Annotated in this window: 69 protein-coding genes and 3 tRNA genes (1 of these 72 only partly in view); 11 read left to right on the forward strand and 61 right to left on the reverse strand. The window is 49.3% G+C overall.

Going from position 1 to position 54531, the window contains the following annotated elements; all coding sequences use genetic code 11:
* The coding region (locus OCH80_RS03450; RefSeq protein ID WP_404537916.1) for an IS607 family transposase at positions 1-515 on the reverse strand (515 nt) is incomplete at its 3' end.
* Positions 516-596: 81 nt separating this feature from the next.
* On the opposite strand from OCH80_RS03450, the gene OCH80_RS03455 reads away from it, so the two are divergent.
* Both OCH80_RS03455 and OCH80_RS03460 read left to right on the forward strand, forming a co-directional pair.
* Positions 597-764: a hypothetical protein gene (locus OCH80_RS03455; protein ID WP_404537918.1), complete on the forward strand. Its 168-nt coding sequence runs from the start codon at positions 597-599 to the stop codon at positions 762-764.
* A gap of 6 nt (positions 765-770) precedes the next feature.
* Positions 771-1115: a hypothetical protein gene (locus OCH80_RS03460; RefSeq protein ID WP_404537920.1), complete on the forward strand. Its 345-nt coding sequence runs from the start codon at positions 771-773 to the stop codon at positions 1113-1115.
* A gap of 43 nt (positions 1116-1158) precedes the next feature.
* On the opposite strand, the gene OCH80_RS03465 is transcribed toward OCH80_RS03460, so the two are convergent.
* A complete protein-coding gene (locus OCH80_RS03465; protein ID WP_404537922.1) occupies positions 1159-1779 on the reverse strand; it encodes an NUDIX hydrolase N-terminal domain-containing protein in 621 nt (206 codons plus the stop codon).
* Between the two features lie 484 nt (positions 1780-2263).
* Positions 2264-2569: a hypothetical protein gene (locus tag OCH80_RS03470; protein WP_404537924.1), complete on the reverse strand. Its 306-nt coding sequence runs from the start codon at positions 2567-2569 to the stop codon at positions 2264-2266.
* Positions 2570-2768: 199 nt separating this feature from the next.
* Between OCH80_RS03470 and OCH80_RS03475 the strand changes: the two genes are divergently transcribed.
* The 6 genes from OCH80_RS03475 (at position 2769) to OCH80_RS03500 (ending at position 5872) form a co-directional block, all read left to right on the forward strand.
* Entirely contained in the window at positions 2769-3707 is a 939-nt protein-coding gene (locus tag OCH80_RS03475) for a diacylglycerol/lipid kinase family protein (RefSeq protein ID WP_404537926.1), read from the forward strand.
* 15 nt (positions 3708-3722) lie between these two features.
* Positions 3723-3857 (forward strand): ATP-binding cassette domain-containing protein, encoded by a 135-nt coding sequence (locus OCH80_RS03480; protein ID WP_404537928.1) that lies wholly within the window; start codon positions 3723-3725, stop codon positions 3855-3857.
* A 193-nt stretch (positions 3858-4050) separates the two neighbouring features.
* Positions 4051-4593 carry an RNA polymerase sigma factor gene (locus tag OCH80_RS03485; RefSeq protein WP_404537930.1) on the forward strand — a complete coding sequence of 181 codons (543 nt, stop codon included), beginning with the start codon at positions 4051-4053 and terminating at the stop codon, positions 4591-4593.
* Complete coding sequence (locus OCH80_RS03490) at positions 4593-5036, forward strand: hypothetical protein (protein ID WP_404537932.1); 444 nt, start codon at positions 4593-4595, stop codon at positions 5034-5036. Before OCH80_RS03485 ends, OCH80_RS03490 begins: the two co-directional genes overlap by 1 nt.
* Positions 5037-5038: 2 nt before the next feature.
* Complete coding sequence (locus OCH80_RS03495; protein ID WP_404537934.1) at positions 5039-5533, forward strand: hypothetical protein; 495 nt, start codon at positions 5039-5041, stop codon at positions 5531-5533.
* 261 nt (positions 5534-5794) lie between these two features.
* Positions 5795-5872, forward strand: coding sequence for a hypothetical protein (locus OCH80_RS03500; RefSeq protein ID WP_404538087.1), 78 nt, complete (start codon positions 5795-5797; stop codon positions 5870-5872).
* A gap of 173 nt (positions 5873-6045) precedes the next feature.
* On the opposite strand, the gene rpsI is transcribed toward OCH80_RS03500, so the two are convergent.
* From rpsI to rpsL, 38 genes are all read right to left on the reverse strand, one after another.
* A complete protein-coding gene (rpsI, locus tag OCH80_RS03505) occupies positions 6046-6441 on the reverse strand; it encodes a 30S ribosomal protein S9 (protein ID WP_154546862.1) in 396 nt (131 codons plus the stop codon).
* Between the two features lie 12 nt (positions 6442-6453).
* Entirely contained in the window at positions 6454-6897 is a 444-nt protein-coding gene (gene rplM, locus OCH80_RS03510; protein WP_154546861.1) for a 50S ribosomal protein L13, read from the reverse strand.
* Positions 6898-7001: 104 nt separating this feature from the next.
* Positions 7002-7838 (reverse strand): tRNA pseudouridine(38-40) synthase TruA, encoded by an 837-nt coding sequence (gene truA / locus OCH80_RS03515; protein WP_206987757.1) that lies wholly within the window; start codon positions 7836-7838, stop codon positions 7002-7004.
* A complete protein-coding gene (locus OCH80_RS03520; RefSeq protein ID WP_404537937.1) occupies positions 7838-8635 on the reverse strand; it encodes an energy-coupling factor transporter transmembrane component T family protein in 798 nt (265 codons plus the stop codon). Before OCH80_RS03520 ends, truA begins: the two co-directional genes overlap by 1 nt.
* The gene (locus tag OCH80_RS03525; RefSeq protein WP_404537939.1) at positions 8632-9492 is read right to left on the reverse strand and encodes an energy-coupling factor transporter ATPase; all 861 of its coding nucleotides are present in this window, start codon (positions 9490-9492) and stop codon (positions 8632-8634) included. The genes OCH80_RS03520 and OCH80_RS03525 overlap by 4 nt, the downstream gene beginning before the upstream one ends.
* Positions 9468-10325 (reverse strand): energy-coupling factor ABC transporter ATP-binding protein, encoded by an 858-nt coding sequence (locus tag OCH80_RS03530; protein ID WP_404537941.1) that lies wholly within the window; start codon positions 10323-10325, stop codon positions 9468-9470. Before OCH80_RS03530 ends, OCH80_RS03525 begins: the two co-directional genes overlap by 25 nt.
* Before the next feature lie 192 nt (positions 10326-10517).
* Positions 10518-10901, reverse strand: coding sequence for a 50S ribosomal protein L17 (gene rplQ / locus OCH80_RS03535; protein ID WP_154546856.1), 384 nt, complete (start codon positions 10899-10901; stop codon positions 10518-10520).
* 23 nt (positions 10902-10924) lie between these two features.
* Complete coding sequence (locus OCH80_RS03540; RefSeq protein ID WP_154546855.1) at positions 10925-11863, reverse strand: DNA-directed RNA polymerase subunit alpha; 939 nt, start codon at positions 11861-11863, stop codon at positions 10925-10927.
* Between the two features lie 43 nt (positions 11864-11906).
* Positions 11907-12296, reverse strand: a complete 390-nt coding sequence (gene rpsK / locus OCH80_RS03545) for a 30S ribosomal protein S11 (RefSeq protein WP_154546854.1) — start codon at positions 12294-12296, stop codon at positions 11907-11909.
* A 27-nt stretch (positions 12297-12323) separates the two neighbouring features.
* Positions 12324-12674, reverse strand: a complete 351-nt coding sequence (gene rpsM, locus OCH80_RS03550; RefSeq protein WP_154546853.1) for a 30S ribosomal protein S13 — start codon at positions 12672-12674, stop codon at positions 12324-12326.
* A 26-nt stretch (positions 12675-12700) separates the two neighbouring features.
* Complete coding sequence (rpmJ, locus tag OCH80_RS03555; protein WP_002878160.1) at positions 12701-12817, reverse strand: 50S ribosomal protein L36; 117 nt, start codon at positions 12815-12817, stop codon at positions 12701-12703.
* Between the two features lie 14 nt (positions 12818-12831).
* Entirely contained in the window at positions 12832-13053 is a 222-nt protein-coding gene (gene infA / locus OCH80_RS03560; protein WP_002878178.1) for a translation initiation factor IF-1, read from the reverse strand.
* Positions 13054-13132: 79 nt separating this feature from the next.
* A complete protein-coding gene (locus OCH80_RS03565) occupies positions 13133-13786 on the reverse strand; it encodes an adenylate kinase (RefSeq protein WP_154546852.1) in 654 nt (217 codons plus the stop codon).
* A gap of 13 nt (positions 13787-13799) precedes the next feature.
* The gene (secY, locus tag OCH80_RS03570) at positions 13800-15095 is read right to left on the reverse strand and encodes a preprotein translocase subunit SecY (protein ID WP_302187755.1); all 1296 of its coding nucleotides are present in this window, start codon (positions 15093-15095) and stop codon (positions 13800-13802) included.
* Positions 15095-15535: a 50S ribosomal protein L15 gene (gene rplO, locus OCH80_RS03575; protein WP_154546850.1), complete on the reverse strand. Its 441-nt coding sequence runs from the start codon at positions 15533-15535 to the stop codon at positions 15095-15097. The genes secY and rplO overlap by 1 nt, the downstream gene beginning before the upstream one ends.
* 20 nt (positions 15536-15555) lie before the next feature.
* Positions 15556-15741 (reverse strand): 50S ribosomal protein L30, encoded by a 186-nt coding sequence (gene rpmD / locus OCH80_RS03580; protein WP_154546849.1) that lies wholly within the window; start codon positions 15739-15741, stop codon positions 15556-15558.
* A gap of 11 nt (positions 15742-15752) precedes the next feature.
* The gene (gene rpsE / locus OCH80_RS03585) at positions 15753-16265 is read right to left on the reverse strand and encodes a 30S ribosomal protein S5 (protein WP_404537947.1); all 513 of its coding nucleotides are present in this window, start codon (positions 16263-16265) and stop codon (positions 15753-15755) included.
* Between the two features lie 16 nt (positions 16266-16281).
* The gene (gene rplR, locus OCH80_RS03590; RefSeq protein ID WP_404537948.1) at positions 16282-16641 is read right to left on the reverse strand and encodes a 50S ribosomal protein L18; all 360 of its coding nucleotides are present in this window, start codon (positions 16639-16641) and stop codon (positions 16282-16284) included.
* 22 nt (positions 16642-16663) lie between these two features.
* On the reverse strand, positions 16664-17194 hold the full coding sequence (gene rplF / locus OCH80_RS03595; protein ID WP_302187757.1) for a 50S ribosomal protein L6: 531 nt from the start codon (positions 17192-17194) through the stop codon (positions 16664-16666).
* A gap of 24 nt (positions 17195-17218) precedes the next feature.
* Positions 17219-17617 (reverse strand): 30S ribosomal protein S8, encoded by a 399-nt coding sequence (gene rpsH, locus OCH80_RS03600; protein WP_154546846.1) that lies wholly within the window; start codon positions 17615-17617, stop codon positions 17219-17221.
* A gap of 22 nt (positions 17618-17639) precedes the next feature.
* The gene (locus OCH80_RS03605) at positions 17640-17825 is read right to left on the reverse strand and encodes a type Z 30S ribosomal protein S14 (RefSeq protein WP_002878192.1); all 186 of its coding nucleotides are present in this window, start codon (positions 17823-17825) and stop codon (positions 17640-17642) included.
* 14 nt (positions 17826-17839) lie between these two features.
* Entirely contained in the window at positions 17840-18382 is a 543-nt protein-coding gene (rplE, locus tag OCH80_RS03610; protein WP_154546845.1) for a 50S ribosomal protein L5, read from the reverse strand.
* Between the two features lie 20 nt (positions 18383-18402).
* Positions 18403-18642 carry a 50S ribosomal protein L24 gene (gene rplX / locus OCH80_RS03615; RefSeq protein WP_154546844.1) on the reverse strand — a complete coding sequence of 80 codons (240 nt, stop codon included), beginning with the start codon at positions 18640-18642 and terminating at the stop codon, positions 18403-18405.
* Positions 18643-18658: 16 nt separating this feature from the next.
* The gene (gene rplN, locus OCH80_RS03620; RefSeq protein WP_206987766.1) at positions 18659-19027 is read right to left on the reverse strand and encodes a 50S ribosomal protein L14; all 369 of its coding nucleotides are present in this window, start codon (positions 19025-19027) and stop codon (positions 18659-18661) included.
* A gap of 30 nt (positions 19028-19057) precedes the next feature.
* Positions 19058-19324 carry a 30S ribosomal protein S17 gene (gene rpsQ / locus OCH80_RS03625; RefSeq protein ID WP_154546843.1) on the reverse strand — a complete coding sequence of 89 codons (267 nt, stop codon included), beginning with the start codon at positions 19322-19324 and terminating at the stop codon, positions 19058-19060.
* An 18-nt stretch (positions 19325-19342) separates the two neighbouring features.
* The gene (rpmC, locus tag OCH80_RS03630) at positions 19343-19540 is read right to left on the reverse strand and encodes a 50S ribosomal protein L29 (protein WP_154546842.1); all 198 of its coding nucleotides are present in this window, start codon (positions 19538-19540) and stop codon (positions 19343-19345) included.
* Positions 19530-19970 (reverse strand): 50S ribosomal protein L16, encoded by a 441-nt coding sequence (gene rplP, locus OCH80_RS03635; protein ID WP_154546841.1) that lies wholly within the window; start codon positions 19968-19970, stop codon positions 19530-19532. The genes rpmC and rplP overlap by 11 nt, the downstream gene beginning before the upstream one ends.
* On the reverse strand, positions 19970-20641 hold the full coding sequence (gene rpsC, locus OCH80_RS03640) for a 30S ribosomal protein S3 (RefSeq protein WP_154546840.1): 672 nt from the start codon (positions 20639-20641) through the stop codon (positions 19970-19972). The genes rplP and rpsC overlap by 1 nt, the downstream gene beginning before the upstream one ends.
* Before the next feature lie 16 nt (positions 20642-20657).
* Complete coding sequence (rplV, locus tag OCH80_RS03645) at positions 20658-21011, reverse strand: 50S ribosomal protein L22 (protein WP_154546839.1); 354 nt, start codon at positions 21009-21011, stop codon at positions 20658-20660.
* Between the two features lie 18 nt (positions 21012-21029).
* Positions 21030-21305 carry a 30S ribosomal protein S19 gene (gene rpsS, locus OCH80_RS03650; RefSeq protein ID WP_154546838.1) on the reverse strand — a complete coding sequence of 92 codons (276 nt, stop codon included), beginning with the start codon at positions 21303-21305 and terminating at the stop codon, positions 21030-21032.
* A gap of 17 nt (positions 21306-21322) precedes the next feature.
* The gene (rplB, locus tag OCH80_RS03655; RefSeq protein WP_154546837.1) at positions 21323-22159 is read right to left on the reverse strand and encodes a 50S ribosomal protein L2; all 837 of its coding nucleotides are present in this window, start codon (positions 22157-22159) and stop codon (positions 21323-21325) included.
* A 16-nt stretch (positions 22160-22175) separates the two neighbouring features.
* Positions 22176-22475, reverse strand: coding sequence for a 50S ribosomal protein L23 (gene rplW, locus OCH80_RS03660; RefSeq protein WP_154546836.1), 300 nt, complete (start codon positions 22473-22475; stop codon positions 22176-22178).
* Positions 22475-23092, reverse strand: a complete 618-nt coding sequence (gene rplD / locus OCH80_RS03665; RefSeq protein ID WP_404537955.1) for a 50S ribosomal protein L4 — start codon at positions 23090-23092, stop codon at positions 22475-22477. Before rplD ends, rplW begins: the two co-directional genes overlap by 1 nt.
* Positions 23093-23106: 14 nt before the next feature.
* Positions 23107-23736 (reverse strand): 50S ribosomal protein L3, encoded by a 630-nt coding sequence (gene rplC / locus OCH80_RS03670; protein ID WP_154546834.1) that lies wholly within the window; start codon positions 23734-23736, stop codon positions 23107-23109.
* Positions 23737-23760: 24 nt separating this feature from the next.
* Positions 23761-24069 carry a 30S ribosomal protein S10 gene (gene rpsJ / locus OCH80_RS03675; protein ID WP_008460094.1) on the reverse strand — a complete coding sequence of 103 codons (309 nt, stop codon included), beginning with the start codon at positions 24067-24069 and terminating at the stop codon, positions 23761-23763.
* Between the two features lie 341 nt (positions 24070-24410).
* Positions 24411-26495 (reverse strand): elongation factor G, encoded by a 2085-nt coding sequence (gene fusA / locus OCH80_RS03680; protein ID WP_154546832.1) that lies wholly within the window; start codon positions 26493-26495, stop codon positions 24411-24413.
* Between the two features lie 33 nt (positions 26496-26528).
* Positions 26529-26999, reverse strand: a complete 471-nt coding sequence (gene rpsG, locus OCH80_RS03685) for a 30S ribosomal protein S7 (protein WP_154546831.1) — start codon at positions 26997-26999, stop codon at positions 26529-26531.
* A gap of 14 nt (positions 27000-27013) precedes the next feature.
* On the reverse strand, positions 27014-27421 hold the full coding sequence (gene rpsL / locus OCH80_RS03690) for a 30S ribosomal protein S12 (protein ID WP_008460088.1): 408 nt from the start codon (positions 27419-27421) through the stop codon (positions 27014-27016).
* Between the two features lie 206 nt (positions 27422-27627).
* Here rpsL and OCH80_RS03695 point away from each other — a divergent pair, with 206 nt between their 5' ends.
* Positions 27628-28230, forward strand: a complete 603-nt coding sequence (locus tag OCH80_RS03695) for a hypothetical protein (protein WP_404537959.1) — start codon at positions 27628-27630, stop codon at positions 28228-28230.
* A gap of 62 nt (positions 28231-28292) precedes the next feature.
* On the opposite strand, the gene rpoC is transcribed toward OCH80_RS03695, so the two are convergent.
* The 9 genes from rpoC to OCH80_RS03740 all read right to left on the reverse strand — a co-directional run bounded on the left by rpoC (position 28293) and on the right by OCH80_RS03740 (position 40416).
* Positions 28293-31961 carry a DNA-directed RNA polymerase subunit beta' gene (rpoC, locus tag OCH80_RS03700; protein WP_154546829.1) on the reverse strand — a complete coding sequence of 1223 codons (3669 nt, stop codon included), beginning with the start codon at positions 31959-31961 and terminating at the stop codon, positions 28293-28295.
* 15 nt (positions 31962-31976) lie between these two features.
* A complete protein-coding gene (gene rpoB / locus OCH80_RS03705) occupies positions 31977-35630 on the reverse strand; it encodes a DNA-directed RNA polymerase subunit beta (RefSeq protein ID WP_318282415.1) in 3654 nt (1217 codons plus the stop codon).
* A gap of 209 nt (positions 35631-35839) precedes the next feature.
* Positions 35840-36184, reverse strand: a complete 345-nt coding sequence (locus OCH80_RS03710) for a bacteriocin immunity protein (RefSeq protein ID WP_008460082.1) — start codon at positions 36182-36184, stop codon at positions 35840-35842.
* A gap of 16 nt (positions 36185-36200) precedes the next feature.
* Positions 36201-36731, reverse strand: a complete 531-nt coding sequence (locus OCH80_RS03715) for a garvicin Q family class II bacteriocin (RefSeq protein WP_404537962.1) — start codon at positions 36729-36731, stop codon at positions 36201-36203.
* A 159-nt stretch (positions 36732-36890) separates the two neighbouring features.
* Positions 36891-39353 carry an ATP-dependent Clp protease ATP-binding subunit gene (locus OCH80_RS03720; protein ID WP_404537964.1) on the reverse strand — a complete coding sequence of 821 codons (2463 nt, stop codon included), beginning with the start codon at positions 39351-39353 and terminating at the stop codon, positions 36891-36893.
* A gap of 66 nt (positions 39354-39419) precedes the next feature.
* A complete protein-coding gene (locus OCH80_RS03725) occupies positions 39420-39881 on the reverse strand; it encodes a GAF domain-containing protein (protein WP_404537966.1) in 462 nt (153 codons plus the stop codon).
* Between the two features lie 158 nt (positions 39882-40039).
* A tRNA-Gly gene (locus OCH80_RS03730) sits at positions 40040-40111 on the reverse strand.
* Positions 40112-40229: 118 nt separating this feature from the next.
* Positions 40230-40303 (reverse strand) — tRNA-Pro (locus OCH80_RS03735).
* A gap of 41 nt (positions 40304-40344) precedes the next feature.
* Positions 40345-40416: transfer RNA gene (locus OCH80_RS03740), tRNA-Gly, on the reverse strand.
* Positions 40417-40549: 133 nt separating this feature from the next.
* On the opposite strand from OCH80_RS03740, the gene OCH80_RS03745 reads away from it, so the two are divergent.
* Positions 40550-41161 carry a DUF5052 family protein gene (locus tag OCH80_RS03745; RefSeq protein WP_302188564.1) on the forward strand — a complete coding sequence of 204 codons (612 nt, stop codon included), beginning with the start codon at positions 40550-40552 and terminating at the stop codon, positions 41159-41161.
* A gap of 190 nt (positions 41162-41351) precedes the next feature.
* Here OCH80_RS03745 and OCH80_RS03750 read toward each other — a convergent pair whose 3' ends face one another.
* Both OCH80_RS03750 and OCH80_RS03755 read right to left on the reverse strand, forming a co-directional pair.
* Positions 41352-42578 carry an O-acetylhomoserine aminocarboxypropyltransferase/cysteine synthase family protein gene (locus OCH80_RS03750; protein WP_404538089.1) on the reverse strand — a complete coding sequence of 409 codons (1227 nt, stop codon included), beginning with the start codon at positions 42576-42578 and terminating at the stop codon, positions 41352-41354.
* A gap of 608 nt (positions 42579-43186) precedes the next feature.
* Positions 43187-43450: a bacteriocin immunity protein gene (locus OCH80_RS03755; RefSeq protein WP_154546822.1), complete on the reverse strand. Its 264-nt coding sequence runs from the start codon at positions 43448-43450 to the stop codon at positions 43187-43189.
* A 337-nt stretch (positions 43451-43787) separates the two neighbouring features.
* On the opposite strand from OCH80_RS03755, the gene OCH80_RS03760 reads away from it, so the two are divergent.
* Positions 43788-44186 (forward strand): hypothetical protein, encoded by a 399-nt coding sequence (locus OCH80_RS03760; RefSeq protein ID WP_404537969.1) that lies wholly within the window; start codon positions 43788-43790, stop codon positions 44184-44186.
* Between the two features lie 57 nt (positions 44187-44243).
* On the opposite strand, the gene OCH80_RS03765 is transcribed toward OCH80_RS03760, so the two are convergent.
* From OCH80_RS03765 to ftsH, 9 genes are all read right to left on the reverse strand, one after another.
* Positions 44244-44666: a hypothetical protein gene (locus OCH80_RS03765; RefSeq protein WP_404537970.1), complete on the reverse strand. Its 423-nt coding sequence runs from the start codon at positions 44664-44666 to the stop codon at positions 44244-44246.
* Positions 44667-44756: 90 nt separating this feature from the next.
* On the reverse strand, positions 44757-45083 hold the full coding sequence (locus OCH80_RS03770; protein ID WP_404537972.1) for a hypothetical protein: 327 nt from the start codon (positions 45081-45083) through the stop codon (positions 44757-44759).
* A 23-nt stretch (positions 45084-45106) separates the two neighbouring features.
* On the reverse strand, positions 45107-45334 hold the full coding sequence (locus OCH80_RS03775; protein WP_404537973.1) for a hypothetical protein: 228 nt from the start codon (positions 45332-45334) through the stop codon (positions 45107-45109).
* Positions 45335-45531: 197 nt separating this feature from the next.
* On the reverse strand, positions 45532-47055 hold the full coding sequence (lysS, locus tag OCH80_RS03780; protein ID WP_154546817.1) for a lysine--tRNA ligase: 1524 nt from the start codon (positions 47053-47055) through the stop codon (positions 45532-45534).
* 20 nt (positions 47056-47075) lie between these two features.
* Positions 47076-48098, reverse strand: coding sequence for a tRNA dihydrouridine synthase DusB (gene dusB, locus OCH80_RS03785; protein WP_195837360.1), 1023 nt, complete (start codon positions 48096-48098; stop codon positions 47076-47078).
* Positions 48099-48210: 112 nt separating this feature from the next.
* Positions 48211-49497 carry a peptidase T gene (gene pepT, locus OCH80_RS03790; protein WP_404537976.1) on the reverse strand — a complete coding sequence of 429 codons (1287 nt, stop codon included), beginning with the start codon at positions 49495-49497 and terminating at the stop codon, positions 48211-48213.
* A 9-nt stretch (positions 49498-49506) separates the two neighbouring features.
* The gene (locus OCH80_RS03795; RefSeq protein WP_404537978.1) at positions 49507-51135 is read right to left on the reverse strand and encodes a peptide ABC transporter substrate-binding protein; all 1629 of its coding nucleotides are present in this window, start codon (positions 51133-51135) and stop codon (positions 49507-49509) included.
* A gap of 470 nt (positions 51136-51605) precedes the next feature.
* Positions 51606-52484, reverse strand: a complete 879-nt coding sequence (gene hslO / locus OCH80_RS03800) for an Hsp33 family molecular chaperone HslO (RefSeq protein ID WP_302188162.1) — start codon at positions 52482-52484, stop codon at positions 51606-51608.
* 60 nt (positions 52485-52544) lie between these two features.
* Positions 52545-54531: the 3' portion of an ATP-dependent zinc metalloprotease FtsH gene (gene ftsH / locus OCH80_RS03805; RefSeq protein WP_404537980.1), read on the reverse strand. The gene runs 260 nt beyond the window's last position; 1987 of the gene's 2247 nt are visible here — the last part of the coding sequence; its start codon lies off the right edge, out of view — the gene reads right to left on this strand; its stop codon occupies positions 52545-52547.

Raw genomic sequence — 54531 nt, forward strand, 5'->3', positions numbered from 1 at the left:
CTCATCAGATCCTCAACCAGTTCTTGATCCGGACTGGTATCTGGATTGTTAAGAATTACGATCTCAGTTCCGTGTCTTTGACAGAAATCTTCAAACCAGTCAAAGCCAAAACGAGTGAAGCGGTCTTTGTACGTGATAAAGATTTTGGCAATTTTCTTGTCTTCCACGTCCTGCAGAAGCCTATTCCATTTAGGGCGGCGATAGTTAAGGCCACTCCCAATATCGCTGATTCGCTCATCGAGGATGACTCCTTTGGCGTTGCAGTACTGGGTAATAAAATCCATCTGATTTTTCAGATTGTTTTTCTGTCCTTGCGAAGAGACACGTGCATAGGCAACGTTCTTCCGCTGATCTGGTACTCCGAGAAGTCTGTTTAGCTGTTCTTCAGTATAGTAGCGTCTGTTGGCTACGTTTCTGAAAGCATGAAATCTTCCTTCACGATCCCAGCGCTGCAGCGTGCTTACTGAAACACCCAAGACTTTAGCAGCTTCATGGGGCTTGTAGACTTTAGACATAAAAAATAGACTCGTCCTTTCTATTAGGATAAGTCTATTATACCACCATCTAAATACGTTAGCACATTTTAGCTACGTATTTTGAGACTAGTAGTTAACACCTATATCCGCTCGCTTATTACCGACTATATGCATTTTTCACCCAGCCTGCTGAACCTGCTGCTGCTTCTCCTAGGCATGGCCTTCATCATCGGCAACAAGAGCGGCGGAGTATTGGCTGATCACGGAGGCATTCAGCCCTTGCCTTGAGTCTTTTTGCTGCAAACGCTGCTGCTCTTGATCCTTAATCCCCTGTTTAGATCTCCTTGGCTCGCTTTCGCGGCGGTCTTCCTGATCTGCGTCTGCAATGCCAGCTATGGTGCCTCTACCCAGGTCTACTTTCTGGATGCCGCGGCCAAGGATTATCCCCAGTCCATTGACCTGGCCTCCAGCTTCAACTCTATTTTCGCCAATGTTGGGATTTCTTTGGGCTCCTTCACTGCCGCCCGGGTGGCTGGCATCACGTCAATTGGCCAAACGCCATATTTTGGAGCAATCTTCTCCATTCTCGCCGTTGCCCTGATCTGGCTGGCCGCAAGAAAATCCCTGACTAAAAAATGAATTAATTGCAAAAAACGTTCACCGTACAAGTGAACGTTTTTTATCAGTCAAACAAGGTCTTCCAGTCGGGATCCCGGCGCGCCGCGAAGCACATCTTGATTTGATCAGTGGAGTTCTTGTTTTCTGCTACGTTTGGCAATTCATCTTCTCCAAACCAGCCCGCCTGGGTTGTTTCGATGTTTGCCTTAAATTCTCCGCCAAGCGGCTGGCACATGTAATAGATGTCGGCAATTCCATAAGGATGGATGGAACCGTGGTGCTTAAAATGGTCTTGGATGGCAATCACGCCCGTAACTTTGATATCCAAACCAGACTCTTCCTTGGCCTCTTTGACGGCATTGTCGGCCGGAGACTGGTCAACGTCGCACCAGCCGCCTGGAAGGGACCAGTGTCCCTCCTTCTCTTGCACCATCAAGATCTTGTCATCCTTGAAAATTGCCGCTCTAGTGGCGATTTTGGGCGTTTGATAGCCGATTTCATTGCAAAAGAGCCCTTTGACTTGCTCATAGTCAAGCCCACTCTTTGCGGCCAACATCTCGGCCGCGATCTCCCGGATCCGCTGGTAGCGCTCAGTATCAAAAACATCCTTTGAATAAGCCTCGCCGGTTTGGCCAATGGCCTGCAGCTCCATGGCCCAGTCGATCAGCTTGTCCCCTTTTTTCATTGAAAATCCCCCTTTTTCCACAAGTGCTAGTTTTATTTTAGCACGCCGGCTAGCAGCTTTTTCCACCTGTGGAAGAAGAAAAGCCCACAGGCATCAGAGTTGATGACTGTGAGCTTCAGCTTCAGCAAATGTAATGTTAGGTGTGTGCAGATTAGATCGAAAAGTTGTTTACGCGATAGCTGTGTCCTCCTGTATCTATAACATAAATAACAATCGACCAGATCCTGCCAAGCAATGCTGCTTCCCACGGACCATCCCTTGGCAGGGTCCGGTTTAATCTTAGAAACCCTTGCTTAGATTTCTAATTTGAGACTAATTATATTTTAATCGTACCAGATATGCAAGACTTATCAGCAATTTTTTTGAAGCAATTAGAAATCCATCACTAAATTGCATACAAAAATAGAAATAATAGACAAAAAAGGCACTAGTTTTCACTAGTGCCTTCAAATAAAAACAAAAAACTTTGTCTGTTGCAGAAAGGTTAATCGTCCTTGCCGCGATTCTTATAATTCAATTTGCGGTCTCGCAAATAGTCAGCAATCGTCGCGCCAATAAAGATCAAGTCAAAGGGACCTAAAAGAGCCAGTCCAGCGATCTTCAGCATGCTATAAGCAGCCGCATTGGTGCCGATGATAATCCCGATCGGGATCAACATGTTCCAATAGCCAATCCGGTAACGGAAAAAATCTTTAATCTTTTGTATTTTCGGTGCGAAAGGCGCGGTCAAAATAAAGCCCAGAAGCAATCCCGACGCGAAAACGCTGATCAGCAAACTATTTGGAACCATGATGCCACCTCAAAAATTTACTGGTAAATGCAACTTGAGCATCCAAGAGATACCAACATTTGGAATTATAGCTCCGTGCCTCTTCTGCTGCAAGAGCTCCATTTATAGCTGCCTGCCGCTTACCATTGCCGGCGCAATTGGCGTAAACTAGATAGTGCCAATTATTGGTTAAATCTATCGAAAAGGAAGAAGGCAGCGCATGTACTTTATCATCGCCAATCCCGCCGCCCAGTCAGGCCAGCAGGACAATCATCTCCTCCAGAAGCTGGAAAGCGCCCTGAAGGCCAGGCAGCAGCCATATTTTACCTGTTTCAACGCCCGGCCGGCTTATGTCAAGAAATTCATTAAGAGCATGGACCGGGGGACTGGCGAGATCAAGCTAGTAGCGATAGGCGGCGATGGAACAATCAACAGCGTTATCAACGCTATTGAGGACTTCAACCGGGTCAGCTTCGCCTTCCTGCCAATCGGTTCCAGCAACGACCTGGCCAGGGGACTGGGCATCAAAGACATCAACAAGGATCCCAGCCAGGAGGAGAATCTCCAAAAAATCGTGGCTGGCCAGGTCACCCGCAAAATTGACCTGGGAGAACTGACCTATGATCGCAGCGGACTAAGCAGGCGGTTCGCGGTCTCCTGCGGCTTGGGCTTTGACGCCGCGGTCTGTCATGAGGTCAACGAGTCCAAGTTCAAGAACTTTTTCAACCGGTTCAATCAGGGCAAGCTGACTTATGGGGCGATTGCCTTAAGAGAACTAGCCACAATTCCCTCCTGCAAGGCCAGAATCGTCTTAGATGACCAGCAGGTGATCCACATCAATAAGCTGATCTTCGCCGCCTGCATGAATACCCCTTATGAAGGAGGCGGCTTCAAATTTGCTCCAGATGCTTCCGCTGAAAATGGCTGCTTGAACCTGGCCGCGATTGGCGACTTGAATCTGCCACAAATGCTGCCAAAGTTTCCAGCAGCCTACTTGGGCAAGTACTACCAGTTTAAAGGCGTCCACCATGGCCCCTTCCATAAAATGCAGATTAAGCTGGACCAGCCCCTATGGGTGCACACGGACGGCGAAGTCGCCCGCAAGAGCAGCGAGGTCAGCGTGAAATGCCTGCCGCGGGTGCTTAAAATGCTTATTTAGAGGAGGAATACTTTTGTGGAAACTGGAGACTATGTTACTTTGACCGGCCCTCCCGACAGCGGCAAAAGCACGACTTTAAAGCTCATTGCGGGCTTAATTTCGCCAACCAGCGAAGCCAGCTGCGCGAGAATTAATACTCAGGTAAGCTGAGCGATTAGGTGATTTACCTGCCATCCCAATTTTTGAATATCTGGTCATGAAAATGCCCTGTAATTGTTAAGCATAGACGTTTAACGATTGCAGGGCATTTTTAATCTCGTGAACAAGCTTTTAGACTGAACCCTTTTTAACAGGGAAAATTCAGCAAAAATTTGGTCTATTTTTTGGAAAAAGTTGAAGACATTTGGCAACTATTTCCGTTATATTCAGTAGCAGGAGGAGGCGAAAGAAAATTAACGATCAAGAAAACCTGGCACGGCTTATAAAGCTTTACCAAAAGCTGGTATTTTCTCTTTGCTTAAAAATCACGCATGACTACTTTGCGGCTGACGGTCTGACCCAGGAAACCTTTTTAACTGCCTATCAAAAATGGAGTCAATTTGACGGGCAAAACGAAAAGGCCTGGCTCTGCCGGATCGCCAGCAATAAGGCAATTGACTATCTCAGAAAGCAAAAGCCTGCTGCGGATCTTGACCAAGTGGCTGAGCCAGCAGACAGGCAAACGCCCCTAGACCAGGTCTTGAACCAGGAGCTAATGGAGGAGCTCCAGGAGGCGGTTAAAAAGTTGCCAGACTCGCTTAAAGGCGATGCTGAGCTCTACTTTTTAATGGGGAAAAAGACCAAGGAAATTGCCAAAGAGCTTGAAAAACCGCTTAAAACCGTCCAGACTCATATTTACCGGGCAAGAGAACTATTAAAAAATCAGCTGGAAAGGAGGCAGCCCTGATGAAAGAGAGTCAACTAGAAAAAAAGGAAGAGAAAGATAATGAAAAACAAGCAGAATTCGCCTATCTGACTGATAGTGAATTGGCCGAGTTGATTAACGCAGCCGAAAGGGATTTAGTCGCGCCGCCCCCTGACCTGGCTGACCAGGTCCTGGCCCAGACTAAAGAAATCGAAACTGAAAAGATAAAAGAAAAAACAGCCAAGAAGACCATCAGCTTAGCCCGCTATCAGCGGATCAAAGTCCAGGTCATCGCCGCCTGTGCGGCCGCCTGCCTCTTGCTCTTAGCTGGGCAGTTCCTGCCAAAGAACTGGCAAAATAGCCTTGAATTTTTGGAATCAGACAAGATCTCGCAGATTGCCAAGCAAAATCAGTTCACTAAAAAGCTGAACAGCACCCGCATCGATCTGCCAGATGAAAAAGTAAAAACAGAAAGAAGTAAGTAACAATGCACTTTAGTCACCGTAAAAAAAGCGAAGTTTTAGAATTTTTCACCTCATTCATCCCCGGAGCCACTGAGATGTACATGGGCTTCATGAAGAGCGGCTTCAGCTTAATGCTGGTCTTCTTCACGGTCTTGATCATCCCAACCTTGATCAGCCTGCCCACCCTCTTCATGATCTTTGCCCTCTTGGTTTGGTTCTTTTCCTTCTTCCACGCCCGCAACCTGATTTCCTGCCCTGACGAGGAATTTGACAAGCAAGAAGACAAGTTCATCTGGGAAGAGCTTTTCCCAACCCTGACTCTCAACAAGCACGTCTTGACCTGGAGCGGGGCCTTCTTCATCCTGATGGGCCTTGACGCCATCCTTAATTCTGCTGGCGAAGACGGCCACTTTGGGGACTACTACAACGACACCGCCACCAACATTTTGGGTGCCATCATGGTCATCATCCTCGGCGTCTACTTGATCCGTCAAGCGAAAAAGCACGTCAAAAAATAATCAAGAAAACAAAATACGTTATAATAAATACATTGGATTAATTTCGGGTGAGGTTAAGAAGATGTATTTTATTATTGCCAATCCGGGCAAAACGACAACCTCATTATTAAAAAGCTAGAAGCAGCCTTAGAAGCAGCCCACAAGCCCTACTTTACCTGTTTTTCGGCTAGGCCCGGCTGTATCCGCAACTTCATCAAGTAATTTGAGCAAAAAGTAGAAGTCACCCTGGTTGCCGCTGGCGGAGATGGCACCATCAGCGGCGTGGTCAACGCAATTGAGGATTTTAGTAAAGTAAAATTCGCCTTCTTACCGATTGGGTCCATACCGATGGCGAGGTAACACGGAAGAACCAGACGGTAACGATTAGCTGTCTCCCCCACTGCTTAAAATTGATCATGTAAAAAGACTATTTCCCAGGAAATAGTCTTTTTTCTTGCTATTCAATTTTTTGCAACAAAAAAAGCACATTCCTTGCAGAACATGCTTTTTGAAGGCAAAACGCAATCGAAAGATTAACGCTTTGAGAATTGTGAAGCCTTGCGGGCCTTCTTCAGACCTGGCTTCTTTCTTTCCTTCATTCTTGGGTCACGAGTCAAGAAGCCAGCCTTCTTCAGTGGACCACGGAAGTCTGGGTCTACTTCGAGAAGGGCACGTGCGATACCATGACGGATCGCGCCGGCTTGACCTGAGAAACCACCACCATTAACGTTAACGATAACGTCGTATTGGCCTTCAGTTTCAGTCAGAGTCAAAGGTTGCTTAAGGTCCTTAACCAAGATTGGCAATGGAATGTAGTCAGCAACGTCCTTGTTGTTAACAGTGATCTTACCATCACCTGGTACTAAACGAACGCGAGCTACGGCGTCCTTACGACGACCAGTGCCTGCATATGCAGCTTGTTGTGCCATTTAAACTACCTCCTAGATTAAATCGTTAATGTCTAACTTTTCAGGCTTTTGTGCTTCGTGCTTGTGGTCTTCACCAGCGTATACGTGAAGCTTCAAGAATTCTTGGTGGCCAAGAGTGTTCTTTGGAAGCATGCCCTTAACTGACATTTCAACCAACTTAACAGGGTTGTTTGCAAGCAATTCGCCTGCTGACACAGCCTTCAGACCGCCACGCCATTCTGAGTGGTGGTAGTAGATCTTGTCAGTAGCCTTCTTACCGGTAAGCTTCAGCTTTGAAGCGTTAACGATGATGACGTTGTCACCAGTGTCAACGTTTGGGGTAAATTGAGCCTTGTTCTTACCTCTAAGAATGGTTGCTACGGCACTTGAAAGACGGCCCAATGCAACATCAGTAGCGTCGATCAGATACCACTTACGTTCAATTTCACTAGTTTTTGCTAATGGTGTAGTACGCAATTTAAATTCCTCCGTTTATTCGCAGTTTGAATACAATAAGATTACGGGGCCTATCGTGGACAAACATACTCTTATATCATATGACCTAAATATTGAAATGTCAATTAAAAATCAAGGTCCAGCCGATATTTTCTTGGAACCTCGTCATAAAAGACATGGTATAGGTACAGGCCGCTGGCCTGCGCGGTTTGTTGGACTTCCAACCGGTTCTTGGCCGCAATCACCCGTACCAGGTCATGTACAGGCCGGCGGCCGTTGCCGATTTCCAGCAGGGCTGCCACCAAGATGCGTACCATATTATACAGGAATCCGGTCGCGATGAAATCAAAAATTATCTCATTTTCTTTTTCGTCGTATTGGACATTCACGTAGTACATGTCCCGGACCTTGTCCTCGATCTGCCCGCCACTGGCCGCGAAACTGGTAAAGTCATGGCGCCCCAGCAGGTCCTTGGCTGCTTCCTGCATCCGCTGCAAGTCTACTTTGTAAGGGTAATGGCCTGTGTAAAAGCGCTTGAAGGGATTGACAAACCGGTCCAGCGACACCCGGTAGCGGTACCACTTGCCCTTAACCGAGAAGCGGGCATGGAAGTCCTGGTCCACAATCTCGCACTCAGTGAAAACCATGTCCATTGGCAATTGGGAATTCAGCGCCTTGATCATGTTCTGCGGGGGAATTTTATTTCCCGGGTAATCAAAGTGAATTACCTGCCCGACCGAATGGACTCCGGCATCGGTTCTGCCCGATCCATAGACCGTAACCTCTTTGCCCTTGGTCATCCGTTTGAGAATTTCTTCAACCGTCCCTTGAATCGTCCGCTGATTGGGCTGGGACTGGAAGCCATGAAAAAGGTGACCGTCGTAGGTCAATTTCAGCTTATACCTGGTCGTCTGCACTTGTTCTTGCTTGTTCTTGCTATCTTTATTCGAACTATTCGTCATCAGTGGATTCTCACAATCACCATTAAGGCCGTCAAAATTACACAGTATGCCAAAGGCACCAAGTCTGCCTTGGACCACTTCAGAACCCGGTAGCGGCTTCTGCCTTCGCTGCCCTTATAGCCGCGCGACTCCATCGCCGTAGACAGATCCAGAGCTACTTCCAGAGAATCGATGAACAGCGGCACCAGCATTGGAACGACCGACTTGGCCCTTTGCACCAAATTGCCGTCGTTAAAGTCGGCTCCCCGCGATCTCTGGGCATTCATGATCTTCATGGTCTGGTCAAACAAAGTTGGCACAAATCTCAAGGCGATCGAGATCACCAAGCTGATCATGCCCACGTTGACCTTGAACAGCTTGAGCGGGGCCATGATCCACTCCATCGCGTCCGCGATTTCCAGTGGCTTGGTCGTGACCGTCATCACCGTTGAAACGACAATGATCAAGGTAAAGCGGATAAAGACATACAGGCCGTTGATCAGACCTTCGCTTGAGATGGCAAAGACCCACCAATGCCAGTAGATCTTGCCGCCAGCCATGAAAAAGGTCTGCAAAAGCGAGGTAAAGATGATCAGCCAGATCATTGGCTTGACCCCATCCCAGAAGACCTTGGGCTTCAAGCCCGTGGCGACAACCGTCATCAGACCAAAGACCGTGATGACCAGATAGCTTTGCCAGTTATTGGCCAAAAAGATCATCAAGATGAAGTAAAAAGTCACCAGCATCTTGGCCCGGGGATCAACCTTGTACATGAAGCTGGTCCCTGGCAGGTAGCGGCCGATAATTATCTTGCTCATTCTGCTGCCTCCTTCACCCGCTGGGCAATCGCATCCGCCAATTCCGTCATCGTCAAGGGGTTGCCCGCCAATTTGCAGCCAGAAGCCGCCAATTTGGCCGCGAAGCGGCTTGGGTGCGGTTCATCAAGGTGATGGTGCTTAAGCCAGTCACGGTCCTTAAAAACGGCCTGTGGAGTGTCATGGGCAATCAGCTTGCCATGCTCCATCACCAGCACGTCATCGGCGTAATCGGCCACGTCATCCATGTTGTGGGTGACCAAGATTACGGTATGCCCCTGCTTTTGGTAGTCCTTAAACAGCCGCATCATTTCAATGCGACCCTTGGGATCCAAGCCGGCCGCGGGCTCATCCAGACAGATGATGTCGGGCTCATAGGCCATGACGCCCGCAATCGCGACCCGGCGCATCTGCCCACCCGAAAGGTCAAATGGCGACTTCTCGGCCACATCTTCAGGCAGTCCGACTTGCTTGAGCCACTTTCTAGCCACCCGCTCAGCTTCTTCAGCTGAAAAGCCGAAATTCTTAGGCCCAAATTCAACATCGCTCAACACGGTGTTCTCAAACAACTGGGCTTCTGGAAACTGAAAGACCAGGCTGACCTTGCGGCGCAGCCCCTTCAGCCCCTTGTTGCCAGTCTCTGGCGTAATCTCATAGCCCGCAATGGAAATTTTCCCATTGCTGGGCTTGAGCAGAGCATTAAAGTGCTGCATTAAGGTGGACTTTCCGCTCCCGGTATGGCCAATCAAGGCAATAAAATCACCTTCACGCAAGGTGAAGTTCACATCGTCCAGCCCCAGGGACTCCAAAGGCGAGCCGGGGTTGTAGACATAGCTTACATTTTCGAATTTAATTGACATATTTCTTGAACCAACTCGTCTTCTTTGTCAGCGTCCCGCGGCAGGTCAATTCCCCGCTCATGCAGGAGCTGCTTTAACCTAAAAGTGAACGGAATATCCAGGCCAATCCGCTCCAAGAGGTCAACCTGGGCAAAAATATGCTCTGGCGTCCCCTGATCAATCAGCTTGCCGTCATCCATGACCAGGACTTGGTCAGCTAAAGAGGCCTCATCGATATCATGGGTAATGGAAATCACCGTCAAATCGTTTTCGTCCTTGATCCGCTTGACCAAATCCAGGATCTGCTGCTTGCCTTCCGGGTCCAGCATGGAGGTCGCTTCATCCAAAATAATAACCTTGGGCTTGATGGCTAAGATGCCAGCGATCGCTACGCGCTGTTTCTGCCCCCCTGAGAGGTTGCTGGGCTCTGCTCCGGCATAATCAGCCATGCCAACGTCAGAAACCGCCTGAGCGACGATTTTGACCATTTCTGACCGGGGCGTTGCTCGGTTTTCCAAGCCAAAGGCCACGTCATCAGCCACGGTCGCCCCGACAAACTGGTTGTCAGGGTTCTGAAAGACGATCCCAACCTGTTCGCGCACGTCCCAGACCGTTTCCTGGGCCAGCTTGATCCCATCAACGACGATCTTGGACCGGTCCATGTCGTCTGGTGCTAAAAGCCCGTTGATCAATTTCGACACTGTAGACTTGCCCGAGCCATTGTGGCCAATCAAAGCCGTCCAGGCCCCCTTCTTGATCGCAAAGCTGAGGTCATCGACAGCCGGGCGCGGCGCGTCTGGATAGGTAAAAGTTACGTGTTCAAAAGCAATAATGTTGTCTTTCTCTGCACTCATGATGTCACCACCTGTATTTATAACGTTTACCCTCCATTGTATAAAAAAAGCAAAAAAAAATCATCCATGAAGAGGGATGATATTGAACCATCTAAGCTAGACTAAGGCCGAAGCCCATCATCATCGCGCTTATTCTCACTTTCATGAATAATTCTTAAAAAGTATTAAGTTTGGCAGTTATGTTTAACTAAATTAAACCAATTCCAAAACTACCATTGGAGCTGCGTCACCCTTGCGTGGCATAGCCAGCTTCAAGATACGGGTGTAACCACCGTTGCGGTCCTTGTAGCGAGGAGCAACATCAGTGAAGAGCTTTTGAAGAGCTGACTTAACAACTACTTCGTCGCCTTCTTCGTGGATATCAGCGATTTCGTTGCGTACGAATGCAGCAGCCTTTCTTCTAGCAGCCAGGTCACCGCGCTTGCCCAAAGTGATCATCTTTTCTGCAGTGCGACGTACTTCCTTAGCGCGAGCTTCGGTAGTGACGATGCGTTCGTTGATAATCAATTGGGTAGTCATTTCACGGAGCATAGCTTTTCTTTGACTACTGTCCCAACCTAATTTACGGTATGACATTAATTGTGCCTCCTTATTACAGACTAGTCTTCTTGACGAAGTGAAAGACCCAGGTCTGCTAATTTATTCTTAACTTCTTCCAATGATTTACGTCCCAAGTTACGTACGCGCATCATTTCTGCCTCTGACTTGCTGGTCAGGTCTTGCAGAGTGTTAATGCCGGCACGCTTCAAGCAGTTGTAAGAACGAACTGAGAGGTCGAGATCTTCGATCGTCATCTCGAGCTTCTTTTCCTTTTGGTCGTTCTCTTGTTCAACCATAACTTCGCCAATTTCTGAAGCAGCATCAGCTGATTCAAAGGCCTTGAAGTGTTCTACAAGGACACGAGCGGCAAAGTTGAGGGCGTCATTCGGAGCGATTGAACCATTTGTCCAAATTTCAAGAGTAAGCTTGTCAAAGTCTTCTCTCTTGCCAACCCGAGTTGATTCAACTTGGTAGTTGACCTTGTCGATTGGTGAGAAGAGTGAGTCAACTGCAATGTCGCCGATTGACATGTCAGCAGTCTTGTTTTCACTTGCTGGAACGTAACCACGGCCGTTGCGCACGTCAATCCACATGTGCAGGTGGCCACCTTGAGCAATGGTACAAATGTATTGGTCCGGATTGAGAACGTCGACATCGGCGTCAGCCTTCAAATCCTCAGCAGTTACCGTTGCTGGACCTTCAACGTCAAGTTCGATCGTCTTGGTTTCATCAGTGTGAGCCTTCAATTCAAGCTTCTTCAGATTCAAGATGATCTTGGTTACGTCTTCCTTTACGCCAGGAACAGTAGTGAATTCGTGTAAAACACCATCAATCTTGACCTTCACTAAACCAGTCCCAGGAACAGAGGTCAACAAAACGCGACGGAGGGAATTCCCCAAAGTTGTACCGAACCCACGCTCCAGCGGTTCAACAACAAACTTACCGTAACTGTCTTCTTGATCCACGACGGTAATATTTGGCTTTTTAAATTCAATCATTACTGGGCCCCTTTCAAAACGCACGTCTCAAAGTAAGATTTTATTAAACACGACGACGCTTTGGTGGTCTAGAACCGTTGTGAGGAACTGGAGTAACGTCACGGATAGCAGTGATTTCCAGACCAGCGGCTTGCAGAGCACGGATTGCTGATTCACGACCAGAACCTGGACCCTTAACTGATACTTCTACGTGGTGCATGCCTTGAGCGATTGCGTTCTTAGCAGCAGCTTCAGCAGCCATTTGAGCTGCGAATGGAGTAGACTTACGGCTACCCTTGAAGCCCAAAGCACCAGCTGAAGACCAGGCAACGGCGTTACCTTGAACGTCAGTAATCATAACTAAAGTGTTGTTAAACGTTGAGTGAATGTGAGCAACGCCAGTTTCGACGTTCTTCTTCACGCGACGCTTACGAGCAGTTTTCTTTGCAGGCATCTATAAACCTCCTTATAGTAATTTTAATTAACGGCTCTTCTTGGAACCCTTGCGAGTACGTGCGTTGTTCTTAGTGTTTTGACCGCGAACAGGAAGACCACGACGGTGACGGATGCCACGGTATGAGCCAATATCAACAAGACGCTTGATGTTCATGTTGATTTCACGACGCAAGTCACCTTCAACACGGTACTTGTCTACTTCAGTACGCAGCTTTTCTTGTTGTTCTGGAGTAAGGTCCTTAGTCCGGACGTCTTCAGATACGCCTGCGTTTTCGCAAATTTCCTTTGCAGTGTGGTCGCCGATACCGAAAATGTAAGTCAGAGCGACAACGATTCTTTTATCTCTTGGTAAGTCAACACCAGCGATACGTGCCATTAGATGCACCTCCTATATCTTGAAAATTAACCTTGACGTTGCTTGTGCTTTGGATTTGCAGGGCAAATAACCATAACACGACCATGTCTCTTAATAACCTTGCAATGTTCGCACATTGGTTTAACAGATGGTCTAACCTTCATGTTTGCCTCCGTTATTATTTAATAAAACGATACGTAATTCTACCTTTAGTCAGGTCGTATGGAGAAAGCTCCACAGTTACCCGGTCCCCAGGCAGAATCCGGATGTAGTGCATCCGGATCTTGCCTGAAACATGGGCCAGAATCGTGGCGCCATTTTCCAATTCGACCTTAAACATAGCATTAGGTAAGGTATCAACTACCTTACCTTCTACTTCAATGACATCATCTTTTGCCAAAGTTGCCCCTCCGCAATCAAAACAGTCATACTTCGAAATTATAACACGTTCGAAAAAATTTGCAAACTAACTACGCAGCTTAGTTCTTTGAGAGAACCTCGTCGATGTCTGCAAATACTTTTTCAGGTGCTTGCTCACCATTAACAGTGTAAAGCAAGCCCTTCTTGTCATAGAACTCCTTCAATGGAGCGTTCATCTTTTCGTTAACTTCCAGCCGGTTCTTAACAACTTCAGGCTTGTCGTCTTCACGTTGATAGAACTCGTGACCACCACAGCGATCGCAGGTACCTTCGACCTTAGGCTTCTTTGAAAACTTATTGTAAGTTGCGCCACAATTCTTGCACATGAACCGGGCAGATAAACGATCGATTAAAGTTTCTTCCTTGACATCAATTGAAATGACGTTAGTCAAAGGCTTGTTCAAGCGAGCAGTAATCTCTTCAAGGAGCTCTGCCTGCTTGGTCGTTCTTGGGAAGCCGTCAAGAATGAAACCATTCTTAGTGTCGTCTTGACCAAGACGTTCTTCAACAAGCTTTGCGGTAACTTCGTCTGGAACCAAATTGCCTTTGTCGATGTAAGACTTGGCTTCCAAGCCTACTGGAGTCTTGTTGGCCATCGCCTCTCTAAACATATCACCTGTGGAAATGTGCGCAATGTGATACTTGTCAACAATTTGTTCAGAAGCAGTACCCTTGCCTGCACCTGGCAGACCGAGAAGAATTAAATTAATCATTTTTATTTTTCACCTATCTAATAAAACCGGTATATTCACGTTTCATCAACAAACCGTCGATTTGGCGTGACAATTCCAGAACGACCCCGACAACGATCAACAGGCTGGTCCCACCTAAGCCAATTGAACTTGGCAGGTCCCAGATGTTGGTAGCAAGCTGTGGAAGCAAAGCTACCAAACCCAGATAGACGGACCCAACTGTTGAAAGCTTGAGCAGCATCTGTGACATATATTTCTCAGTGTCCTTGCCTGGCCACACGCTAGGAATATATGCACCCTGTTTAGTTAAGTTTTCTGCTAGCTTCTCAGGATTTACCTGAACGAAGGCGTAGAAGAAAGTAAATAAGATAATGAGAAGGGTGTAGATGATTGCACCCGGAGTCGTCTGCAAGCTAAAGATAGTCGATAAGACGTGGTACCAATTGGCATCACCGTACTTGCCTTGGAAAGCCATCAGAATCGTGGCTGGCGTAACGATGAATGAACTGGCGAAGATAACTGGAATAACGCCAGAGACGTTAACCTTTAATGGTAGAAAACTTTCTGATCCGCTTTTCGTCGCTCTTCTCGTATATTGAATCGGAATCCGACGATCAGCTTGTTCAACCCAGGTAACGAATTTCGTTACCAATAAAATTGCGACAATAAGCGCAACGAAGAACGCAATCCCTTGCCAGCGATCACTCGCTGAGTTATTGATTACTTGGTCTTTCCAGACTTCGTAAAGTCCGCCTGGCAGACGAGCAATAATCCCCGCGAAGATAATCACTGAAACGCCATTGCCTAAGCCTTTATCAGTGATTTCATCGCCAAGCCAAGTCAACAGGAAAGTCCCGGCCGTCATGATAATCCCGATTTCAACATAGGTTTGCCAGTTTTGGGTCTTAACGAGCCCGAAACTAGACAGGGCGTTAAAGCCCAAGGTAATCCCGACACTTTGCACAAAGGCAACCACCAGGGTCAGGTAGCGGGTGACCTGGTTGGTCTTCCGCCGGCCGACTTCCCCTTGCTTGCCCCATTCAACCAGCGTCGGCACAATGTCCATTTGCAGCAGTTGAATGACGATTTGCGCGGTGATGTATGGCGAAACCCCCAATGAGAAGATTGAGTAGTTGTCCAAGCCACCACCAGAAACAGTATCAAGTACTGAAACAAGCCCCGTGTTGGCGACTTGCGTCAATGATTTGGCATTTATCCCCGGTACGGTGATGTTGGCACCGATGCGGTAAAGTACAAGGATAAACAAAGTATAGAAAAGCTTATTTCTAATTTCCTTATCCTTGAAGGCGTTCTTCAAGGTTGAAAACATTAGATCACCTCTACAGTGCCGCCAGCTGCTTCAATAGCCTTCTTAGCAGCTTCTGAAACCTTGTTAACCTTTACAGTCAACTTAACGTTCAATTCGCCCTTGCCCAGAACCTTAACGCCGGACAATTGCTTCTTAACCAAGCCCTTTTCCTTAAGAGCAGCAAAGTCAACTACGCTGCCTTCTTCGAACTTGTTCAAGTCTGCAAGGTTTACAACAGCGTATTCCTTGCGGTTGATGTTCTTGAAACCACGCTTAGGCATAGTTCTGAACAGTGGCATTTGACCACCTTCAAAGCCCAAGCGAGTGTTGCCACCTGAACGAGCGTGTTGACCCTTTTGACCACGACCTGAAGTCTTACCGAAGCCACTTGAAGTACCACGGCCGACACGCTTTCTAGCGCGACGTGAACCTTCGGATGGGTGTAATTCATTAAGTTTCATTAAATTGGACCCTCCTTGATTTAATCGTTAACTTCTTCTACAGAAATTAAGTGAGCAATTTTCATCAGCGCGCCACGAGTAGCAGCGTTGTCTGGTTGGACAACAGTACTGTTAACCTTGCCTAAGCCAAGAGCTTTAACAACCTTTTTTTGTTCAGGCAGACGGTGGGCAACACTTCTAGTTAAAGTAATCTTTAAATCTGTCATCTATAATCTCCCTAATCTTGCAAGCTCTTTGCGCCTTCGCGAAGCTTAAGAACATCTTCACGAGTCTTCAACTTCTTCAGGCCGTCAATAGTGGCACGAATTACGTTGATTGGAGTGTTTGAACCCAAAGACTTGGAAGTAACGTCGCCGACACCAGCCATGTCCATCACGATACGTACGGCACCACCAGCGGCAATACCTGAACCAGCTTCAGCAGGCTTAAGCATAACGTTACCTGAGCCATAGTGGCCAATTACTTCGTGAGGAATAGTAGTACCAACAGTTGGAACGAAGATCATGTTCTTCTTGCCGGCTTCTACTGCTTTGCGGATAGCTTCTGGAACTTCAGTAGCCTTACCAGTACCGAAGCCAACATGACCCTTCTTGTCACCAACGACAACTAAGGCAGCAAATCTTTGACGGCGACCACCCTTGACAACCTTGGTAATGCGGTTGATAGCAACCAATTGGTCTTCGATGTCGTCCTTGTTTCTACGATTTCTTGAATCGTTGCGGTTTGCCATGTGTTAATCTCCTTTCCTAGAATTCCAAGCCGTTTTCACGAGCTGCGTCAGCCAAAGCTTCTACACGACCGTGGTAGATGTAGCCACCTCTGTCGAATACAACTTCACTGATGCCCTTGGCCTTACCAGCTTCAGCAATGGCCTTGCCAACTTGCTTAGCTTGTTCTACCTTGGTTGCATCCTTTGAAACTGACTTATCTAAAGTTGAGGCACTTGCAAGCGTGACACCCGCTACGTCATCAATCAATTGAGCGTAGATGTTAGTGTTTGAACGGAAAACACTCAAGCGTGGGCACTCAGCAGTACCAGAAATCTTACCGCGAACACGTCCGTGGCGCTTTAAGCGCAACTTGTTTTTATCTGGTTTTGAAATCACAATTTCACCTCAAAATTTTCTATTACTTACCAGTCTTACCTTCCTTGCGGCGAACGAATTCGTCAACGTAGCGGATACCCTTGCCCTTGTATGGTTCAGGTGAACGTACGGCACGAATTTCAGCTGCAAATTGGCCGACTACTTGCTTTGAAATGCCTTCTACGGAGACGTCAGTTGCTGATGATGCAGAAACAGTAACGCCTTCTGGGGCCTTCATTTCAACTGGGTGTGAGTAACCAACGTTAAGAGTCAAGACGTTGTTCTTGACAGTTGCACGGTAACCAACACCGATCAGCTTCAAGTCCTTCTTGTAGCCCTTAACGACACCTTCGATCATGTTAGCCAGGTTGGCTCTCATAGTACCGTGAAGTGCCTTGTCGTTTTCGTTTGAACGTGAGAAGTGAATTTCACCATCTACTTCTTCAAACTTGATACGTGGGTCGAATTCTCTAGTCAATTCACCCTTTGGGCCCTTAACAGTAATTTCATCACCATTCTTGGTAACAGTGACACCTTCAGGGACCTTAATTGCTTTTAAACCAATACGGCTCATCTAGTTTCTCCTTCCTGTCAAGAATTACCAAACGTAGGCGATTACTTCGCCACCGATATGCTTTTCTCTAGCTTCCTTGTCGGTAAGGATACCAGCTGAAGTTGAGACAATTGCAATACCCAAGCCGTTCAATACCTTTGGCAGGTTGTCGGCTGATACGTAGTTTCTCAAGCCTGGCTTTGAGATACGCTTCAAACCGGAGATAACGCGTTCGCCGTTTGGACCGTACTTCAAGAAGACCTTGATCACACCTTGCTTGCCGTCTTCAGTTACTTCGTAATCCTTGATGAAGCCTTCTTGCTTAAGAATTTCCGCAAGTGACTTCTTAATGTTTGATGCAGGGATTTCTACTGAATCATGCTTAGCCATGTTGGCGTTTCTGATTCTAGTCAAAAAGTCTGCGATTGGGTCAGTCAATACCATCTATGCTATCCTCCTTACCGATTTACCAGCTAGCCTTCTTAAGACCAGGAATTTGGCCTTTGTGTCCCAATTCCTTCAAGCAAATGCGGCACAAACCAAACTTGCGGTAAACTGAGTGTGGACGACCACAACGTTCGCAGCGAGTGTATTCACGTGAAGAAAACTTTGCAGGACGGTGATTTCTTACCTTTTGTGATGTCTTAGCCATGTATGTCCTCCAAATTACTTAGCAAATGGCATGCCAAATTGAGTCAAAAGTTCACGAGCTTCTTCATCAGTTTGAGCAGTAGTTACGATAACGATATCCAAACCTCTGGTACGGTTAACCTTATCGAAGTCGATTTCTGGGAAGATCAATTGTTCCTTGATACCCAAAGTGTAGTTGCCACGGCCGTCAAATGAACGAGTTGAAACACCACGGAAGTCACGAACACGTGGAAGGGATACGTTGATCAGCTTGTTCAAGAAGTCGTACATTCTGTCGCCTCTAAGAGTTACCTTAGCACCGATAGACATGCCTTCACGCAAACGGAAGTTGGCGATTGACTTCTTAGCCTTAGTGATCAAAGGCTTTTGACCTGAGATCAAAGTCAATTCTTCAACAGCTTCGTCAAGGTTCTTAGCGTTGGCAACGGCGTCACCAACACCCATGTTCAAGACGATCTTGTCGATCTTTGGCACTTGCATGCTTGAAGTGTAGTTGAACTTCTTAGTCAATGCAGGAGCGATTTCTTCGTTGTATTTAGTTGCAAAACTATTAGCCATTAGTGTCCTCCTTCCCTAAATTAGTCCTTGTTGCTTTCAGCTTTAGCAATAACTTTTACGTTGGAAGCGTGAATTGAACCTTCAGTTTCAACTACGCCACCGTTAGCGTTGGCAGCAGATGGCTTGGTAGCCTTCTTGATCATGTTAACGCCCTTAACGACAACGCGGTTCTTCTTAACGTTTACTGAAAGTACAGTACCTTCCTTGCCCTTTTCTGAGCCGGCAATTACCTTTACCTTGTCACCAGTTTTTACGAACATTCGCTTAACTCTCCTTTTACAATACTTCAGGGGCAAGTGAAACGATCTTCATGAAGTCCCCTTCACGGAGTTCACGTGCAACTGGCCCGAAAATACGAGTACCACGAGGGCTCTTGTCAGCGTTGATGATAACAGCTGCGTTTTCGTCAAACTTGATGTATGAACCATCAGCACGGCGAGCGCCTGACTTAGTTCTAACGATAACGGCCTTAACGACGTCACCCTTCTTTACAACACCACCTGGCGTTGCTTGTTTAACAGCTGCGACAACAATGTCACCGATGTTACCGGTCTTGCGCTTGGAACCGCCCATAACGCGGATAACCAGCAATTCACGTGCACCGGAGTTGTCAGCTACCTTCAAACGGCTTTCAGTTTGAATCACTATTAAATCCTCCCTTAGCTAATCCGCAAATTAAACAGATTTCTTTACAATATCAACCAAGCGGAAACGCTTAGTACGTGATAATGGACGGGTTTCCATGATACGAACAATGTCGCCTACCTTGGCTTCGTTGTTTTCGTCCATAGCGTAAAACTTCTTTGAGTAACGAGTACGCTTGCTGTAAACAGGGTGGTTCTTGTAGGTGTCAACTACAACAACGATAGTCTTGTCCATCTTGTCTGAAACAACGCGGCCTTGGTATACGTGGCGACGGTTTCTTTCATTTGATTCGCTCAAGTTAGTATCTCCCTTCCACTAGTTTTGTTCTAATTCTTTTTCGCTCAATACAGTCTTGATACGAGCGATGTTCTTACGGACTTGGCTCAAGCGAGCGGTGTTTTCTAATTGACCGGTAGCTTGTTGGAAACGCAAGTTGAACAATTCTTCCTTGTATTGCTTTTCCTTTGCCAACAATTCATCAGCTGATAATGCTCTGATTTCCTTAGTCTTCATTAGATGCGCCACCTACTTCCTGGTCTTTCTTAACGAACTTGCACTTGATTGGAAGCTTGCTTGCTGCGAGGCGCATAGCTTCACGAGCAGTTTCTTCTGAAACGCCACCAATTTCGAACAAGATCTTTTCTCTCTTAACTACGGCTACCCAACCTGCTGGTGCACCTTTACCGGAACCCATACGTACACCAACACCCTTGGCAGTGTATGACTTTTGAGGGAAGATTCTGATCCAAACCTTACCGCCACGCTTCATGTAACGAGTCATAGCGACACGGGCAGCTTCGATTTGACGGTTGGTAATCCAGTGAGATTCTTGTGCTTGCAGACCGTATTCACCGAAAGCGATGGTCTTGCCACCCTTGGCAGCACCACGCATCTTACCACGGAATTCACGACGGTGTTTTACACGCTTTGGTACTAAAGGCATTACTTGTTACCTCCCTTTGAACGCTTAGCAGGTTGATTCTTGCGACCTGGCAAAATTTCGCCACGGTTGATCCAAACCTTAACACCGATTTCGCCATAGGTAGTAAATGCGTTTACCCATGCGTAGTCGATGTCAGCTCTTAAAGTATGAAGTGGAACACTGCCTTCAGTGTGCCATTCACGACGAGCCATGTCGGCACCGTTCAGACGGCCGGCAGTTTGAATCTTCACACCCTTGGCACCAGCACGCATAGTACGTTGTGCAGCTTGACGGCTGGCACGACGGAATGCGATACGAGCTTCAAGTTGACGAGCGATGCTGTCAGCAACGAGCTTGGCGTCAAGATCAGGCTTCTTGATTTCAACGATGTTGATGTGAACTTGCTTGTTAGTCAAAGCGTTGATTTCCTTGTTCAAGGCTTCAACTTCAGCGCCGCCCTTACCGATAACCATACCAGGACGAGCGGTGTGGATAGCGATGTTAACGCGGTTTGCAGCACGTTCGATTTCTACAGTTGATACGGAGGCATCCTTCAACTTTTCATCGAGGAACTTTCTGATGCGAAGGTCTTCGTTTAAAGTTTCTTTGTAGCCTCTTGCAGCGTACCATTTAGCTTCCCAGTCGCGGTTGACACCCAGACGGAAACCAATTGGGTTAATCTTTGAACCCATTCAAATACCTCCCTAATTAATCGTTCAATTCTGAAACTACAACAACTACGTGGCTAGTTCTCTTGTTGATTGGAGAAGCTGAGCCCTTAGCCCGTGGACGGAATCTCTTCAAAGTAGCACCTTCGTTTACGTAAGCTTCTGATACGTAAAGGTTTGCACTTTCAAGATCGTAGTTGTGTTCTGCGTTGGCAACTGCTGAACGCAGAACCTTTTCAACGATTGGGGAAGCAGCTTTTGGCGTAAACTTCAAAATTGCCAATGCTTCAGCAACGCTCTTACCCCGGATCAAGTCGACAACGAGACGAGCCTTTCTTGGGGCGATGCGAACAGTTCTTGCTTCAGCTCTAGCTGAACTAATTTGTTCTGCCATTTATTGTTTCTCCTTCCTTTACTTAGTAGCCTTGTCGTCAGTCTTGTGACCGCGGAAGGTTCTAGTTGGTACGAATTCGCCCAGCTTGTGACCTACCATGTCTTCAGTAACGTAAACTGGAACGTGCTTTCTACCGTCGTAAACAGCGATAGTCAACCCTACAAAAGAAGGGAAAATAGTTGAACGACGTGACCAAGTCTTGATAACTTGCTTCTTTTCAGCAGCTTGTTGTTCGTCAACCTTCTTCAAAAGGTGGGCGTCTGCGAAAGGACCCTTTTTAATACTACGGCTCATTGATTTACCCCCTTCTCTTACTTGCGACCCTTACGGTGACGGATGATTAACTTCTCGCTAGCCTTCTTGGTGTCTCTAGTCTTGATACCACGTGACTTCTTGCCCCATGGAGTCATTGGTTGAGGACGACCAACAGGTGCCTTACCTTCACCACCACCGTGTGGGTGGTCGTTAGGGTTCATTACGGAACCACGAGATTGTGGACGCTTGCCCATCCAACGTGAACGACCAGCCTTACCGATGTTGATCAGTGAGTGTTGTTCGTTGCCGACTTCACCAACAGTTGCACGGCATTCTGAAAGAATTTCGCGAACTTCGCCGGATTGCAGACGAACTTGAGTGTACTTGCCGTCAACACCAACTACCAGAGCTGAAGTACCAGCACTACGAGCAACTTGGCCGCCCTTGCCTGGCTTCAATTCGATGTTGTGGATTGCCGTACCAGTTGGGATGTTCTTCAATGGAAGTGCGTTACCAACCTTGATGTCGGCGTTTTCGCCTGATTCTACGAAAGCACCTACTTCCAAGCCCTTAGGAGCCAGGATGTAAGCCTTGGTACCATCAGTGTAGTGGAGCAATGCGATGTTAGCTGAACGGTTTGGGTCGTATTCAATTGCGACAACCTTAGCCTTAGCGTTGTCCTTAACACGCTTGAAATCGATGATACGGTATTGTTGCTTGTGACCACCACCACGGTGTCTTACAGTAATGTGACCGTATGAGTTGCGACCTGCAGTCTTTGACTTAGAAGCAAGCAAAGTCTTTTCAGGCTTTGACTTAGTGATTTCTGCAAAGTCAGAAGAAGTCATATTACGACGACCGTTTGATGTTGGCTTGTAAACTTTAATAGCCAATTGACTGACCTCCTAATTACTTTTCTTCGTTTTCGTCTTTGAAAATCTTGATGTCGTTTGAGTCTTCAGTTAAAGCGACGATCGCCTTTCTGCGACGAGCGGTGTTGCCGAAGTAACGACCAACGCGCTTTTGCTTGCCGCGAACGTTCATGATGTTCACAGACTTAACCTTAACATCGAAGATTTCTTCGATAGCGTCACGTACTTGAGTCTTGGTAGCAGTTAAGGCCACGTCGAAAGTGTACTTCTTGCTGTCCATCAAGTCAGTTGACTTTTCAGTGATAACAGGTCTTAAGATAATGTCGCGTGCGTCCATTAAGCCAATACCTCCTCAATCTTCTTAACGTCGTCTTGAGTCATAACGAGCTTGTCGTAGTTGACAACATCTTCTACGTTCAAGCTGTTTACCGGAACAACCTTAACCTTTGGCAAGTTCTTAGCTGAAAGTTGAACGTTCTTGTCGTCTGAAATAACCAGAACCTTGCCTTCAAGCTTCAGGCCGTTCAAGATTGCAACGAAGTCCTTAGTCTTTGGAGCTGCCAGAGTCAGCTTGTCCAAAACTACCAGGTTTTGGTCCAAAACCTTTTGGGACAGAACTGACTTGATAGCCAACCGGCGTTGCTTTCTTGGCATGCTGTAAGCGTAGGAACGTGGAGTAGGCCCAAAGACGATACCACCGCCGCGCCATTGTGGAGCACGGATAGAGCCTTGACGAGCACGACCAGTACCCTTTTGTCTCCAAGGCTTCTTGCCGCCGCCGCGAACAGCGGATCTGTTTCTCACCTTTGAGGTACCTTGACGCTTGCCAGCTCTTTGTCTGATGATTGCATCAAAAACAACAGCTTCGTTTGGTTCAACGCTGAATACGTTGTCGTTCAAAGCAACTTCGCCAGCTTGGTTGCCGTTTTGATCCATAAGTTTGAAATTAGTCATTCGAGTCCTCCTTCCTAGTCGTTAGCCTTTGAAGCTGACTTAACAACGATCAATGAGTTCTTAGCACCAGGTACGTTACCCTTGATCATCAAAACATTCTTGTCAGCTACAACCTTTTCTACTACTAAGTTTTCAATAGTAACAGTCTTCACGCCCATGTGACCTGGCAACTTCTTGCCCTTTGGCACGCGGTTGATGATTGAACCCATTGAACCTGGGATTCTGTGGTAGCGTGAGCCGTGAGTTTCTGGGCCACGTGATTGGTGGTGACGCTTGATGTTACCTTGGTAGCCATGACCTCTTGAAGTACCAGTAACGTTGACAACGTCACCTTCCTTGAACGTATCCACAGTAACTTCTGAGCCGACTTCATAGTCCTTAAGCTCAACACCGCGGATTTCCCGAATGAAGCGCTTAGGTGAAGTCTTTGCCTTTGCAGCATGACCTTGTTCTGGCTTGTTGCTCAAAACTTCACGCTTGTCTTGGTAGCCCAATTGAACTGCTTCGTAACCGTCGTTTTCAACAGTCTTAACTTGCAAAACAACGTTAGGAGTTGCTTCAATAACAGTTACTGGAACAAGGATACCGTCTTTAGTGAAGATTTGAGTCATGCCAACTTTTCTTCCTAAGATTCCTTTGGTCATGATTACACCTCTTTCTATTTAAAATTAAAGCTTGATTTCGATGTCTACACCGCTTGGCAGGTCGAGCTTCATCAATGAGTCAACCGTCTTTGGGGTTGGGTTCAAGATGTCGATCAACCGCTTGTGGGTCCGCATTTCGAATTGTTCACGTGAGTCCTTGTTCTTGTGTGGTGAACGCAGAACAGTGAACAAAGTTCTTTCAGTTGGAAGTGGAACTGGACCTGAGATTTCAGCGCCAGTCCGCTTTGCAGTGTCCACAATCTTTGCTGCAGATTCATCGAGAATGCTGTGTTCGTATGACTTCAGTCTGATACGAATCTTTTCGTTTGCCATCTAATTACCTCCTATACGTCTTCTTTAAATAAGATGACTAGCTCGGCGAAAATTCCCTGCACACCACTGTGGCAATGCAGCCTGGTGTGCCGCAACCTTCCGCGTCTAAGCTACTTACGATTTCTGCGTCTGGGGGATACTTATCCCTCGAACGCACTTGTAATAGTATAAGGCCTAAATCCTTAAATAGCAAGGGTTTTGGCCAATTTTTTTGGAAAAAAACATAAAAAAAGAGCCGCTGGATTTATCAGCGACTCGATTAAAACTTGCGTTTTATTTTGATTTTATCTGCCTTATATTAAGGAAGATTTGTTAAGCGTCTCGAAGCTGAGACTTGGAAACTAGGCGTTGCCGCCGCGCTTCTTGATGATTTCAGCTTGGATTGACTTAGGACATGGTGAGTAGTGGTCCATAACCATCGTGAAAGTACCACGGCCTTGAGTTGATGAACGCAGGGTGGTTGCGTAGCCGAACATTTCGGACAATGGAACCATCGCGTTGATAACCTTGGCACCGGCACGGTCAGTCATACCTTCCATTTGGCCACGACGGGCAGTAATTGAGCCCATAACGTCACCGAGGTATTCTTCTGGAGCGATGACTTGAACCTTCATGATTGGTTCAAGAACAACAGCACCAGCCTTTGAAGCAGCGTTCTTCAAAGCGAGTGATGCGGCAACCTTGAAGGCAGCTTCAGATGAGTCGACTTCGTGGTATGAACCGTCGTACAGCTTAGCCTTAACGTCGATCAATGGGTAACCAGCCAGAACGCCGTTCTTCATGGCTTCTTGCAGACCTGCGTCAACTGATGGGATGTATTCACGAGGAACGACACCACCGACGATTGCGTCTTCGAATTCGTAGCCTTCGCCTGGGTTTGGAGTAAATTCGATCCAAACGTCACCGTATTGACCCTTACCACCAGATTGACGAACGAACTTACCTTGAGCCTTAGCTGGTTGAGTGAAGGTTTCACGGTAGGCAACTTGTGGTTCACCGATAGTCGCTTCAACGTTGAATTCGCGCTTCATACGTTCAACCATGATGTCCAAGTGAAGTTCACCCATCCCGGAGATCAAAGTTTCACCAGTTTCTGGGTTGGTTTCAGCACGGAAGGTTGGGTCTTCTTCAGTCAGCTTTTGCAAAGCAACGTCCATCTTGTCACGGTCGGCCTTTGACTTAGGTTCAACTGAAACTTGGATAACTGGAGCAGGAATGTCCAGGCTTTCCAGAATCAATGGGTGGTCTGGGTCAGTCAAAGAGTCACCAGTAGTGGTGTTCTTCAAACCGATGGCACCAGCGATGTCACCTGAGAAGACTTCTGGAATTTCAGTCCGTGAGTTGGCGTGCATTTGCAACAGACGACCAACACGTTCACGTTGGTTCTTAGATGCGTTCAAAACGTATGAACCTGATTGCAATGAACCAGTGTAGACACGGATGAAGGTCAAACGACCAACGAATGGGTCAGTAGCGATCTTGAAGGCCAAAGCTGCGAATGGCTTGTTGTCGTCAGCCAGCAGTTCAACTTCGTTGCCGTCCTTGTCGTGAGCAACGTATGGCTTAACGTCAAGTGGTGATGGCAGGTAGTCGATCACGCCGTCAAGCATCATTTGCACACCCTTGTTCTTGAAGGCTGAACCAGCAAAGACTGGGAAGGCCTTCAGGTCCAAAGTTGCACGGCGCAAAGCAGCCTTAAGTTCTTCGTTAGTGATTTCTTCACCGCCAAGGAACTTTTCCATGATGTCGTCGTCAACTTCAGCGATCTGTTCGATCATTTCTTCACGACGGCTTTCAGCTTCTTCCTTGTATTCGTCAGGAACTGGAATAGTGTCCCAGTTTGAGCCAAGCTTATCTTCGTCGTAAACGTCGGCAACCATGTCGAACAGGTCGATCACGCCTTCGAATTGGTCTTCAGCACCGATAGGCATTTGAACGGCGATGGCGTTGGCGTTCAGACGTTCGTGCAAAGTCTTGACTGAGTAGTCGAAGTTGGCACCGATCTTGTCCATCTTGTTAACGAAGACGATCCGTGGAACACCGTAGTTTTCAGCTTGACGCCAAACGTTTTCAGTTTGTGGTTCAACACCTGATTGGGCGTCCAGAACAGTAACGGCACCGTCAAGGACACGCAGTGAACGTTCAACTTCGATAGTGAAGTCAACGTGCCCTGGGGTGTCGATGATGTTGATCCGGTAGTTCTTCCATTGCGCAGTAGTGGCAGCGGAAGTGATCGTGATCCCACGTTCCTTTTCTTCGTCCATCCAGTCCATTTGTGAGTCACCTTCGTGAGTTTCACCAATCTTGTGGATCTTACCAGTGTAGTAAAGGATACGTTCAGTAGTAGTGGTCTTACCGGCGTCGATGTGCGCCATGATACCGATATTGCGAGTCTTCTCTAATGAGAATTCACGTTTGTTAGCCATAATTATTTATCTCCTTAGATAACGAACACTAGATTAGAAACGGTAGTGAGCGAAGGCACGGTTGGCTTCTGCCATACGGTGCACGTCTTCACGCTTCTTAACGGCTGAACCAGTGTTGTTTGAGGCATCGATCAATTCGTTTGCCAAACGTTCATCCATAGTGTGTTCGTTACGCAGGCGGGAGTATGAAACGAGCCAACGCAATGCCAAAGTAGTTTGTCTTTCTGGACGAACTTCTACAGGAACTTGGTAGTTAGAACCACCGATACGGCGAGCCTTAACTTCCAAAACTGGCTTAACGTTGTTCATAGCTTCTTCAAAGACTTCCATTGGTTCCTTGCCAGTCTTGTCCTTGATGATTTCAAAAGCATCATACAAGATTGATGAAGCTTGAGCTCTCTTACCATCCTTCATCAAGTGGTTGATCAGCTTAGTAACCAGCTTTGAGTTGTAAACTGGGTCTGCTAAAACGTCTCTCTTTGAAACATGACCTTTTCTTGGCATTATTTAGTCCTCCTTTAACCCTTCTTAGCGCCGTACTTAGAACGACCTTGCTTTCTGCCGTCAACACCAGCAGTGTCGAGCGCGCCACGAACGATGTGGTAACGTACACCAGGAAGGTCCTTTACACGGCCCCCACGAATCAGAACAACTGAGTGTTCTTGCAGGTTGTGGCCTTCACCTGGGATGTAGGCAGTAACTTCAGTCAAGTTGGACAGACGTACACGAGCGTACTTACGCAAAGCTGAGTTAGGCTTCTTTGGCGTCATAGTACCGACACGGGTAGCAACCCCACGCATTTGTGGTGCTGGGTTGAAGACTTGTTCCTTCTTCATGCTGTTGTAGCTGTAGTTCAAAGCTGGTGACTTTGACTTAGTCGTCTTTGAGTGACGGCCTTTTCTAACCAATTGATTAATGGTTGGCATTAACTAGTTCCTCCTAAAATTAATTATCATTTTGTTCACATATCCGGGAGTTTCTTTTTATTCACGTTCCGGACTAATCTTCAAAACATACATCTGATATTGTACTCCAAATATCTGTCAAAGCAAAGCTTTTTCCAAAAACTTTTTCCGCGCTTTTTTCGGTAAAAAACGGTTAAAAATGCGTACTAGTAAGTGAGGTGATAAAAATGACAATTCTTTTAACATTTATGCTTGGCCTGTCGGCGGCGCTCGCGGCCGCGGCCTTTTATTGGAAGTACCTGGCTGATGAAGCAATTGCTGCTCTTGACTTGACGGATTTTTCCACTGCAAAAAAACGGCTGCAGCTGAGCCTTCCTTTTGGCCTGGCCATCGGCTGCTGCCTGGTCCGGCAGAATTATGTTTCCTGCTCCTTGCTGGCCTGCGACCTGACTTTCTTTTTCTTTCTCAGCCTCCTGGCTACCAGTGATGCCTTTGAGAATTCCTACCTGACCGTGCTGCTGCTCCCACCGCTAGCCCTGGCCTTCAGCCGGCACTTGTTTCTGCCGCTGAATCCTGCCGGTGTCCTCTCTGCCCTGCTGCTGCTCTTCCTCCTGGTCGGCCTGGCCTTTCTGGAAAAAATAGGCAGCGGCGACGTCTGGTTCTACGCGATCATCGCCGCTGCCCTTTCGCCGCTCACGGCCACGAGAACCCTGCTGTCCGGCTGCCTGCTCTGTCTCTTGGTCAACTTAACGGATTGGCGCTTGCATGAGCCGTTGCCTTTTTTGCCCTATCTTTTCGTCGGCTTGGGCATTCAGGCGCTGATTTTCTGACAACAAAAAAGACGCCTTTCGGCGTCTTTTTGACTAATCACTAGCTTTTGAAACTGCAGCGTTTAGTTATTGCTTTCTTCTTTGTTGTCTTCGTCTTTCATTTGCTTTTCAAGATCAGCAATTGAGTAGACGGAATCAGGCTGTTGGACATCAGCTTGTGGTTCTTCGTTGCGGTAGATTGGCATGCCAGTCCCGGCAGGAATGATCTTACCGATGATGACGTTTTCCTTAAGCCCCAACAATGGGTCGTTCTTGCCACGGATTGAAGCGTCAGTCAGAACGCGGGTAGTTTCCTGGAATGATGCGGCTGACAGGAAACTGTTGGTTTCCAGGGCAGCCTTGGTGATCCCGAGGATGTCCGCTTGGGCAGTAGCTGGGATGCCACCGCTGATGATAACGTCACGGTTGCGGTCACGGAATTCAGCGATATCCATGACTTCACCTGGCAGGATGTTGGTTTCGCCTGGGTCAAGCACGCGAACCTTTTGCAGCATTTGTCTGGTCAAGACTTCGGCATGCTTGTCGGCCAGGTCAACACCCTGAGTCCGGTATGACTTCTGAACTTCGGCCAAGATGTATTCTTCAGTGGTCAAAGTGTCGGTTACCTTGATCAATTCCTTAGGGTCGATAGAACCTGGGATCAGCTTGTCACCACGGTGGATGACATCGCCAACCTTAACGGCTGGCTTAGCCGTGTAAGGAATAGTGTAGCTTCTGGTATCGATCTTGCCCTTAACGGTGATTTCTTGCAAGTGTTCAGCCGCGTTGCTTTCGATTGAGTCAACAACGCCGTCAACTTCAGAGATGATCGCGCGACCCTTAGGGTTGCGGGCTTCAAACAATTCTTGAACACGAGGAAGACCCTGAGTGATGTCTTCTGCACCGGCAACACCACCGGAGTGGAAAGTCCGCAGAGTCAGCTGGGTACCTGGTTCACCGATTGATTGTGCGGCAACGGTCCCGACTGCTTCACCGATTTCAACTTCTTCGCCAGTAGCCAGGTTGCGGCCGTAGCACTTCCGGCAAACGCCGTGTGAAGTGTTGCAAGTCAGGATTGAGCGGATTTGAACTTCCTTGACGCCAGCATCGCAAATCTTGTGGGCCATTTCTTCGTCCATCAAAACGCCCTTGCCGCAGATGATTTCCCCGGTGTTAGGGTCCTTGACTGAACGGTTGGTGAAACGGCCAACCAAACGGTCGTAGAGAGATTCGATCAAGCCGGCATCCTTGTCCACGATTGCCCGGGCAGTGATGCCGCGGTCAGTGCCACAGTCATCTTCACGAATGATGACGTCCTGGGCAACGTCGACCAGACGACGGGTCAGATAACCAGACTGGGCGGTCTTCAAGGCCGTGTCAGTCATCCCCTTGCGGGCACCGTGAGTGGACATGAACAGTTCCAGAACGGTCAAGCCTTCCTTGAAGTTTGAAATAACTGGGATTTCAAACAGCTCACCTGATGGAGTAGCCATCAAGCCACGCATACCAGCCAGCTGGGTAAAGTTGGAGATGTTACCACGGGCACCAGACTGCTGCATGACTGAGATTGGGTTGCGAGGGTCGTTGAATTCAGCAATTTCCTTTTGAACTTCGTCCTTGCATTCAGTCCAGATTCTGATGACGTTGTCGTGACGTTCCTTGTCTGACAGCTGACCGTGACGGAACATCTTGGAAACCTGCTTAACCTGCTTGCGGGCCTTGGCAACCAAAGCATCCTTGGTCTTGGTTTCAGGAACGTCGGCCATACCGATGGTCAAGCCGGAGATGGTTGAAGCGGTGTAGCCCATTTCCTTCAAGTCGTCCAGGTATTCTGAAGTCCGCTGTACCCGGTAGCGCTTGTAGATTTCGGAAATCGTGTCGCCCAGGAAGCCCTTCTTGAATGGCGTGTTTACCAAGTCGTCAGCCACTTCGGCAATCTTTTCGTGGATGTCTTGGCCTGGTTCCAGGAAGTACTTGTCATCCATCGGACCAGTCAAGTTGGCCTTGGTTGGCTCGTTCAAGTAGAAGTAGTCGTCTGGGTACAGTGAGTTGAAGACCAAACGGCCGTAAGTAGTTACGAAGACTGAGTCTTCGCGGCCTGCTGGCCAGCGCTTCTTAGGCATTGATGATGCTGAAATACCAATGATGGTGTGGTAGTGAATGTCGCCGTTAGCGTAAGCAACAGTTGCTTCGTTTGGAGTAGCGAAGATCATGCCTTCGCCTTCACGGCCCTTTTCAGCTTGGGTCAGCCAGTAGTTGCCCAAAACAATGTCCTGTGAAGGAGTAACGATTGGGGTACCGTCCTTTGGAGTCAAGATGTGGTGGGCAGCCAGCATCAGCAAGCGTGATTCAGCTACGGCTTCATCTGACAAAGGAACGTGGATGGCCATCTGGTCACCGTCGAAGTCGGCGTTGTAGGCTTCACAAGCCAGTGGGTGCAAGCGCAAAGCCTTGCCTGGCACCAGAACTGGCTCGAAGGCTTGAATTGACAGCCGGTGCAGGGTAGGTGCCCGGTTCAAAAGAACTGGACGTTCCTTGATGACGTATTCCAATACGTCCCAGATGTCGTCGTCTTCACGGTCAATCTTGCGCTTGGCGTTCTTGATGTTGGAAGCAATGCCCCGGCGAACTAGTTCACGCATCACGAATGGCTTGAACAGTTCCAAAGCCATTGGCCGCGGAACGCCGCATTGGTAAAGCTTCAACTTAGGTGAAACGTCGATAACTGAACGGCCTGAATAGTCAACACGCTTACCAAGCAGGTTTTGACGGAAACGACCTTGCTTACCCTTCAGCATGTGTGAGATTGACTTCAGTGGCCGGTTGCCTGGGCCGACAACAGGACGGCCGCGGCGGCCGTTGTCGATCAAAGCGTCAACGGCTTCTTGCAGCATTCTCTCTTCGTTTTGGACGATCAAGCTTGGCGCGTGCATGTCCAAAAGCTTCTTCAGACGGTTGTTCCGGTTGATTACCCGGCGGTACAAGTCGTTCAAGTCGGAAGTAGCGAAACGGCCACCTTCCAATTGCACCATTGGCCGCAAGTCTGGTGGAATGACTGGGATAGCTTCCATGACCATCCATTCAGGCTTGTTGCCGCTGTTCTTGAAGGCATCCAGGATGTCCAAGCGGCGGATCGCGCGGGTCCGCTTTTGCCCCTTCAAAGTCTGCAGCTCGGTCTTGAGCTCAGCAACTTCCTTGTCCAGGTCAACTTGCTTGAGCAGGTCGCGGATGGCTTCCGCCCCCATCTTAGCCACGAAGCGGTTGCCGTACTTGGCCCGTTCTTCACGGTATTCAGCTTCAGTCAGCAATTGCTTGGCTTCCAGGCCAGTGTCGCCTGGATCAATGACAATGTAGGCCGCGAAGTAGATAACTTCTTCCAATTGCTTTGGAGATACGTCCAAAACCAGGCCCATTCTTGATGGAATCCCCTTGAAGTACCAAATGTGGGTTACTGGAGCGGCAAGTTCGATGTGGCCCATGCGTTCACGGCGAACGTGTGAAGAAGTAACTTCAACCCCGCAGCGGTCACAAACGATGCCCTTGTAGCGAACGCCCTTGTACTTGCCACAAGCACAGGCGTAGTCCTTGGTTGGCCCAAAGATGCGTTCATCAAACAAGCCATCTTTTTCTGGTTTTAAAGTACGGTAGTTGATGGTTTCTGGCTTCTTAACTTCACCATAAGACCAGCTTCTGATCTTGTTTGGTGATGCCAAACCAATCTGCATACTATCAAACTTATTTACGTCGATCAAAGTTTAACCTCCCAATTACTTAGAAGCTTTGTCGTCAGCTTCATCTACCGGCTCTGCTTCCACGGCTGACGCGTCGTCAGCTGCGGCATCGTCGTCTGAATCTGCTGCCATTTCAGCTTCTTCTTCGGCTAACTTCTTCTTTTCTTGCGCTTCGGCAAGGCGAGATAAAGTATCGATGTTGACATGTTCATTTGAGTCTTCGTCCATGTCGCGCAATTCAACTTCCTTGTGGTCAGCATCCAAAACGCGCAGGTCCAGGCCCAATGACTGCAGTTCCTTGACCAAAACTCTGAATGATTCAGGAACGCCTGGCTTAGGAATTCTTTCGCCCTTAACGATGGCTTCGTACGCCTTGACACGACCCACAACGTCGTCTGACTTGTAAGTCAGGATTTCCTGCAGGGTGTAAGCGGCACCGTAAGCTTCAAGAGCCCAAACTTCCATTTCACCGAAACGCTGGCCACCGAATTGCGCCTTACCACCCAAAGGCTGTTGGGTAACAAGTGAGTAAGGCCCGATTGACCGCGCGTGGATCTTGTCGTCAACCATGTGAGTCAGCTTCAAGTAGTACATCACGCCGACTGACACGCGGTCGTGGAATGGCTCACCAGTCCGGCCGTCGTAAAGAACAGTCTTCCCGTCTGAGTCCAAACCGGCCTTCTTGACGATGTCCCAAACGTCATCTTCGTCAGCCCCATCAAAGACTGGCGTAGCAACGTGGATCCCCAAGGCACGGGCTGCCCGGCCCAAGTGGAGTTCCAGCAGCTGCCCAATGTTCATACGTGATGGGACACCCATTGGGTTCAAGCAGATATCAACTGGCGTACCGTCTGGCAGGTAAGGCATATCTTCAACTGGTGCTACCAAGGCAACAGTACCCTTGTTACCGTGACGACCGGACATCTTGTCCCCAACTTGGATCTTTCTCTTTTGCACGATGTAGACCCGGACCAGGGTATTGACGCCTGGAGCAAGCTCATCGCCGGCTTCGCGGGTAAAGACTTGTACGTCTTGTACGACACCGCCGCCGCCATGTGGCACCTTCAATGAAGTGTCGCGGACTTCACGGGCCTTTTCGCCAAAGATGGCGTGGAGCAGTCTTTCTTCGGCGCTCAGTTCGGTAATCCCCTTTGGGGTAACCTTGCCGACCAGGATGTCGCCGTCGTGAACTTCAGCACCAATCCGGATAATCCCGTTTTCGTCCAAGTCCTTCAAAGCATCTTCACCGACGTTAGGAATTTCCCGGGTGATTTCTTCAGGCCCAAGCTTAGTATCACGGGCTTCTGAGTCATAGTCTTCAATGTGGATTGAAGTATAGACGTCATCCTTAACCAAGCGTTCGCTCAGCATAACCGCGTCTTCGAAGTTGTACATGTTCCAAGTGGTGAAGGCGATGACTGGGTTTTGCCCCAAGGCCAGTTCGCCATCAGCCATTGATGGACCGTTGCCGATAACTTGACCGGCAACCACCTTTTCACCGCGCTTGACGTTTGGCGTTTGGTTGTAGTTCTTAGTGGCGTTTGACCGGCGGTACTTTTCAAGCTTGTAGACGTCCAAAGTGTCATCATCGCGGCGAACGCGGATTTCGTTGGCGTCAACGTATTCTACGGTACCAGCTGCTTCAGCAAGCAGGGCGTCGCCAGAGTCGTGGGCTGAACGGTATTCCATCCCAGTCCCAACCAGTGGGCCGTGCGGGTTGATCAAAGGAACCGCCTGACGTTGGTGGTTGGCCCCCATCAAGGCACGGTTGGAGTCGTCGTTTTCCAGGAATGGGATACATGCTGAAGTTACTGAAACGACTTGCTTAGGAATAACGTCCATGTAGTCGATCTTGTCTGGAGTAACTTCGACGTTGTCTTCGCGCTGACGGCAAAGGATCACGTCATCAACGAAGGAGCCATCTTCGTTCAAAGGAGTGTTGGCCCCAGCGATGATGTAGTTGTCTTCAACATCGGCAGTCAAGTAGTCGATCTTGTCGGTAACCTTGTGGGTCTTCCATGAAACTCGGCGGTATGGGGTTTCCAAAAAGCCGTACTTGTTGATGATGGCGTAAGTAGCCATTGAGTTGATCAAACCGATGTTAGGACCTTCTGGCGTTTCAATTGGGCACAGACGGCCGTAGTGAGTGTAGTGAACGTCACGGACTTCGTAGCCGGCACGGTCACGTGACAAACCACCAGGCCCCAAGGCTGACATCCGGCGCTTGTGCGTCAATTCACCCAGTGGGTTGTTCTGGTCCATGAACTGGGACAGCTGTGATGAACCGAAGAATTCCTTGATTGAGCCAACGATTGGCCGAATGTTGATCAATTGTTGTGGCGTAACGGTTGCAGCGTCTTGAATTGACATCCGTTCGCGAACGACCCGTTCCATCCGGGCCAGACCGATGCGCATTTGGTTTTGCAGCAGCTCACCGACACGACGGATCCGGCGGTTGCCCAAGTGGTCGATGTCGTCAACGTCGCCAACGCCTTCTTGGAGTTCCAGGAAGTAGTTGACGGCAGCGATGATATCCGCAGGCTGGATGCACTTCACATCTTCGCTGATGTGGCCGTTTGAAATCAGCTTGATTTCACGGTCAGGGATTTCACGTGAGAAGACCTTGACTTCTTGAACGGTGATTGGCTCAGGAATGGCCCCTTCTTCTGAAGGCGTGTAGGTAACAGTCTTGAAGTCGTCACGGTCCAGGTAGTCCTTGAGGACGTCCATGATTTCGTTGTTGACCACAGTCCCCTTGGCAGCCAGAACTTCCCCAGTATCCGGATCAGCCAGAGTTTCAGCCAGAGTGTAGCCCAGCAGACGGTTCTTCAGGCTCAGCTTCTTGTTGACCTTGTAGCGGCCAACGGCAGCGAGGTCGTAGCGGCGTGGGTCAAAGAAGCGTGATACCAAAAGACTGCGTGATGAGTCAGTCGTCTTTGGTTCACCTGGGCGCAGGCGGTCGTAGATGTCCTTCAAGGCTTCAGCGACGCGGCTGTCAGCTGGGTTCTTGTGAACGTCCTTGTCCAAAGTCAGGTCCAGCGTGTCGCTGTCGCCAAACATCTGCTTGATTTCATCGTCTGAGCCAAAGCCCAAAGCCCGAACCAGGACAGTCAATGGCAACTTACGGGTCCGGTCAACGCGGACGTAAGAAACGTTCTTGGCGTCAGTTTCAAATTCCAGCCATGCCCCACGGTTAGGAATGACAGTGGTGCCAAAGATTTGGCGGCCGTTCTTGTCAACTTCGCCGTTGTAGTAAACGCCTGGGGATCTAACCAATTGTGAAACGATAACTCTTTCAGCACCGTTGACGATGAAAGAGCCTGACTTGGTCATCAGCGGCAAGTCGCCGAAGAAGACGTCTTGAGTCTTGATTTCGCCAGTTTCGTGGTTGGTCAGCTTCAGGGTTACATGCATTGGAGCTGAGTAAGTAGCATCATGCTTACGTGCCTCATCTACAGTGTACTTAGGTTCTTGAAGCTTGTAGTCAACGTATTCCAAAGTCAAGCGGCCAGAAACGTCGCTGATTGGCAGAATATCGTCAAAGACTTCCTTAATGCCGTGGTCAAGGAACCACTTGTATGATTCAGTTTGGACGTCGGTCAGATTTGGCAGCGGCAGGATTTCTTTGATCCGTGAGAAACTGCGTCTGGTCCGGTGTTGTCCGTAATTAACTACGTGTCCGTTTAGCAAGGAAAACATCCTTTCTATCCTGTTGAAGAAAGCAAATATTACATTTGTGTTACAATTTCAAAAAGCTGTGATTTTGAGCATAAAAAAGACAAAAACGACGCATCGTTTTTGTCTCTATCATTTTACTGGACAATATTTCAGTAAAATCCTGAACTTCAGCCTTTTAAATCGCCCAATATTGTACCACTATTTTTAAAGAAGCGCAAGTCCTAGCGGCCGCTAAAAAGCATGGCTGCCTGGGTGGCCAGACCAACCCCGGTGAGCTGGTAGCCGCCAGCCGTAATATTCCAGAAAATCTGCTTGCCTTGCGGACTGAGCTGGGATTTGATCGCGACCGGCTCTAAAGCGATCCGCAAGTCCCGCATCACCTTGCCCAGGTAGACCTTCTGTTCCAGCTGCTGCTTAGCTTCCAGCAGGGCCTCCCGCTCTTCTCTTGGCATTTCGTCGTAAAGAGCGTCGATGATGTCGCTATAAAGTAGGATCCGCCCGTCAGTCTTCTTGCTTGCTTCTTGTTCTGCCTTAGCAGCTTCAGCTTTTTTCTTCTTGCCAAACATAATCTGCCTCCAAAAATTATCTTCTTCCGTTAATGAAATCTTGATAAGCTTTTGTTTTTTCAGCACCAGAAATCCAACCACCACCGAGTGAAGACTCCACTCCATTTCTGAAGATGTCAAACACTGCTTGTGCAGGTGATTTTGTTACTACATAGTGCCAACCACCTTTTTTATCACGGTACCAATAACCATTTGCACCATACGCAACTGGCTTGGGACGCGATGTGCTTTTTTTACTTTTTGCTCTTGCAAGCGAGATTGTAGGAACAGATTGATCAACTTCAACATTGTAGTCAGCTAATTCTTTATTGACAGTATCAACCACTTGCTGTAATTCTGCAAGCTTTTCTGAAGATACATTCGTACCTTCTGGAACACTTACGACAAACTTGTGATTGGCAATCTTGACATACTTAGAGAGTTCACTCTCTAAGTTTGGTGATACTGTCTGTGTGCTGTCACTCGCGTTAACAATTGATGGACTTACTGCAAGTCCTAAACTTATAGCAGCTATTAACGTTACAACGATTTTTCTTGAGCTTTTCATTTATATCCTCCTAATACACTCAAAACTAATTTACGAGGTAAATTCTAGGCTTGTAGAGGTAATATTAGAAGGAAAAAACACAAGCTTTATAAAAACGTAACAAATGTGTAATATCAGCTAAAACACATAAAAGACAAGTTAGCACCTTAGCAGTTCAGCTTATCCCTTGATCTTTTCACCAGTTTGGGCCTTGACGATTGCAAATCTGAGCTTGCCGCCTCTGGCGCCAACTTTGATCGTATCGCCGCTCTTCAGTTCTTCGCTGACGATGTACTCAGCAATTTGATCTTCCACTTGGTCTTGGATAGTCCGGCGCAGCGGCCGCGCCCCCATTTCTGGATTGTAGCCGTCCTTGGCCAGCTGATCCAAGGCCGCTGGAGAAATCTTCAGCGTGATCTGCTGCTTGGCCAGACGGGTTACCAGCTTCTTGGTCAGGAGGCTGACGATTGCCCGCAATTGCTTTGGCTGCAGCGGCTCAAAGATGATTTTTTCATCGATTCTGTTCAAGAACTCAGGCCGGAAGAAATCCTTAGTGGCTTTCTTAACCTTGTCGGCAATGACCTTGGACTGGTCTTCCTGCACGCTGGCAAAGCCCACGTGACTGTCTGATTCCAGACTTCTTGACCCCAGGTTGGACGTCATGATGATGATCGTGTTTCTGAAGTCGATCTTGCGGCCCAGCGAGTCGGTCATAAAGCCTTCGTCCAGTACTCTCAGCAAGACATTGAAGATTTCCGGATTGGCCTTTTCAACTTCGTCAAGCAGAACGACTGAGTAAGGGTGCTCGCGGACCTTGTTGGACAGCTGGCCGCCTTCCTCATAGCCGACATATCCTGGCGCAGAGCCGATCAGCTTGGATGAGGCTTCCTTGTCCATGTATTCAGACATATCCACGCGGACGATGCTGTCTTCTGAGCCAAAAACGGCTTCCGCGACAGCCTTGGCCAGTTCGGTCTTGCCGACCCCGGTTGGTCCCAGGAAGAGGAAGGAGCCGATTGGCCGGTTCTCATCCTTCAGACCGGACCGGGAACGGCGAATGGCCTTGGCCACGGCAGAAACTGCCGCGTCTTGGCCGATGACCCGCTCATGCAGAATCGTTTCCAGGTTGGCCAAGCGCTTGTTTTCGCTGGTCTTAAGCTGGGTAACCGGAACGCCGGTCCAAATTGAAACGACCTTGGCCACGTCTTCTGGGCCAACGACAGCCCGCTTGCTCATCTTGCCTTCCAGCTTGGCGGCAACGGCCGCCCGTTTCTGCCGCAATCGCTGCTCTTCATCGCGCAGGCTGGCGGCTTCATCGAAGTTCTGCTTGGCCGCGGCATCGTTCTTCTTCTTTAACGTCCGGTTGATTTCCAGATCCAATTCTGCCAGCTCCTTGTCTTCACCGGTGTCATTCGCCAATTTCACGGCGGCACTGGCTTCATCGATCAGGTCGATGGACTTGTCTGGCTGGAAGCGGTCAGCAATGTAGCGGGTCGAAAGGTCAACCGCGGCCTTTAAGGCTTCTTCTGACAAGGCTACTCGGTGGTAGTCCTCGTACTTGTCTTTAATCCCTTCCAGGATCTTCACGGTCTCCTCATCATTTGGCGCGTCCAGGCGAACAAGCTGGAAGCGGCGGACAAAGGCCTGGTCCTTTTCCATGTGCTTGCGGTATTCTTCATAAGTCGTCGCCCCAATCAGCTGGATGTCGCCTCTGGCCAAAGCTGGCTTTAAGGTGTTGGAGGCGCTCATGGCCCCTTCCGCGTCCCCGGCCTTGACCAAGGAATGGATTTCATCCACAAACAGGATTACGTTCTTGCTGGCAGAGACTTCCTTGATCAAGCGGTCCAGCCGCTCTTCAAATTCGCCCCGGTAGCGGGTTCCGGCCACCATGCTGTTGACATCCAATGAAACGACCCGCTTGCCCTGCAGATCCCGCGGCACCTGCTTGGCCACGATCTCGCTGGCCAAAGCTTCCGCGACCGCCGTCTTGCCGACGCCAGGCTCCCCTACTAGCAGTGGGTTGTTCTTGGTCCGGCGGGACAGGATCTGGATGACGCGCTGGAGCTCACGCTCACGGCCAATGACCGGGTCAATTTGCCCCTCACGCGCCCGCTGGTTGAGGTCCGTTCCATACTTGTCCAGAGTCGGGGTGCTCGACTGGCCCCGGCTGCTGTCGCTGACGGCCTGTCCGCCTTCATTTGCAGTCTGGCCAACGTTGTTGGCATCATCGATCTCATCACGCAGGCTGTTCAAGTCCACGTCCAGGTTTCGCAGGATCATGGCTGACAGAACCTGCTCACTGGAAATCAAAGCCAACAGAATGTCAGTCGTTTCAATCTCCTTGCTGTGACGCATTTCAGAATTGCGCTTGGCGTAATCCAGCGCCAGAGTCAAGCGCGGCGAAAATTCCATGTAGTTGGCACTGGCTGCTGATCCGTAGCCCGTGTAGCGCTCGATTTCCTCGCGTACCGCGGTTGGCGTCACGCTCATGGTCCGGAGAATCTTTCCGGCCTTTCCTTCGCTCTCAATCACCAAGGCCAGCAGGACGTGCTCGGTCCCGATCAGCCGGTGGTGGAAGCTCCTGGCTTGTTCCTCGGCAATTTCCAGCACTTGATTGCTGCTATTGCTGTATGAATTTTGCATAAAAACACCGCCTTTAAAAATCAGTCCATCATGGACTTTTTTGCTTGTGATGACAAAGATTCAGACTTATTCGCCTAAAACGAAGCCGGCAATCTCTTCCAAATACTTCTGGTCAGTTTCGTCGAAATTGTCTTTGGCCGTAGAGTCAAAGTCGTAGACGCCCCAAAGACTCCCATCCTTGTGGAAGATTGGCACGACGATCTCAGAGTTAGAAGCGCTGTCGCAGGCAATATGGCCTGGGAAGGCGTGGACGTCTGGCACGATCTGGGTTGCTTCCTCCTCAGCCGCGGTCCCGCAGACGCCCTTGCCAATGGCAATATGCACGCAGGCCGGCTGCCCCTGGAAAGGCCCCAGGATCAGCTCGCCCTTTTCAAAGCGGTAGACGCCGGCAAAGTTAACCTTCTTCAGAGCGTGAAAAAGCAGGGCGGAAACGTTGGCCACATTGGCAATCCAGTCGCTTTCACCGGCAGTCAGGGCTTCTGCCTGCTTAACTAGTAATTCATATTCTTCTTTGCTTGCTGCTGGCATGTTTATCTCCTTAGTAGATCAATTTCCACTTATTATAGCAAAACACTGACCAAAAGCCGCATAATAACTCTTCCCGGCTTCTTTCCTTAAATATAGAAGAAAACTCGAAAAAAGTGCAAAGAAAAAGACCCGCTCTTCAGCGAGTCTTGGCTATCGCAAGCGGAAGACGGGATTCGAACCCGCGACCCCCACCATGGCAAGGTGATGTTCTACCACTGAACTACTTCCGCGATACAATTATTAGTTTACCAAAAAGCTGTCTTTTTGCAAGAGGTCCCGGGAAAAAAGTTAAAAAAGTCAAAGAAAAAAGCGTGGCAAGCATGCCGCGCTTTGATCACACATTGGCTATCGGGAATGCAGGATTTGAACCTGTGACCTCTACGTCCCGAACGTAGCGCTCTACCAAACTGAGCTAATTCCCGGAAAAGAAAAGGCCCGCCGTCAAGCAAGGCCTGATGCGGAAAGCGGAAGACGGGATTCGAACCCGCGACCCCCACCATGGCAAGGTGATGTTCTACCACTGAACTACTTCCGCAATACATCTATTAGGATAATCAAAGTCAGCCCATTTGGCAAGGGCTTTTTTCACTTTTCAGCAAAAAGAATGCGGTAAACTAGACGTAAAGATGTGATACCCGAGAAATGCAAAGCAGAGAAAGGAAAAAAACATGAAGAAATTGCAAAAATTCCTGCCACTCCTGGCCATCTTGGCTCTCGTCCCCTTACTGGCCGCTTGCTCCAAGATCAGCGACTACACCTTGGATCTACGGTCACAATTGACCGGGATCCCCTTCACGGTATCAACCTATGACTTCAACGGCCAAAAGATTGACCAGATCAAGGCCAAGTCCGTCCATATTGAAACCTATAAGCCAATGAGCAAGAAGACCAGCGATGGCAGCGAGCAGTCCAAGGTCATCGACGTTGAATACGGCGGCCACCAGATGATCCACGTAGGCTCCAGCCTGATTGCCAACGAAGGTTTGAAGAACTACGAGGATACTTTTTCAAAGAAAGTGACGATCAAGGACAACCAGCGCTCCATCCCCGTCCTGTCCATCATGTACAACAACTTCCGCAATGACTGGGCCAGCAAGGGCAAGGTGATCATGGTCCGCTCCCAGGCAGGGATGCCAATCGCCGTATATGCCGGCAACAGCGTCCGCGTCAGTGCCACTGACATGCCGTCGACTACTAAGATCAACGTTGATGGCCACCGCCTGTTCATTTACCGTTGCGACTACTCTATTTATGATATGTCGACTGTCAAAAACATGTAGAACAAATCACAGTTAATCCACACCCCCAAGCCTTTGGGGGGATTTTTTTGCCATTTTTCCACTTATCCACCAAAAAACAGGCACCTCTCACGAGATGCCTGTCTGCAGGTTTTGAAAAAATGGATTATTGTGTGTTTTGCTGTGTGTAATGTGTTATTTACTGTGTATTTGCTTATGAATGATCTTGCTGCTAGTCAAGCTTGTCCAGGGCTTGAGTCAAGTCAGCAATCAAGTCGTTGACGTTTTCAACGCCGATGGAGATTCTGATCAGGTCCGGAGTGATCCCAACGCTGACCAGTTCTTCCGCGTTCAGCTGCGCGTGCGTGGTTGAGGCTGGCTGAATGATCAATGACTTCGCGTCGGCCACGTTGGCCAGAAGAGAGAACAGCTTCAAGTTGGAAATCAGTTCCTTGCCGGCTTCAACGCCGCCCTTCAAGCCGAAGGTAAAGATTGACCCGACCCCCTTTGGGAAGTCGCGTTCAGCCAAAGCGTGGTCCGGACTGTCCTTAAGACCTGGGTAGCGAACCCAGGCAACCTTTGGATGGTCGTTCAAGAATTCAGCGATCTTCTGTGCATTGTAGACATGGCGTTCTACGCGCAAAGACAAGCTTTCAAGGCCCTGCAAAAGCAAGAAGGAGTTGAATGGACTAAGAGTGGCCCCAGTGTCGCGCAAAACCGTTGCCCGGATCTTGGTCGTAAAGGCTTGGCCGCCCAAGTCACCCCAAGTCACGCCCTTGTATGACGGGTCTGGGTTGACGAAGTTCGGGTAGCGGCCGGAAGCCTTGTAGTCGAACTTGCCGCTTTCAACGACCACCCCGCCCATCGTCGTGCCGTGGCCGCCAAAGAACTTGGTAGCTGAGTGCACGACTACGTCCGCGCCGTGTTCAAACGGCCGGTAGAGGTATGGGGTAGCGAAGGTGTTGTCGATAATCAAAATAATCCCATGTTTGTGGGCGATTTCAGCCACAGCATCGATATCGATCAAGTTGGCGTTCGGGTTGCCGATGGTTTCCGCGTACAAGGCCTTAGTGTGTTCGTTGATTTCCTTTTCAAAGTTTTCCGGATCGGATGGGTCAACGAAGTGGGTTTTAATGCCCAATGGCGGCAAGCTTTGTGCAAACAAGTCGTAAGTCCCGCCATAGATGGTTGAGGCAGCCACGATTTCGTCGCCGACGCCCGCGATGTTCAAAATCGCTGCCGTAATTGCTGCCGCGCCAGTTGCCAGAGCAACGCCGCCAGTCCCGCCTTCCAAGGCGGCAACTCTGTCTTCAAAGACAGCCGTAGTTGGGTTGGTCAAGCGGGTGTAGATGTTGCCCGCATCAGTCAAAGCGAAGCGTCCAGCCGCTTGGTCCGCGTCCTCAAAGACGTAGGAAGTGGTTTGGTAGATTGGCACTGCCCGGGCGCCAGTCTCGTCGATCGGTTACCCAGCGTGGACTTGGAGAGTTTCAAATGATAAACCTTCGTTGTTAATTGGAGCCTTGCTCATGATAAATACCTCGTTAATATTTTCTAGTCATAATGACAAATTAAATTTTGGTTATTGCTGCTTTTTCACTTATGAGTCATAAAATATTAACGACACATAGCTGTGCTGCCAATTGACGCGCCCCGCCAGAAAATCAACCAGCGCTTCGTTTGATGATATCGATTCCTGTTCATGCTTGTTTCCTTTCAAATAAAAAAACGCCAAACCATTTGCAATGGTTCAGCGGCTTGCGCGATCAGTCTAATACAGTTAGCGATATTAGGATGGTGAACCATTGCTGGTATTTGAATGTACGCTAAGAGGCATGCAGCACATCATCATGTTGCATGGCATGGTCATCATCATTTGCATGGCGTTAGTCTTCTTAGTTGCAAATACCATCGTAGTTCTCCTTTCCTTTCATCAAATCTTAATTTGGCTTTAAGTATAATTCTTTTCGCCAAGATGTCAAATCCTTTTTGGCCAAAAAAATCTAAAAAAAGAAAAGCAGCCGCAACTGGCCAAAAACGGTCGCTGCAACCGAAGAATTCTTCATTTTATTAATTTTCGTATTTAGTCAGTTCTGCCTGCAGGTCTTTGACTGACTTAGGCAATTGGCTTTGCGGATAGTTGGCACGAATGTTTACCGTCAAGTTGGCAGCCACGCCAGCTACTGGCTCATTCATCGCGATTCGCTTGGCGGCCATCCGGAGCAGGTTTCCCAGAGCTGGAATCCTGCCAACGGCTGGATCAGCCAGGACTTCATCCAGCAAGGCCTTGAAGCGCTCATTTTCTTTTGAAAGTTTCTTTTTGTGGAAAAGCATTTTTTCCTCCTTATCATCAACTTTGATTTTAATGCCAAGTCTGCCGCTTGTTAAGATTGCAAAGAACGTGCTGAATGAAAAGCAACTTTTCCCGGGAAATATTGCCAGTAAGTTCCAGCAATTTCTTCTTTTTACAAAATATATCGTTTTTTTGTGCTTTTTCTTGCTCTTTTTTTCCGGCTTCTTGCTAAAATTAAGAAGAAGCTTGATTTGGTTAGGAAAGCAAACAGGGAAAGAGAAAAGTTAAAGTTGAAAAAAGCGTATCCATTCCCCCAGTTTTGAACTATAATTTATCTCAAATGATAGATAATTTTATAGAAAGATTGAGTGAATTACTATGGAACACGCACAACAAGGCAATGGCAAGGCCATTAAATATGCCATCAACGCATTTGTGATTATTGCAATCTGTTGGATGAGCTTATTCAACTTTTTGGGCATGGCCATCGGCGGAAATTTCTACCTGAGCATGCCTGAACTTGAAGAAGAAATTCTGGCAAGCATTATCTACTTCAGTTGGATTTTTGGCCCAGTCTATGCCATTTTCCGTTTCACCCCTTGGTACAAGGGGCGCGCCGCGCAAGTGATGACCGCGATTGCCATCGTGGTAGCCATCCCTGCTGGCTTTTTGGCTGGCTATACTACCGGCTGGATCGCTTTCGCCTTTATTATGCCAGTCCTCTTCGCTGCAGCTCTGATCTATGATGAGCTGCAACGGGAGCACGGAAAGTATTAATTTTTTAGAAGAAATTGGATGCAAATAAAAGGACGGTCGCCTGACCGTCCTTTTGTTTTAGCGGACATTGTAAGTTTTTTCATAATCATCAACCGAACTGCGGATCGTCACTGACCACGTGTCAAAAAAATTGGTCTTGCTGAGAGAAACCGTGTAGTAGTACGGCAAGTTGGCATCCCGCTCGCTTTTAATGGAGCCAGCGTTCTTAAGGAGCTTATAGTTGCGCTTGCGGCAACTGGGAGTCGTAAATTTAGCCGTAAAAGTTGGCACCAGCTTCCAACCCGCGGTCGTCTGCACCGGCTCCACGAATTTGGCCTGGAAGCCGTGCTTGGGCAGGCTCTTTTGCAAAATAGCCGCCGCGCTCTTGTTTTCAACCTGGACATACACATCATATACCGCATTAGCCACGCACAAAATCAAAATCAGTGATACCAAAAAAGTGCAGACCACGTGCAGAATGGATTTCTTCTGAGATGCCATAGATCTATCTTTCTTTTATTAATGCTTTTGCTTGGAACATGACTATCAGTTTTATGATATCACGATTTCCTGAGCAGTGATTAGCACTGCCTATTTGGGCAAATGTTTCTGGTAAAAATCACGCTCGCTTTCTGAAAGCTGCAGGAGTGCCAAAGCCTGGTCTAAGCTGATGTGAAAAGCATCCATCATTTTTGGCACAGAATCCATGCGGCTATTAAACTCGCCAGACCGCTCCTGCACCGTTGCTTCGTCAAGCCGGGCTTTGTAAAAGGCACGGTCTGATTCAGGAATATGCAAGATATCCATTGCCTGGTCAGGTGAAATCCGCAAAGATGCCATCAAATTCTTGATGTCCTCCAGTTTGGCCTGTTGCTTGCCGCGAAACTCGGCACTGCTTATCTGTTCTTCGAGATTCATCTGCTCACCTCCAGCAGTTCCGGCTAGGCCTTTCTTGAAAGCTCAGACTTGTAGCCTGCACGGTCTGATTCAGGGATATCCAGAATGTCCATTGCCTGGTCAGCCGTAATTTTGAGAGCTGACATTACTTTCTGAATAGCAGACAACGTGCTTTTTCTTTGGCCAAGTCTTTCGCCCTCTTTTCGGCCGAGTTTTTCGCCTTCTTTTCGGCCAATGTATCTTGCGTCATCCATTTTCATCTTTAAGTCCATGTTTGTGCGCCTCCATGCCTAAGCCAAAATCCTCAGAATATTTTCTATTTCGTGCCGCTGCTAATTAAAATGATCATGCAGATTGCAATAACCACGGCCATGATAATCAACGAAACAATCATTTTTTCACCCCGTTTGCTAAATCTCGTGCTATCAAAAAGAGCTTCCCGCCGGGAAGCTCTTTTAACTTGCCTGGACTACTTGTCCAGCTTAATGTTCTTTTCTTCGTCAACGATCTTTTCCGGACGCATGGTTGGGAACAGCAGGACGTCGCGGATTGATGGCGCGTCAGTCAGCAGCATGACCAAACGGTCAATCCCGATGCCCAGACCACCCGTAGGCGGCATGCCGTATTCCATCGCCCGCAGGTAGTCTTCGTCAATGATGTCAGCTTCATCGTTGCCGGCATCGCGTTCAGCCATTTGAGCTTCAAAACGTTGGCGCTGGTCCAATGGGTCGTTCAATTCTGAGAAGGCGTTGCCGTATTCGTTGCCCAGAATGAAGACTTCGAAACGGTCAGTGAAGCGTGGGTCATCAGCATTCTTCTTAGCCAATGGTGAAACTTCAACTGGGTGCCCGTAAACGAAGGTTGGGTCAACGATGCTCTTTTCACCAAATTCTTCAAAGAAGGCGTTGATGATGTGGCCAACTTGCCAGTATGGCTCAACTTCAACATGGTGTTCAGCCGCCACGTTTCTAGCTTGTTCCAGAGTCATTGGCTTCCAGAAGTCAACGCCAGTCAATTCCTTAATCAAGTCAACCATGTGCACGCGGCGGAATGGCTTGCCCAAGTCGATGTCAGTGCCTTGGTAGTTGATCTTGCCGTCTGGTGAAACGACCTTGGCTGCGGCCCGGATGATGCCTTCAGTTTCGTCCATGACGTCGTGGAAGTCGAAGTAGGCTGCGTAAGTTTCAAGTTCAGTAAATTCAGGGTTGTGCTTCAAGTCCATCCCTTCGTTTCTGAAGACGCGGCCGATTTCGTAAACGCGTTCCATGTCACCAACGATCAACCGCTTCAAAGGCAATTCCAAAGCGATCCGCATGTACAAGTCGATGTCCAAAGCGTTGTGGTGGGTCACAAATGGACGGGCTTCCGCGCCGCCTGGAATGTTGTGCAAAACTGGAGTTTCAACTTCCAGGAAGTCATGGGCGTTCAAGTAGTCACGGATGGCTTGAATGATCTTGGTCCGGTTGACGAAGCGTTCGTAGCTCTTGCGGTTGGTCATCAAGTCCAGGTAGCGTTGACGGTAGATTGATTCAACGTCCTTCAAGCCGTGGTACTTGTCTGGAAGCGGACGCAGGGCCTTGGACAGGAAGGTCACGTGCTGGGCGCGCACTGACAGCTCGCCAGAATCAGTCTTGAAGACTTCACCTTCAATGCCCAGGAAGTCGCCCAAGTCAGCCTTCTTGAAAATTTGGTAGTTGTCTTCGCCAACAATGTCCTTGCGAACGTAGATCTGGATCTTGCCAGAACGGTCGTAAAGATCGGCGAAGCCTACCTTGCCCTTGCCACGCTTAGCCATCATCCGACCTGCAACCTTGGTCTTAGGCATATCAGCGTTCAGTTCGTCTTTATCAAAAGAACCGTACTTTTCATCCAAATCGCGAGCAAGCGCTTCACGGTCATACTTGCGACCAAATGGTTCAATCCCCATTTCCTTCAGTTCTTCGAGCTTTTGACGACGAACAAGCAATTGGTCGTTAACTTCATTCTTTGCCAACTTGTTTTCCTCCATTTACATTAAATTTCGCCGGCTGCGCGGGCAGCCTTTTGTCTTTCGCGCTTTTCATAGCTTTCCACGAATTCATCAAGCAGATCGCAGACTTCCTGGCGCGTCCAAACTTCATTTATTTTAGCACGAGTCCGGGCTGAACGGGGAATTCCCTTCAAATAATATGCGGCTTGTTGCCGGAATTCTGGAACCGCCCGCTTTTCGCCGTGCAGCTGGATCAAGCCGTCCAGCTGATGCTTGGCCGTTTCTACCTTTTCGCGCACCGTCTGCTCTGGCAATTTCTCGCCAGTTGCCAGATAGTGGGTCATGTCCTTGATCATCCAAGGATTGCCCAAAGCAGCCCGGCCAACCATGACGGCCGTGCAGCCAATTTCATCCAGGGCCTGCTTGGCCAGTTCTGGACTGGTGATATCCCCATTGGCCACAAATGGCACGTCAAGGACTTGCGCGACTTCATGCAGGGTTTCCCAGTCGGCTTCGCCCTGGTACATCTGCTTGCGCGTACGCCCGTGCATGGCAATCATGGAAGCACCGGCCTCTTGCGCGGCCAAAGCGTTTTCCACAGCGAAGATGTGCTTGCGGTCCCAGCCAATCCGCATTTTGACCGTTACCGGCTTTTCCACGTTCTGGACAACAGTGTGCACCATTTGGTAGATCTTGTTGGCGTCAAGCAGCCACTTGGAGCCGGCATCAGTCTTAGTGACTTTTGGCACCGGACAGCCCATATTGATGTCGATGATGTCAGCATCAGTGTGCTGGTCGATGTACTGTGCTGCCTGCAGCAGCGTCTCTTCAGTGCCGCCGAAGATCTGGATGCTCATTGGATGTTCATTTGGATCGACATCCAGCATGCTCAGGGTTTTCTTGTTGCCGTAAATGATCCCATGGTCGGAAATCATTTCGCACACAACCATCCCCGCCCCGAACTCCTTGCAGACTTTTCTAAAAGCCATGTTGGAGACCCCGGCCATGGGAGCGACCACGACCCGGTTAGGGATTTCGATCTCACGAATCTTCCAAGTATTGTCCATTGCCATCTTCTTCCTTTCAAATGCTACAACTTTATATCATAGCAAGAAAGGCCGCAAAAAACAAACCGTAAGCCCGGCAAAAGAGCATCCCCCAAAAAGAGGATGCTCTAGTCTACCAGTATTTTTTCAGTGGCCGCTCATCGCGCCCGGTCTGGCTCTGGTGGGCATGTTCAGCCGCGATCGTCACCAGGACCTCGGTCAATTTGTCCATCTGCTCAACCGTCACGTACTCATAGCGGCCGTGGTAGTTGCCGCCGCCATTGAAGAGGTTGGGGGTCGGAATTCCCTTTTTAGTGATGAAGTTCCCGTCGGTTCCCCCTCTAAAGGTCTGCACATTTGGCGCCAGGCCAGCTTTTTTATAGCTGTCTAAGGCCAAGTTGACCACGTATGGCCGGTCCTTGACGCCGTTGTAGATGTTCTCATATTGCCGGCGCAGGTCCAGCTGGAAACGGTCTGGCCCGTATTTTTCCCCTAAGGAAGCGACGAGCTTTTTAACCAGATCTTCCTTAGCCAAAAACTTGTCCCAGTCAAAGTCGCGGATGATCAAGCCGACATGGGCTGAATCGACACTGCCCTGGGCGTCCGTGACCATGATGAAACCCTCGTGGCCCCGGGACTTTTCCGGCACCTGGTCTTGGGGCAAGGCCGCCAAAAATTCCGTCATGATCGTCGTGGCGTTGACCAGCAGCCCGTAAGCTTCACCCGGGTGGACTACGGTTCCCTTGATCGTCAAATCAGCGGCTGAGGCATTGAAGGTCTCGTATTCAAAGTCTCCTGGCCGGCCATTGTCCAAGGTATAGGCAAACTCCACTCCCGGAAAATCAGCTGGGTCAAAGCGCTGGCCGCCCAGGCCGATTTCTTCATCCGGGCCAAAAGCCACATAGAGGTCGCCGTGTGCTATTTCTGGATGCTCGTGCAGGTATTTCAAGGCAGCCAGCAGGCTGACCACCCCCGCCTTGTCATCAGTCCCCAGGACGGTCTTCCCGTCGCTGCTGATCAGGGTCTGCCCCTTTAAGGTCAGCAGGTCAGGAAATTCTTCCGGGTCCAGGAAAATGCCGTTTGCCTCGTCCAGGGCTAGCTTTTGTCCCTGGTAGTTCCGGTGGACTTGGGGGCGGATGGGGAAGCGGTCGTCAAATTCAACCGTGTCCACATGGGCGAAAAAGCCGATTGGGGCAACGCCTGCCGTATTAGCGGCCAGGTGGCCGATCGCGAAGGCAGTTTTTTCATTGTAATAAGAGTCAAGGCCATAGCCTTTGACCTGGTCAGCCAGTTCCTTCATCATCTTGACCTGATTAGGCGTGGTCGGAACCTGGTCCTTGTTGGCGTATTTGGACTGGGTGTCTTCCTTGGCGTAGTGGATGAAGTTTTTTTCTAAAAAATCAAGGTTGGAAAAAGCCATGCCTGCCTCCTATTTCTTGATGTAAACAAGCTTGAAGTCGTAAGGGATGCCCAGCGGGTTGTAGGACACGTTCTTGACGTAGCTTTGCACCAGCTGCGGCTTGGCCGTCTGGATCAGCGGGATAGTCCCCTGTTCATTCATCAACAGCTTTTCAGCTGCCACCAGCCGCTTCCAGCGCTGAACCGGCTTGTTGCCATAGACGTTTTCGGCTTCATTGAGCAGCTGGTCGTACTTGCTACTGGCAAAGCCACTGGTGTTGTAGCTGGAGTCCTTTTCAAAAACATCCAGGAAGTTGATCGGGTCACCTAAGATAGCCTGCCAGTTCTTGATGGTCAACTGGTAGTTGCCGGCGCTTTGCCGGGAGATCAGGGTCGTGTATGGCAGAGTCGTTACGGTGATCTTCACCCCTGGCAGTTCGCCCAGCTTGCTTTGGAGGAATTCACCCACCTGCTTGGCGGAGTCAGTGTCGCTGACCGTCAGGTTGAGGTTAAGGGACTTGATGCCCAGTTCCTTGTAGCCCTTGGCCAGGTACTTCTTGGCTTCCTTCAGGTTGTAGCTGACTGCTTCCTTGACATAGGCTTCCTTGTAAAAAGCTTCCCCGGTCGTCGGGTTGTTCCCCATGCCGGATGGGACAAAGCCCTTGGCCGCCACTGACCCGTCGCTCAAGACCTTGGCCAGGCTCTCTCTGTCGATAGCCAAGGACAGGGCACGGCGGATGTTGAAGTTGTTAAAGGCCTTGACCTTCTTGCGGTTCAATTCCAGGCGCTGGATAGCGGAAGCCGGCCGGTCGTAGAAGGTGGACTTGCCCTTGTTGGCCTTGACTTGTTCCCCGGTCAGGTAAGTTTCATCCAGCTTGCCAGCCTGGTAAAGGTTGTAGGCAGTTGAAGAAGTTTCGCTGATGGTTTCGTTGACCTTGTCCAGCTTCACGTTCTTCTTGTCCCAGTAGTTTTGGTTCTTAACCAGGGTAAACTGCTTGTTGGACCCGGTCCACTTGGTCAGCTTGAAAGGACCGGAGGAAATGGTGTACTTGGCCGCCGTCCCGTACTTGCTGCCAGCTTTTTCAATAAACTGCTGGTTTTCCGGGAAGAAAAGCGGGAAGGCCAGCAGGAGCTTAAAGTAAGAAACCGGCCGGACCAGCTTGATCTGCAGCTTGTTTTTGCTCAAGGCCTTGACGCCCAGGCTGCTGACAGGCTTCTTGCCGGCATTGATGGCTTCGGCGTTTACGATCTGGTAGAGGTAGAAGGCCATGGAAGACTTGGTCTTCGGGTTCAAGGTTCTTCGGTAGGAGTAGACAAAGTCATTGGCCGTGATCGCCTGGCCGTTGGACCACTTGGCGCCTCGCAAGACAAAAGTATAGGTCTTGCCCCCGTCAGTAACCTTGGCGCTCTTGGCCAGGGCCAGCTGGGGCTTTTGCTTTTTGTCCAGGCGGTAGAGCCCTTCCTGGGTGTTCAAAAGAGCTTGGAAAGAAGTCGAGTCCGTCGTCAGCGACGGGTCCTGAGTGGAAAGCTGGGCACTTTCGCTCCAGTTGAGCACCTGCTTGGCTGCAGGCTGCGAGCTCTTTTGCTGGCCGCAGGCGGCTAGCAGCAAGGTGGAAGTGGCCAAAAGACTGGCCGCGGCAATTTTCTTCTTTAAAATCATGATTTCCTCCATTACAAATTCAAACAACTCACGTGCCGCTTAAAAAGAAAAGCGCCCCTGAGATCAACTCTCAGGGACGCCTATAGCGTGTTACCACCCATCATTCAAAGCACAAATGCTTCCTCAACAGATGCTCTGCCAGAAAAAAGGACGCCTCTTGGCCCAGAGGCCAAGGGACGTCTTCGCGCGTTACCACCCTTTGTTCAGCCCTGCCTCACGGCCAGGGCCCTTAAAGTCTTCCAGTCAGAAGATCTAAACGCGCTAACGGGCGTTAAGCGGACCCGGCTTATCTGCGACTCGCCGGAATCATGCCAACACAAGACCATCTTCGCCAGCTGCCGCCTCCTGTTTCTCAGCACCAACAGTTCTCTGTAGAGGCTTTCCCTGACTACTCATCTTCTTAAGCTTTTATTAATTTAACTATAATAAAGCATAAAGGAGCTTTGCCCGTTCGTCAAGCTTCCGCGAAATTATTTTTGCTTCTTAGCCAGAATTTCCTGCAGCTCAGCTTCGCTGAACTGGTACTTGTCTCCGCAGAAGTTGCAGACCAATTCAGCTCCATGGTCTTCATTGATCATCTCGCTCAATTCGCTGGCCTTCAGAGTTTCCAGCATCTTGGCGTACTTTTCCTTGGAACAGTCGCATTCGTACTTGACCGGGTCCTTTTCCAGGATCTTGCAGTCATCGCCCAAGATCTTCTTAGCCAGGTCTTCTGGGGTCATCCCGCCCAAAAAGGCTTCAGACAAAGGCGGCAGAGCCTTGATTCTCTCTTCGGTCTTCTGCAAGAGCTCGTCAGTTGCCCCCGGCAGGGCCTGGAGCAAGAAGCCGCTGGCTTCACCAATCGTGTTGTTGGGGTTGACGAAAACCGACAGACCAACGGCTGAAGGAATCTGTTCAGACTTGGCCAGGTAATAGGTCAAGTCTTCCGCGATTTCCCCGGAAACGATTTGGACTTCCCCAGTGTAAGGCTGCTTAAGGCCCAGATCCTTGGTCACCTGCAGCCAGCCTTGGCCAACGGCCTTCTTAACGTCAATGTGGCCATCGGCTCTGGCTGGAAGGGCAATATGATTGTTTTGCACGAAGCCCTTAACCGTCAAGTCAGACTTGGCCGTCACGACCGTGGCGCCAACTGGCCCGTTGCCCAAAAGGCGGACCGTCAATTCCTGCTGGTCCTTCAGTTCCGCCCCGGCCAGCAGCAGGCCGCCCAACAGGGTCCGGCCCAAAACGGCTGAAGAGGCAGACCAGGTGTCATGGCGCTGCTGGGCTTCAGCTACCAGGTCCTTCCCGTTAATGACCAGCAAGCGCAAGTTCTTGCTGGCGTCGATTGCTTTGATTAAGTAGTCATTCATTTTATTTATTCCTTATCTAGAAAAATAGAGCCGCGTTGACGGCTCTATTGCATCTTTATCTTATTGTTCGTCCTTGTCTGAATCATCCTGCTGGTCAGCAGCTTCATCGTGACTAGGAGCTTCATCGTGCTTGACGGCTTCAGCAGCCTTCTTCAAGTCTTCTTCGCTCGGCGTTGCCAATTCATGTGGCTTGTCAGCTGCTGGCTTGGCTGCCTCATCCTGGCTTTCAGCCTGCAAAGTGGCTTCCGTTTCCGGAGTTTCAGCAGTTTCAGCTGGCGTAGTCAAAGCTTGGGCTTCTTCACGCTTGCCTTCTTCTGCCTTTTCCTCGGCCTTCTCTTCAGCCCGCTTTTGCGCGGCTTCCTTGGCTTCTTCGTAGCTCAAGGCCTTGGCTTCTGAAGGGAATTCGTCGCTGCCGTCTTCAGGCATCTTGCCCGTCTTGTACAAAGAGTTGATCTGCTTTTCATCCAGCGTCTCGTACTTCAGCAGGGCTTCAGCAATGATGCGGTGCTTTTCCCGGTTGTTCTGCACGATCTCAACCGCCTTGGCGTGAGCTTCGTCCAAAATCTTCTTGACGGCTTCATCGATCTTGGCGGCAGTGGCTTCACTGTATGGCTTAAAGCCGTAAGGAGTGCCTTCGCCTTCCTTTTCCAGCTCAACCATCCCAAGCTCGTCAGTCATCCCGTAGTTGACTACCATGCTGTGGGCAATGGCAGTTGCCTGTTCAAAGTCGTTTGAGGCCCCAGTCGACTGGTCGCCGACTACGACTTCTTCACCAGCACGGCCGCCCATCAGACCAACGATTTGTTCAAACAATTGCTTCTTGGTCAAAATGAACTGGTCATCCTTAGGCAACATGATGTTGTAGCCGCCTGCCCGACCACGAGGCACGATCGTAACCTTGCGAACCGTTCTGGAGTCGCTCAGAACCAAGCCACAGATTGAGTGGCCGGCTTCGTGGAAGGCCACGCGCTCGCGCTCCTTCTGGGAGATCATCCGGTCCTTCTTGGCTGGACCGGCAATTACCCGGTCTTCGGCTTCGTCAATGTCGGCCGCGGTGATCTTGGTCCCGTTGCGGCGGGCTGCCACCAGCGCGGCTTCGTTCAGGACGTTCTCCAAGTCAGCCCCGACAAAGCCAGGAGTCTGGCGGGCAACTTCCTTCAAGTCAACGTCGTCAGCCAGCGGCTTGTTCTTGGCGTGCACGCGCAGGATAGCTTCACGGCCCTTGACGTCTGGACGGCCAACCAGGACCTTCCGGTCAAAACGGCCTGGCCGGGTCAAGGCCGGGTCAAGCACGTCGGAGCGGTTGGTAGCAGCCATAACGATGACGCCTTCGTCGCCTTCAAAACCGTCCATTTCAACCAGCAGCTGGTTCAAGGTCTGCTCGCGCTCATCGTTGCCGCCGCCCTGGCCATTGCCACGCTGGCGGCCGATGGCGTCGATTTCGTCGATGAAGATGATGCTTGGCGCGTTCTTCTTGGCGTTGGTGAACAGGTCACGGACCCGGCTGGCCCCGACCCCGACGAACATTTCGACGAAGTCAGAACCAGAGATTGAGAAGAACGGCACGCCGGCTTCACCGGCTACGGCCTTGGCCAGCAAGGTCTTACCAGTACCAGGAGGCCCCTCAAGCAGGACGCCGGATGGAATTCTGGCCCCCAGCTTGGTGTATCTTGCTGGATTCTTCAGGAATTCAACGACTTCCACCAGTTCCTGCTTTTCTTCTTCTTCACCCGCGACATCGTCAAAGCGGACCTTGTTCTTCTTAGGGTCCTGCGGCTTGACGTTTGAGCGGCCGAAGTTCATGATCCCGCCGTTGCCGCCCCGGCTGCCGCCCTGGTTCATCATCATGAACATCATGACGATAAACAGGACCGTCGGAATCAGCATGACGATCGTTGAAATCCAGTTGCTTGACTGTGATTCCCCTTGAGTGCTCATCTTAGTGCTGTTTTCCTGCGCCAGGTCTTGAACCTTCTTGACGCTGGAATCATTCTCCAACATCGTGGTGGAGAAGCCAGTCACCTTTGACGTTGAGCTTCCGCCAAAC

Source organism: Lactobacillus sp. 23-2 (genome assembly GCF_044902225.1).
GTDB classification, from domain to species: Bacteria; Bacillota; Bacilli; order Lactobacillales; family Lactobacillaceae; genus Lactobacillus; species Lactobacillus absianus.

Coding starts and splice junctions, on each gene's coding strand:
- OCH80_RS03465 (WP_404537922.1), bottom strand. CDS start 1,779: ATGAAAAAAGGGGACAAGCTGATCGACTGGGCCATGGAGCTGCAGGCC.
- OCH80_RS03470 (WP_404537924.1), bottom strand. CDS start 2,569: ATGGTTCCAAATAGTTTGCTGATCAGCGTTTTCGCGTCGGGATTGCTT.
- OCH80_RS03475 (WP_404537926.1), top strand. CDS start 2,769: ATGTACTTTATCATCGCCAATCCCGCCGCCCAGTCAGGCCAGCAGGAC.
- OCH80_RS03490 (WP_404537932.1), top strand. CDS start 4,593: ATGAAAGAGAGTCAACTAGAAAAAAAGGAAGAGAAAGATAATGAAAAA.
- OCH80_RS03495 (WP_404537934.1), top strand. CDS start 5,039: ATGCACTTTAGTCACCGTAAAAAAAGCGAAGTTTTAGAATTTTTCACC.
- rpsI (WP_154546862.1), bottom strand. CDS start 6,441: ATGGCACAACAAGCTGCATATGCAGGCACTGGTCGTCGTAAGGACGCC.
- truA (WP_206987757.1), bottom strand. CDS start 7,838: ATGACGAATAGTTCGAATAAAGATAGCAAGAACAAGCAAGAACAAGTG.
- OCH80_RS03520 (WP_404537937.1), bottom strand. CDS start 8,635: ATGAGCAAGATAATTATCGGCCGCTACCTGCCAGGGACCAGCTTCATG.
- OCH80_RS03525 (WP_404537939.1), bottom strand. CDS start 9,492: ATGTCAATTAAATTCGAAAATGTAAGCTATGTCTACAACCCCGGCTCG.
- OCH80_RS03530 (WP_404537941.1), bottom strand. CDS start 10,325: ATGAGTGCAGAGAAAGACAACATTATTGCTTTTGAACACGTAACTTTT.
- rplQ (WP_154546856.1), bottom strand. CDS start 10,901: ATGTCATACCGTAAATTAGGTTGGGACAGTAGTCAAAGAAAAGCTATG.
- OCH80_RS03540 (WP_154546855.1), bottom strand. CDS start 11,863: ATGATTGAATTTAAAAAGCCAAATATTACCGTCGTGGATCAAGAAGAC.
- rpsK (WP_154546854.1), bottom strand. CDS start 12,296: ATGCCTGCAAAGAAAACTGCTCGTAAGCGTCGCGTGAAGAAGAACGTC.
- rpsM (WP_154546853.1), bottom strand. CDS start 12,674: ATGGCACGTATCGCTGGTGTTGACTTACCAAGAGATAAAAGAATCGTT.
- rpmJ (WP_002878160.1), bottom strand. CDS start 12,817: ATGAAGGTTAGACCATCTGTTAAACCAATGTGCGAACATTGCAAGGTT.
- OCH80_RS03565 (WP_154546852.1), bottom strand. CDS start 13,786: ATGATTAATTTAATTCTTCTCGGTCTGCCAGGTGCAGGCAAGGGTACT.
- secY (WP_302187755.1), bottom strand. CDS start 15,095: ATGTTTTCAACCTTGAAGAACGCCTTCAAGGATAAGGAAATTAGAAAT.
- rplO (WP_154546850.1), bottom strand. CDS start 15,535: ATGAAACTTAATGAATTACACCCATCCGAAGGTTCACGTCGCGCTAGA.
- rpmD (WP_154546849.1), bottom strand. CDS start 15,741: ATGACAGATTTAAAGATTACTTTAACTAGAAGTGTTGCCCACCGTCTG.
- rpsE (WP_404537947.1), bottom strand. CDS start 16,265: ATGGCAAACCGCAACGATTCAAGAAATCGTAGAAACAAGGACGACATC.
- rplF (WP_302187757.1), bottom strand. CDS start 17,194: ATGAGCCGTATTGGTTTAAAAGCAATTAAGGTCCCTGAAGGTGTCACT.
- rpsH (WP_154546846.1), bottom strand. CDS start 17,617: ATGGTATTGACTGACCCAATCGCAGACTTTTTGACTAGAATCAGAAAC.
- OCH80_RS03605 (WP_002878192.1), bottom strand. CDS start 17,825: ATGGCTAAGACATCACAAAAGGTAAGAAATCACCGTCCTGCAAAGTTT.
- rplE (WP_154546845.1), bottom strand. CDS start 18,382: ATGGCTAATAGTTTTGCAACTAAATACAACGAAGAAATCGCTCCTGCA.
- rplX (WP_154546844.1), bottom strand. CDS start 18,642: ATGTTCGTAAAAACTGGTGACAAGGTAAAGGTAATTGCCGGCTCAGAA.
- rpmC (WP_154546842.1), bottom strand. CDS start 19,540: ATGAAGACTAAGGAAATCAGAGCATTATCAGCTGATGAATTGTTGGCA.
- rplP (WP_154546841.1), bottom strand. CDS start 19,970: ATGCCTTTAGTACCAAAGCGTGTAAAACACCGTCGTGAATTCCGTGGT.
- rpsC (WP_154546840.1), bottom strand. CDS start 20,641: ATGGGTTCAAAGATTAACCCAATTGGTTTCCGTCTGGGTGTCAACCGC.
- rplV (WP_154546839.1), bottom strand. CDS start 21,011: ATGGCAGAACAAATTAGTTCAGCTAGAGCTGAAGCAAGAACTGTTCGC.
- rpsS (WP_154546838.1), bottom strand. CDS start 21,305: ATGAGCCGTAGTATTAAAAAGGGTCCTTTCGCAGACGCCCACCTTTTG.
- rplW (WP_154546836.1), bottom strand. CDS start 22,475: ATGGACGCACGCGACATTATCTTAAGACCTGTTATCACTGAAAAGTCA.
- rplD (WP_404537955.1), bottom strand. CDS start 23,092: ATGACTAATTTCAAACTTATGGATCAAAACGGCAACCAAGCTGGCGAA.
- rplC (WP_154546834.1), bottom strand. CDS start 23,736: ATGACCAAAGGAATCTTAGGAAGAAAAGTTGGCATGACTCAAATCTTC.
- rpsJ (WP_008460094.1), bottom strand. CDS start 24,069: ATGGCAAACGAAAAGATTCGTATCAGACTGAAGTCATACGAACACAGC.
- fusA (WP_154546832.1), bottom strand. CDS start 26,495: ATGGCTAACAAACGTGAATTCTCATTAGAGAAGACTCGCAATATCGGT.
- rpsG (WP_154546831.1), bottom strand. CDS start 26,999: ATGCCAAGAAAAGGTCATGTTTCAAAGAGAGACGTTTTAGCAGACCCA.
- rpsL (WP_008460088.1), bottom strand. CDS start 27,421: ATGCCAACCATTAATCAATTGGTTAGAAAAGGCCGTCACTCAAAGACG.
- OCH80_RS03695 (WP_404537959.1), top strand. CDS start 27,628: ATGACAATTCTTTTAACATTTATGCTTGGCCTGTCGGCGGCGCTCGCG.
- OCH80_RS03710 (WP_008460082.1), bottom strand. CDS start 36,184: ATGTTTGGCAAGAAGAAAAAAGCTGAAGCTGCTAAGGCAGAACAAGAA.
- OCH80_RS03715 (WP_404537962.1), bottom strand. CDS start 36,731: ATGAAAAGCTCAAGAAAAATCGTTGTAACGTTAATAGCTGCTATAAGT.
- OCH80_RS03720 (WP_404537964.1), bottom strand. CDS start 39,353: ATGCAAAATTCATACAGCAATAGCAGCAATCAAGTGCTGGAAATTGCC.
- OCH80_RS03725 (WP_404537966.1), bottom strand. CDS start 39,881: ATGCCAGCAGCAAGCAAAGAAGAATATGAATTACTAGTTAAGCAGGCA.
- OCH80_RS03745 (WP_302188564.1), top strand. CDS start 40,550: ATGAAGAAATTGCAAAAATTCCTGCCACTCCTGGCCATCTTGGCTCTC.
- OCH80_RS03755 (WP_154546822.1), bottom strand. CDS start 43,450: ATGCTTTTCCACAAAAAGAAACTTTCAAAAGAAAATGAGCGCTTCAAG.
- OCH80_RS03760 (WP_404537969.1), top strand. CDS start 43,788: ATGGAACACGCACAACAAGGCAATGGCAAGGCCATTAAATATGCCATC.
- OCH80_RS03765 (WP_404537970.1), bottom strand. CDS start 44,666: ATGGCATCTCAGAAGAAATCCATTCTGCACGTGGTCTGCACTTTTTTG.
- OCH80_RS03770 (WP_404537972.1), bottom strand. CDS start 45,083: ATGAATCTCGAAGAACAGATAAGCAGTGCCGAGTTTCGCGGCAAGCAA.
- OCH80_RS03775 (WP_404537973.1), bottom strand. CDS start 45,334: ATGGACTTAAAGATGAAAATGGATGACGCAAGATACATTGGCCGAAAA.
- dusB (WP_195837360.1), bottom strand. CDS start 48,098: ATGGACAATACTTGGAAGATTCGTGAGATCGAAATCCCTAACCGGGTC.
- pepT (WP_404537976.1), bottom strand. CDS start 49,497: ATGGCTTTTTCCAACCTTGATTTTTTAGAAAAAAACTTCATCCACTAC.
- OCH80_RS03795 (WP_404537978.1), bottom strand. CDS start 51,135: ATGATTTTAAAGAAGAAAATTGCCGCGGCCAGTCTTTTGGCCACTTCC.
- hslO (WP_302188162.1), bottom strand. CDS start 52,484: ATGAATGACTACTTAATCAAAGCAATCGACGCCAGCAAGAACTTGCGC.